Source organism: Zunongwangia sp., assembly GCF_048269745.1.
Taxonomy (GTDB): domain Bacteria; phylum Bacteroidota; class Bacteroidia; order Flavobacteriales; family Flavobacteriaceae; genus Zunongwangia.
On the sequence record NZ_JBLXIB010000014.1, the window covers coordinates 1 to 57,671 of the forward strand.

The 57,671-nt window shown below is 36.1% G+C and carries 35 protein-coding genes and 1 pseudogene (1 of these 36 running past the window's edge); 30 read left to right on the forward strand and 6 right to left on the reverse strand.

The window, feature by feature from the left end; translation table 11 throughout:
- Nucleotides 1-368 precede the first annotated feature (368 nt).
- A complete protein-coding gene (locus ACN0WI_RS14195; RefSeq protein ID WP_417887697.1) occupies nucleotides 369-2,498 on the forward strand; it encodes an McrB family protein in 2,130 nt (709 codons plus the stop codon).
- Nucleotides 2,499-3,911, forward strand: a complete 1,413-nt coding sequence (locus ACN0WI_RS14200) for an McrC family protein (protein ID WP_417887699.1) — start codon at nucleotides 2,499-2,501, stop codon at nucleotides 3,909-3,911.
- Here the strand turns inward: ACN0WI_RS14200 and ACN0WI_RS14205 are convergent.
- Nucleotides 3,908-4,075: pseudogene (locus ACN0WI_RS14205) on the reverse strand (IS110 family transposase); the annotation flags it as partial. The gene ACN0WI_RS14200 and the pseudogene ACN0WI_RS14205 sit on opposite strands and share 4 nt — an antisense overlap.
- Before the next feature lie 697 nt (nucleotides 4,076-4,772).
- The gene (locus tag ACN0WI_RS14210; protein ID WP_417887701.1) at nucleotides 4,773-5,381 is read right to left on the reverse strand and encodes an RNA polymerase sigma factor; all 609 of its coding nucleotides are present in this window, start codon (nucleotides 5,379-5,381) and stop codon (nucleotides 4,773-4,775) included.
- 109 nt (nucleotides 5,382-5,490) lie between these two features.
- Here ACN0WI_RS14210 and ACN0WI_RS14215 point away from each other — a divergent pair, with 109 nt between their 5' ends.
- The 10 genes from ACN0WI_RS14215 (at nucleotide 5,491) to ACN0WI_RS14260 (ending at nucleotide 19,366) form a co-directional block, all read left to right on the forward strand.
- A complete protein-coding gene (locus ACN0WI_RS14215) occupies nucleotides 5,491-6,648 on the forward strand; it encodes a FecR family protein (RefSeq protein WP_417887703.1) in 1,158 nt (385 codons plus the stop codon).
- Nucleotides 6,649-6,856: 208 nt separating this feature from the next.
- Nucleotides 6,857-10,423: a SusC/RagA family TonB-linked outer membrane protein gene (locus ACN0WI_RS14220; RefSeq protein ID WP_417887705.1), complete on the forward strand. Its 3,567-nt coding sequence runs from the start codon at nucleotides 6,857-6,859 to the stop codon at nucleotides 10,421-10,423.
- 20 nt (nucleotides 10,424-10,443) lie between these two features.
- Complete coding sequence (locus tag ACN0WI_RS14225; RefSeq protein ID WP_417887707.1) at nucleotides 10,444-11,895, forward strand: RagB/SusD family nutrient uptake outer membrane protein; 1,452 nt, start codon at nucleotides 10,444-10,446, stop codon at nucleotides 11,893-11,895.
- Between the two features lie 17 nt (nucleotides 11,896-11,912).
- Complete coding sequence (locus ACN0WI_RS14230) at nucleotides 11,913-12,998, forward strand: redoxin domain-containing protein (protein ID WP_417887708.1); 1,086 nt, start codon at nucleotides 11,913-11,915, stop codon at nucleotides 12,996-12,998.
- Between the two features lie 100 nt (nucleotides 12,999-13,098).
- A complete protein-coding gene (locus ACN0WI_RS14235) occupies nucleotides 13,099-14,292 on the forward strand; it encodes a peroxiredoxin family protein (RefSeq protein ID WP_417887709.1) in 1,194 nt (397 codons plus the stop codon).
- A gap of 91 nt (nucleotides 14,293-14,383) precedes the next feature.
- Complete coding sequence (locus ACN0WI_RS14240; protein ID WP_417887710.1) at nucleotides 14,384-15,805, forward strand: TlpA family protein disulfide reductase; 1,422 nt, start codon at nucleotides 14,384-14,386, stop codon at nucleotides 15,803-15,805.
- Between the two features lie 117 nt (nucleotides 15,806-15,922).
- Nucleotides 15,923-16,345, forward strand: a complete 423-nt coding sequence (locus tag ACN0WI_RS14245; protein ID WP_417887711.1) for a protein-disulfide reductase DsbD domain-containing protein — start codon at nucleotides 15,923-15,925, stop codon at nucleotides 16,343-16,345.
- 60 nt (nucleotides 16,346-16,405) lie between these two features.
- Nucleotides 16,406-16,690: a hypothetical protein gene (locus tag ACN0WI_RS14250; RefSeq protein ID WP_417887712.1), complete on the forward strand. Its 285-nt coding sequence runs from the start codon at nucleotides 16,406-16,408 to the stop codon at nucleotides 16,688-16,690.
- A 256-nt stretch (nucleotides 16,691-16,946) separates the two neighbouring features.
- Nucleotides 16,947-17,393 (forward strand): protein-disulfide reductase DsbD domain-containing protein, encoded by a 447-nt coding sequence (locus tag ACN0WI_RS14255; RefSeq protein WP_417887713.1) that lies wholly within the window; start codon nucleotides 16,947-16,949, stop codon nucleotides 17,391-17,393.
- A gap of 5 nt (nucleotides 17,394-17,398) precedes the next feature.
- A complete protein-coding gene (locus ACN0WI_RS14260; protein WP_417887714.1) occupies nucleotides 17,399-19,366 on the forward strand; it encodes a protein-disulfide reductase DsbD family protein in 1,968 nt (655 codons plus the stop codon).
- Nucleotides 19,367-19,633: 267 nt separating this feature from the next.
- On the opposite strand, the gene ACN0WI_RS14265 is transcribed toward ACN0WI_RS14260, so the two are convergent.
- Both ACN0WI_RS14265 and ACN0WI_RS14270 read right to left on the reverse strand, forming a co-directional pair.
- On the reverse strand, nucleotides 19,634-20,329 hold the full coding sequence (locus ACN0WI_RS14265; protein ID WP_417887762.1) for an IS3 family transposase: 696 nt from the start codon (nucleotides 20,327-20,329) through the stop codon (nucleotides 19,634-19,636).
- Nucleotides 20,330-20,392: 63 nt separating this feature from the next.
- Nucleotides 20,393-20,566: a hypothetical protein gene (locus ACN0WI_RS14270; RefSeq protein WP_417887715.1), complete on the reverse strand. Its 174-nt coding sequence runs from the start codon at nucleotides 20,564-20,566 to the stop codon at nucleotides 20,393-20,395.
- A gap of 480 nt (nucleotides 20,567-21,046) precedes the next feature.
- Here ACN0WI_RS14270 and ACN0WI_RS14275 point away from each other — a divergent pair, with 480 nt between their 5' ends.
- Complete coding sequence (locus tag ACN0WI_RS14275) at nucleotides 21,047-21,778, forward strand: hypothetical protein (RefSeq protein ID WP_417887716.1); 732 nt, start codon at nucleotides 21,047-21,049, stop codon at nucleotides 21,776-21,778.
- A 4-nt stretch (nucleotides 21,779-21,782) separates the two neighbouring features.
- Here ACN0WI_RS14275 and ACN0WI_RS14280 read toward each other — a convergent pair whose 3' ends face one another.
- The gene (locus ACN0WI_RS14280) at nucleotides 21,783-23,132 is read right to left on the reverse strand and encodes a sensor histidine kinase (RefSeq protein WP_417887717.1); all 1,350 of its coding nucleotides are present in this window, start codon (nucleotides 23,130-23,132) and stop codon (nucleotides 21,783-21,785) included.
- Nucleotides 23,122-24,468: a sigma-54-dependent transcriptional regulator gene (locus ACN0WI_RS14285; protein ID WP_417887718.1), complete on the reverse strand. Its 1,347-nt coding sequence runs from the start codon at nucleotides 24,466-24,468 to the stop codon at nucleotides 23,122-23,124. Before ACN0WI_RS14285 ends, ACN0WI_RS14280 begins: the two co-directional genes overlap by 11 nt.
- Before the next feature lie 247 nt (nucleotides 24,469-24,715).
- Here ACN0WI_RS14285 and ACN0WI_RS14290 point away from each other — a divergent pair, with 247 nt between their 5' ends.
- From ACN0WI_RS14290 to ACN0WI_RS14370, 17 genes are all read left to right on the forward strand, one after another.
- The gene (locus tag ACN0WI_RS14290) at nucleotides 24,716-25,969 is read left to right on the forward strand and encodes an efflux RND transporter periplasmic adaptor subunit (RefSeq protein WP_417887719.1); all 1,254 of its coding nucleotides are present in this window, start codon (nucleotides 24,716-24,718) and stop codon (nucleotides 25,967-25,969) included.
- Nucleotides 25,970-26,012: 43 nt separating this feature from the next.
- Nucleotides 26,013-26,702 (forward strand): ABC transporter ATP-binding protein, encoded by a 690-nt coding sequence (locus tag ACN0WI_RS14295; RefSeq protein ID WP_417887720.1) that lies wholly within the window; start codon nucleotides 26,013-26,015, stop codon nucleotides 26,700-26,702.
- A gap of 39 nt (nucleotides 26,703-26,741) precedes the next feature.
- Entirely contained in the window at nucleotides 26,742-29,132 is a 2,391-nt protein-coding gene (locus ACN0WI_RS14300; protein WP_417887721.1) for an ABC transporter permease, read from the forward strand.
- Between the two features lie 28 nt (nucleotides 29,133-29,160).
- Entirely contained in the window at nucleotides 29,161-31,533 is a 2,373-nt protein-coding gene (locus ACN0WI_RS14305) for an ABC transporter permease (protein ID WP_417887722.1), read from the forward strand.
- A gap of 4 nt (nucleotides 31,534-31,537) precedes the next feature.
- A complete protein-coding gene (locus ACN0WI_RS14310) occupies nucleotides 31,538-33,910 on the forward strand; it encodes an ABC transporter permease (RefSeq protein WP_417887723.1) in 2,373 nt (790 codons plus the stop codon).
- 11 nt (nucleotides 33,911-33,921) lie between these two features.
- A complete protein-coding gene (locus tag ACN0WI_RS14315) occupies nucleotides 33,922-36,267 on the forward strand; it encodes an ABC transporter permease (RefSeq protein WP_417887724.1) in 2,346 nt (781 codons plus the stop codon).
- A 32-nt stretch (nucleotides 36,268-36,299) separates the two neighbouring features.
- The gene (locus ACN0WI_RS14320) at nucleotides 36,300-38,714 is read left to right on the forward strand and encodes an ABC transporter permease (protein ID WP_417887725.1); all 2,415 of its coding nucleotides are present in this window, start codon (nucleotides 36,300-36,302) and stop codon (nucleotides 38,712-38,714) included.
- 13 nt (nucleotides 38,715-38,727) lie between these two features.
- Entirely contained in the window at nucleotides 38,728-41,100 is a 2,373-nt protein-coding gene (locus ACN0WI_RS14325) for an ABC transporter permease (protein WP_417887726.1), read from the forward strand.
- Between the two features lie 13 nt (nucleotides 41,101-41,113).
- Nucleotides 41,114-43,510 (forward strand): ABC transporter permease, encoded by a 2,397-nt coding sequence (locus ACN0WI_RS14330; RefSeq protein WP_417887727.1) that lies wholly within the window; start codon nucleotides 41,114-41,116, stop codon nucleotides 43,508-43,510.
- Between the two features lie 23 nt (nucleotides 43,511-43,533).
- Nucleotides 43,534-45,927, forward strand: coding sequence for an ABC transporter permease (locus ACN0WI_RS14335; protein ID WP_417887728.1), 2,394 nt, complete (start codon nucleotides 43,534-43,536; stop codon nucleotides 45,925-45,927).
- 11 nt (nucleotides 45,928-45,938) lie between these two features.
- Nucleotides 45,939-48,353, forward strand: a complete 2,415-nt coding sequence (locus ACN0WI_RS14340) for an ABC transporter permease (RefSeq protein ID WP_417887729.1) — start codon at nucleotides 45,939-45,941, stop codon at nucleotides 48,351-48,353.
- 79 nt (nucleotides 48,354-48,432) lie between these two features.
- Nucleotides 48,433-50,823, forward strand: a complete 2,391-nt coding sequence (locus ACN0WI_RS14345) for an FtsX-like permease family protein (protein WP_417887730.1) — start codon at nucleotides 48,433-48,435, stop codon at nucleotides 50,821-50,823.
- 47 nt (nucleotides 50,824-50,870) lie between these two features.
- Nucleotides 50,871-53,252 carry an ABC transporter permease gene (locus ACN0WI_RS14350; RefSeq protein ID WP_417887731.1) on the forward strand — a complete coding sequence of 794 codons (2,382 nt, stop codon included), beginning with the start codon at nucleotides 50,871-50,873 and terminating at the stop codon, nucleotides 53,250-53,252.
- A 76-nt stretch (nucleotides 53,253-53,328) separates the two neighbouring features.
- The gene (locus ACN0WI_RS14355; RefSeq protein WP_417887732.1) at nucleotides 53,329-54,000 is read left to right on the forward strand and encodes an ABC transporter ATP-binding protein; all 672 of its coding nucleotides are present in this window, start codon (nucleotides 53,329-53,331) and stop codon (nucleotides 53,998-54,000) included.
- 3 nt (nucleotides 54,001-54,003) lie between these two features.
- The gene (locus ACN0WI_RS14360) at nucleotides 54,004-55,425 is read left to right on the forward strand and encodes a TolC family protein (RefSeq protein ID WP_417887733.1); all 1,422 of its coding nucleotides are present in this window, start codon (nucleotides 54,004-54,006) and stop codon (nucleotides 55,423-55,425) included.
- A 253-nt stretch (nucleotides 55,426-55,678) separates the two neighbouring features.
- Nucleotides 55,679-57,286: a D-xylose transporter XylE gene (xylE, locus tag ACN0WI_RS14365; RefSeq protein WP_417887734.1), complete on the forward strand. Its 1,608-nt coding sequence runs from the start codon at nucleotides 55,679-55,681 to the stop codon at nucleotides 57,284-57,286.
- A 9-nt stretch (nucleotides 57,287-57,295) separates the two neighbouring features.
- On the forward strand, nucleotides 57,296-57,671 hold the 5' portion of the coding sequence (locus ACN0WI_RS14370) for a xylulokinase (protein WP_417887735.1). The gene runs 1,115 nt beyond the window's last position; the window shows 376 of its 1,491 coding nt (coding positions 1-376); its start codon is at nucleotides 57,296-57,298; its stop codon lies off the right edge, out of view.

Below are 57,671 nucleotides of genomic sequence, written 5' to 3' on the forward strand. Positions count from 1 at the left end.
GAAAATGTTCCCCCGTGGAGTTGACCACATCAAATACTCCTTTACTGATGTCTACTCCATAAATTTGATTATTTTTATTCATAAGAAAGTGATTAAGAAAGGACACCTACTTTGGTTTTCATCGACTTAAAAACGAGATCCACGTCTCATAGAACTAAACGAAATTAAAGTAGAAAAGAGAGGGGATTATCAATGTTGACGGAATCTTAAGTCCCTACGGTTCATATAACCTTACTCCTCTCTTTTGTTCTTTCTGGTTAACTATCAAAATTTAGAGAATTTAAACTTAAGACGATTAATCGCAACCATTGTATGTTATTAGAAAAAAGAGCATATGAGTATAGAAACCTTACAACCTAAATATTAACATGAACTACTGGCACATACAATTGCACCCAAGTGATAGTTCTACTGTAGATAGAAAAAGGGCTTTAGATATTATTCAAAATCATCAAATAATTGGCATGGGTGATTCTTGGAATAATGATAGAGGTCAGCCTGAAAAATTTAAAAACGAAGTGGCTATAGGTGATGTAGTACTGGTAAGAAGTGAAGGGTCGCCCTTGGCTTTGGTGTCTATTGCAGAAGAGTGCTTACCAAATAATGAAGAGTCTGTTTGGTTTCACATCAGCAGAAAAGTAAACATTATTGCGATAGACGAGAAAGGGCATATAAAAAAAGAGTATAAAAACATAACCAATAAAAACTGGACAGAAGGCATTTATGCACCAACCACTTTTGAGTCTGCCAATAACTGGTTATTCCTAAAATACTGGTATGGTAAAGTAACAAGAGAGAAACTTATGGAAAACATCAAACTTTCAGATAAAAGAAAAGAAGAAATCAAATCTTTGTGGAAACAATTTAAAGAGGAATACACAGAGGCAGATCGTAATGATATTCAGAAAGCAATTGATGAATTACAAACGCAGTGGGCTACCTACCATGGAAAAATAATGGATGGCAGTTTAAGCATTGATGATTACACGAACAGAAAGTACAGTAGTGATGCTACCATGCCTGGTGGTTATTTGTGCAACTTTTTAGAAAGGACTACAAGAGTAATTTATGGTTCTTCTAAACCTGGGAATGCCAATAACTTTATGGTAAAACTCAATGAAGATGGCACCACATATACCATAAAGAAAGAATTAGCTAGAAGCGAAAAACAAACGACTCATAGCAAAGACCAAGCTACCGAAATCTTTAATGAAAATATCAAGCCCTTATTACACGCCATAGTGAGTAGCTTTGATGCTGAAAAAATTATTCAAGCTATTGAAAATAGTGATTACCACGCCAAGCAAGTATTAAGAAAAATAGCAGTATTGAATAATCACAACATGTTTTTATCCATGTATTCTGATGAGGCCATTAACAACCTGCATAACGAATTTGTGTTTAGTGATGAAGCTACCAATATTGGCAAAGGTCATGAGGTTAGAGTGATTGCAAACAATTTGCTTGATATAGATACTGAGAGTCAAGTTGAAGGTGTTTTGCTTTCTAGGTTCTTGTGGAAATATGCTACTATATCGGGAATAGCAGACCAAGATTCACCCAATGTGATACTCTACGGACCTCCCGGCACAGGAAAAACTTACGCAGTACGAAACAGTTTAAAATACCTCTGCCAAGGAGATAAATCGAGATACGAGATTGCACAGTTCCACCCTTCCTTTACTTATGAAGATTTTATAGAAGGAATTAAACCAAAAGGCGTTACTAAAGACGGAAACATCAAATTTGAATTGGTAGATGGCGTGTTTAAGAAGTTCTGCAAAAGAGCTAAAAAAGAATGCGAGAAAGCTAAAGCTGAAAAAAGAGAACCCAACGCCTATTATTTTATCGTAGATGAAATTAACAGAGCCAACCTCTCATCTGTTTTTGGAGAAACCTTATCTCTTCTGGAAAAAGAATACAGACACAACGTTGTGGATGGAAGCAACTTAATGAAGACACAGTATTCAGGACTTATTGAGGATCTCATTAAAAATGATCCAGAAAGTAAATCTTTGGCCTATCATTTCGAAGACAACCAAGTGTATTTTGGAGTGCCTGAAAATGTCTATTTTATAGGAATGATGAATGATGTTGATAAAAGCATTGACACCTTTGATTTGGCACTTAGAAGAAGATTCAAATGGATTAGAAAAGACTGTGATTATGATATCATTGAGAATGATGTAAAATTCAGAAACGGGGACGATTTCAATAATCTAGAGGAATATAGAAAGTGTTGTGAGAAGCTAAATACCTTTATCAGCCAAGAATTAGGATTAGGTAAATCTTATGAGTTTGGCCATTCATTCTTTATGAAAATAACATCTATAGCCAATTCAAAAAATATAACTGCAAAAAACCTAGAAACGCTATTCAAATTGCATTTGCAACCAACGTTCAAAGAGTATCTACGTGCTATGTACCCAGAAAGTGAGTTGGATAAAAAAATAGCTGAAGCGCTACAAAAATTCACTTCTAAAATTCAAGCTAAATAAATGAAGTTTACGTCACCAAATAATCATAATTTTTATGAAGAGTCGCCTCTAACAGAGGGTGACTTGAAAAGTGCATTTGGTGCTAGAAAAACATTGGTTCAAAAAGAGCTATTCTCTTCGGTTTTTGAACTCACTACAAAGTCGGGCTCATTGGAGCAAATAAAGTTATTCAGGTTCAAGCCAGAAAGAAACAAGCTGGATGATGAAGAGCGATTGATTCTTAAGCTATTTGCAAAAGAAGACCGAGATAGCAGTAAAAAATTCATTGTACAAACAGGGCTTTTTGCAGGAGTTGTTTATCATAACAGCTGTCAGTTCAATATCACTACACGATACGGGAAACATTTTTTAAATCGTATGCTCAACTACGTCAACGATATATATGTTGACAATCAAAACACATTGGCTGAACAATTGGATGACACCAATGAATTTCAAAACATAATTGCGTATCTGTTTATTCAATCATTAGAAAGAGCATCCGTTTTAGGATTACCAAAAACGTATCAAACATTATCGCAACATGGACATAAAGTTCGAGGTAAAATTGATGTTAACGCCCATTTAAAAAACAACATTCCCTTTACTGGAAAAATTACGACTTCCTATCGTGAACAAATTTATGTTCAAGAAATCATTGATGTGCTATATGCATGTTGCCTCCAGTTAGAATCTAATTACGGAAACGCCATCAAGAGAAAATTGCTTGGTGTAGATCAACTATTAAAACAGCATTATTCTGGACGGTATCCTCAAAACTCAACTATAAAAAAAGCAAAAACCCATAGTGTGTTAAGTAATCCCATGTTTGATGGATACAAGAAAGTCCTAGGCTATGCTGAAATTATATTAAAAGAAAAAAGCTTGCAACTGGCTTCTGACTCCAATCTTTCAACCAAGGGGTATCTATTTGATATTGCCCAACTCTTTGAAGTTTATTTAGAAAAGTTACTAGACAGACATTTTGAGGATTGGTACATCACAGGACAAGAAGAGATTAATACATACGAACCAATGTTTTATGGTCGGAAAATGTTTCCAGACATCGTAATGAGACATAAGTACAGTAAAGACGTAATTGTGTTGGATGCAAAATTCAAAAGTATGCTCTTACGCAAACAAGATATAGATAGAATTGACTTTTATCAAATTCACTCCTACATACAATATTATCAACCTCATGTTTTGTTTGGTGGGCTAATATATCCTCTAGGTAAAAACATAAATACTACAAAAGCTCATTCCAACAATTTATTTGGACAAAGTCAACATAACAATGGATTTGTAGTTGATGGCATTTCAGTAGACTCAAGCATGTCAATGCACGAAATAATGGAGAGTGAAAATGCTTTTTTAGATAGAGTTGATAATCTTATTAGTAAAAAAAAGAAAACGGCATACAAAAAGAACTAAGCTAACTTCCAAGCATTTTTTCCTAATTTTGACGTATAATTTTCATGGTATTGTAAACCTGATGTAGTTACTGCAAAAGCTTACTTTAGTAGTTTATTACAGACTGCAATAAACGCAAGCTTTTTACTTTTACCTTTAGCTATTATTCGTTCATAGATATCCCTTGTAAGCTTCCCTTAAAATCAAACTGTTTGTAAATATGCAGGGCGCTTAATGTAAATAAAGAATTTTTTTTACGAATCTCAGCTTTATTATTATCATAACGTAGTAAATTATTATATTTGAACTAAATAGATGCATAAGATTTGTCGCTATTTAGGCTCTTTTGATTTTTATGAATGATTCGGTGAATGCTTGCTAAAATTTGACGATAAAGTGGCGTAAATCCTACCAAAATTTTTGGTTTAGATTTCCTGCCACCCCGACCAAGACCATAGTAAAATAGTATAAAAAACCTTGTTAATATATTGATTTTCAAGGTTTTTCTGTTTTTAGATGGTTTTTCATATCATTTGCAATCATTAAAAAATGAGTCCGATTCGGCGACCTTTTTTTTAGTTATCTTGTTGTTCATATTGATTTGACTTTCGTTTTCACGCCTTTTGTCTAATTTGAAAACGAAACACTATGAAAAATGCCGTAAGCTTTGGAATTCTTTTTATTCCTAAATCATGGAAAGCCAAAAATTGTACTCCTCCCCTTTATGCACGAATTACCGTCAATGGAGAACGTATTGAACTCAGCCTTAAACGTAGAATTATGTTTTTTCTATTATCTATTCTTTGACCTGTTAATTTTTTAACTTTTTATATCCTTACTGCCTGATTTATACCTAATAATTTACAGATATTAAATTTTTTGTTATGTCGGCTGTTTTAGTTTTTTTGGTATTTCAAACAACAAAAAGAGAATACTTTGCATTTTTTCACCTATTTTATCTCGCAGTTGAGCATAAGCTCGAGTCATTTGGTTTTCAACGGTTTTAATAGAAAGATTAAGATGCTCTGCTATTTCCAGATTAGTTAGTCCCTCATATTTGCTTAATAAAAATATCTCCTTACATCTGGGATGTAGATTATCGATTTCTTTCCTTACTTGCTGAATCAATCTGTCTAGGTTGGATTCTTCTTCTAACAGTGTGTTTACAGCCGTCATATATTCTTTTTCCAGATTTAGAATAAATTTTCGGTGTTTGTATTGATCTAAAAATTCATTGTAAACAGAACGGTATAGAAAACTACGAAGGCTTAAATCGGTTTTAAGTGAAGTTCTTTTTTTCCATAAACGGAGCATTACGTTTTGAACCATGTCCGCAGCTAAACTGCGATCTTTACAAAAACTATTGGCATAAAGACAAAGTTTATGATGATAGCAATCCATTAGGAATGCGTAAGCTGCTTCTTCACCTCGTCGTAACCCTTCTATTAATTTAGCGTCATTTGTGTAAATTATTTTAGCTTTTCTTTTCATTGCATTGAGGATATTTTGTTAATTATGATAAAATTATGAAAAAATTATTAATTCGTTAGGGGTGTTTCATTTGGCAATCTTAATATAGGTATAACATAATAGAGTTTTAATGAAGTCCAAAGCAAGATATCTTATTGTAAAGTATTTAAACCAGACGGCCTCAGAGCAAGAATTGGATGAGTTGTCTCAGTGGCTTAAAACTCCTGTTAACGCAAAAGAGTTTAAATCTCTTGTGCATATTGATTACGCTATAGATCATATTATGGAAGATTTTAATACACAAAATGAAAAGAGAGAGCTTCTTTTTAAAATCCGTAAAATGGAACAGAAAAAAAGGGTTCGAAAGTTATGGACTCGTATTTCTGGGCTAGCAGCATCTGTTTTGATAATTATATCCCTTTCTATCTTATTGAAGAAAGGGCAGGATTCAGATACTGTTCCAGTAGTTATTAATAATGAAATTAAACCAGTAAGAAATAATGCTATTTTACTTCTGGAAACTGGTAAGGAAGTAGCTCTGGAAGAAGGCAGTGCGTTACATACTCAAAATGCAGTACGTAGTAGTGAAGGGCTTGAGTATGTTCAAAGTTCTGCAAAAGAGGATACTGAAATTGCTTATAATTATTTAACGGTACCCCGCGGTGGTCAGTTCTTTGTTAAGCTAGCTGATGAGACCAAAGTGTGGTTAAACTCTGAGTCTAAGCTTAAATATCCAGTTCATTTTCCTAAGTCTCAAAGTCGTGTTGTTGAATTACTTTATGGAGAAGCCTTTTTTGAAGTTTCTCCCAGTGAGAGTCATCAGGGAGCAGATTTTAGGGTTATTCATAATGAACAGGAAATACAAGTTTTGGGTACAGAGTTTAACATTAAAGCTTATTCTAATGAAGATAAAATCTTTACGACTTTGGTGGAAGGGAAGGTTCAGCTTAATACACCACGCGGAAAGCATATTCTTCAACCCCAGCAACAAGCAATTCTAAATGACAATACCTATGCGTTATCAATTCATACGGTGAATTTGAAGGAGGAGATAGGTTGGTTAACAGGTGAATTTATTTTTAGACAAAAAAATCTTAAACAAATTATGCAGGTCCTTAGCCGCTGGTACGATATGGATGTGATTTTTGAGAATGCGGAATTAGAGGATGTGAAATTTGTAGGTAGAATTCAGAAGGATCAGGAGATAACTGAGATACTTGATAGGATTAAAAATTTTGGGATTATAGAAAACTATGAAATTAATGAAAAGCTAGTACGATTAAGGTAGCAAATTCACTTTTTACTAAAACACACAATTTATAAATAAAAAAGGGAGCGAAGTTCAAATTTTCGCAGGTTCAAACTTCGTCCCTTATAATTTGATCAGTTAAAGCAATTACTAACCAATACATTCCAAATTTATGAAAATTAAATTGTTTAATGTCTGTAGCCCTAAATTAGTTTTTAGGGTAAGGAAGCAATTCTTATTGATAATAATGAGGACATTTTTACTTTTATTTTTTACCACGGCTTTAGGCTTTAATGCAGAGACGAGTTATTCGCAGGCCCAAGTAAGCATTGAATCGTCCAGTGAAATTACAGTAGACGAGGTCTTTCAGTTAATTACAGACCAGACCAAGTATAATTTCCTGTATCCGGCAGGATTATTTGCAGATTTGCCTAAAGTAAAACTGCTTAAAGGTTTAATCAAAGTAGATAAACTTATCGAACAAAGTATTCCTGAATCTCAATTCGATGTGGTGTTATCAGAGGGAAATACGATAATTATCGAAAAAAGCAAATTGGGCGATCAAATTAGTGTGTCAGGAACTGTTACTGATGCCAGTGGAACCCCTATTCCTTATGTGTACATACACATAAAGGGAACAACTGAAGGGGTAACGACTGATTTTGATGGGTACTATAAAATTTCAGTTAAATCTGTTAATAATGTATTGGTATTTACCTCTTTGGGTTTTAAAGACAAGGAGGTCCTAGTGGGTGATAGACTGGTTGTTAATGTTGTCCTTGAACCTGATGTAACAGAGCTTAATGCAGTAGAATTAGTATCTACAGGGTATCAAAAAATTGCGAAGGAACGCAGCGCGGGTTCTTTTTCCAAGCCAGAAATGAGCATTGCCAAAGACCGCGCCTACTCCATGAATATCCTTCAACGGATAGATGGCTTAGTGGCCGGTTTAACCATAAACAACTCCCCTGGAGCAGCCTCAAACCCTTATCTCATAAGAGGTTTAACGAGTATTGGGACATTTGGGGCAAATAACGTTTCTGCATCAGATTATGACGGGGATACCAACATTAACCCTGGCACAAACCGAAGCCCATTATTTGTGGTAGACGGTATCCCAACGAACAATATTTCATTTATAAACCCTCAGGATGTAGAAGATATCACCGTTTTAAAAGACGCGACCGCGGCTTCCATTTGGGGAGCGAGGGCCGCTAATGGCGTTATTGTTGTAACGACTAAAAAGGCAAAGAATAACAGTAAGTTGACCATTAGTTATGATGCGTTTACCAATATTCAGGGCCGCCCGGAATTGGGTTACCAACCTTATATGAACAGCGCAGCATTTATTAAAGCGGCGCTAGAGGTTTTTGATCCGGAATCTTATCCCTTTGAACAATTGAATGCCTATACCTATGGAGCTTCAGGTATCCCTCCACACTTGCGAACACTATACGCAGAATACAGAGGCGAAATATCAAGTGATGTTGCTAATGCGCGCTTAGATAGTTTAAGCAATTTAAGTAACAGGGGTCAAATACGGGATCTGTGGTATAGGCAGGCCATGCAGTCAAACCATACCTTAACCCTTTCTGCAGGAGGTGTTAAGCATTCTATCTATTCTTCAGTGGCTTATACCGATACTAAAAATAACAGACCGGGAGATTCAGATAAGCAGTTTAAATTGAACATTAGACAGGATTACAGGTTCAATGACCGGATTAGTGCATTTTTGATTACAGACTTCACTAAATCAAAAGCTTTAACCAAGAACAATATGGATATCGATTATGGGTTCTTTCCCTATCAATTGTTTCAAAATGAAAATGGGGGGAATATCTCAATACCCTATATGGGCTCGCTTACAGAAGATGTGAGGGCCGAGTTTGAAGCGAGGTCCAGGGTTAACTTAAATTATAACCCACTGGATGAACGCAACTATGCTGATCTTAAATCTGACGTTTTTAACGGCCGGTTTATCGGCGGAGTTGATGTAGGGATTTTTGAAAATTTAAACTTTTTAGGAACTTATAGCTATATTCAGGGAGCACGAAAAAGCACCAATTACATAAATCCTGAAAGTTATATCGTACGAAGTGAATTAGCGCAGTTCACAGTGGCAGATACTCCAGACGATGATCCGGTTTATTATTTACCAGAAACGGGAGGGCGGTATACCGAAGGACATACCACCAATAAGAACTTTACCATACGCAACCAGATATCGTATGATAACAGTTGGGATGAAGGTAAACATCAGCTTAGTGTGCTATTGGGGCAAGAAGCTCAGGAACAGTTGACCGAGTCTACAAGCACTACGGTTAGAGGGTATAATCCCTTATTACTAACATCTGTACCAGTAGATTATGCTTTTCTGGAGAAGGAAGGTTTAGAGAATCCTGTGATGCCTAATTCCGGAACTCTAAGTATTTTATCAGATGATTATTTTACCCAATCTGAAATATTGACCCGTTTTACCTCTTACTACGCCAATGTAGGATATACCTTTAATAGAAAATATACTTTTAACGGTAGTTGGAGACGGGATCAGAGCAATTTGTTTGGCTTAGATAAGTCTGCCCAAAATAAACCCAGCTGGAGTCTTGGTGCCAAATGGGCCCTAGGAAGGGAAAGCTTTTTATCTGGTGTGACAAACCTCAATTTTCTGGACCTGAGAGCTACCTATGGTATTACCGGAAACGCGCCAACTCCCGGAGTTTCATCAACTTATGATGTTCTAAGGCCACAGACTGAATATACGGTATTAAGCAATCGCATTCCTTTGACAATTAGGACACCCGGTAATCCCAAATTAACATGGGAGAGGACTAACAGTTTAAACTTGGGAATTGATTTTGGTATTTTAGATCGCATCAATGCTTCTGTCGATGTCTATAGAAAGATGACAGAAGACCTTTTAGGTCAGTTGCCACTCAATATTTTTTCAGGTTTTTCTTCGGCCATTGGAAATTTTGGTTCCTTAGAAAATAAAGGGATTGAGCTTACTCTGAACACCAAGAATATACAGACCCAAAACTTCAGTTGGACTACGCTGCTCACGATGGCATATAACAAGAATAAAATTACTGAGCTTGAATTGCCGGGAGAAGTAACCACAGGTGGTCAAAAAGTAGACTTGGCTTATTTAAAGGGTTTCCCGGCCTTTGCGGTTTTTGCCTATGACTATAAGGGCCTTGATGCTGAAGGTGACCCGTTGGTACAACTGCAGGATGGTACAATTACCAAAGAACCAAACGTTACCGCTGCAGATGATATTTTATTTATGGGCACTGCACAACCTGTGTGGAGCGGAGGCTTATCAAATACATTCAGCTATAAAGGCTTTAACCTTAGTATCAATGCAATCTACAACCTCGGGCATGTGATGCGTAGGGATATTACGACCAATTTCTCAGGCTTGCTGGAAAACGTTCCATTTACAGATTTTGCTAACAGGTGGAAAGAACCTGGTGATGAGCTTGTGACCAATATCCCATACTTTGACCCTACCGGAACACTTTCTGGAGATACCAGAGATATTGATTACTACATAAAAGGGAGTCAAAATGTATTAGACGCTTCATATGTAAAAATTAGGGACATAACTTTATCTTATGGGCTTCCTAAGGAGTTTCTTCAAAAGATTAATGTCAAAGACCTGACTTTAAGGTTTTCGATTTCAAACCTATTGTTATGGACCGCAAACAAATACGACATTGATCCGGAATTTCAGTTTAGCTCCTTAAGCCGTGGAGTAAGGGCTATAAAAACCAATCAAGGGAGCATTGCTCTCGGTCTTCACCTTTCACTTTAATCGTTTTTAATAAGATACTCATGAATTTTAAAACTATTCATTCAGGAATAATAGCTTGTATACTAATTGGATCTTTGACAGTTTCTTGTGATGATGATTTTCTCGAAGTCACCCCTAAAGGAAGCTTAATTGCAGAATCTGTATATGATTATGATTTATTACTTGACGACCCTTTATTAAGGGAAGCTTCAAATGTATCGGTGCCAATGGGAGATGAAGTTGCGGCCGTAGATCCTTTTTTTTCAACTATAGAGCTACGCGAACGCAGATTCTTCAAATGGGAGGCAGACATATATAATTCGGATCAAAAACCGCAGGAATTGCAAACCTCAATGACCTCATTATATTCTTATAATAAAATTATTAATGAAGTAGGCGCTACCGTTGACGGTACCGATGAGCTAAGAGAACAACTTGAAGCAGAAGCGCGCGTAGGCCGGGCATTGAGTTATTTTATTCTCATCAATTATTATGGAAAGCCTTATGATGCAGCAACTGCTTCTTCAGATTTAGGGTTTCCTATTATTGAATATTCAGACATCAGTTCTACCGACTTTTCTCGAAATACGGTGCAGGAAGTCTATGATTTTATCATCGATGATATTGAACAGGCACTTCCTTTTCTTCCCAGAACTGTAAAAGATAGAAATAGGATATCTGCCGCTGCTGCCGAAGCTTTATATGGCAAAGTACTGATGTCTCAGCAAAAATTTGACAAGGCTTTGGTGCATTTGGATTTAGCATCAGACTATTCTAAGAATGCACAGGTTGAGTTGGGGATTTATGATTATAACGAAGAGTTTCTTGACGGAGGGGTATTCACACCTGCCAGTCCATTTTTTGGTCCGGCTACGATCAATAGAAACTTAAATAAGGAAGTGCTCTATGATAAAGGTTTTGTAAATGCGTGGTCTTACGTTCAGAATGAGTTTGTGATCAATCCAGAAACAGCAAGCCTTTTCAACTCTTCAGATTTAAGGTTGAATTTTTACTCAGATGCAGAATTCTTTGGTTTTGAACCCTTTTATCCTAAAGGTATGTTGCGAAAGATGGGGCCGCTCTTCCAGCAATTTGGGATTTACCTTCCAGACATCTATTTGTTGAATATTGAGGCAAACGCGCGATTAGGGTTTTTAGAAGATGCGGTTTCCAAATTAGAAACTTTTAGAGCAAAAAGGATGCCCGTTGAAGATGCTGAGGTTCCTTCAGTAATCGCCACAGATAAGGATAAGCTCATAGCATTCATTTTTGAAGAACGCTTGCGGGAACTCGCACTAACGGGATACAGATGGTTTGATATGAGACGCTTATCAGTAGATCCCGATTATAGTGATTTAGTGGGCTATAGCCACAACCTTTATAACGAGGAAGGGGAAGTGCTGGAAACCTATGAGTTGACTCCTGACCGCTTCGTACTGCGATTTGGGGATCAGGTTTTATCGCAAAACCCAAATCTAATTGAAAATCCTTAATTACCTATTCAATGACTATGAAAAGCTATTTTGCACTATTCCTGACCTTAAGTACTTTAGTGAGTTGTAAGGAAAAGAATATTAACAAATGGGATTATTCCATATCAGGACAAGTTCCTGCAGCTAAAAATTTTGAAATGGCCATAATGTCTTATCCCTCTGATGAAAAGGGAGGGCCTTATGAGGCAGATACCACAGTGATAGTGGATGGAAAGTTCAGTTTTGAAGGAAACATGGATCGACCCCAGCTTGCAGAACTCAATCTGATTGAAAAAGAAGAACAAGAACAAAGTGATGCTACCGGTATGGCCAACGTGGCTTTGTTTTATCTGGATGGTGCCCTAAACATCACGTTTAATGAAAAAGGTATCGCCTCCTATGAAGGAGGGAAAGAAGAACAGCAAGCCTGGATTCAGTGGGAGAAGATGAGTAAATCACTGGCAGAATCTAAGGATGGAGCCGTAAGTATGGAAGATTTTCAAAATCTGGTTGGAGAATTTGTAGACCGGTATCCAGACCGTTATGTAAGCATTGACTTGATGGATATAGTTACCCAAGGTCCTATTCAATACGATCTGGTTGCTCCTATGTACGATGCTTTAAGTGAGCGGATGAAAAATTCTGCAAAGGTTTTGACTTGGAAGCCTGCTTTGGACGAAGCCAAAACCTATCTAACAGGAGAACTGAAAGCACCCGTTTTTACAATGAATGATCCTGAGAGCAACCCCATTGCTCTTGAGTCCTATAGGGGTAAATACGTGCTTTTAGATTTTTGGGCGAGTTGGTGCGCTCCATGCAGGGCAGAAAATCCTAATCTTTTAGTTGCTTATCAAAAGTATAAGGATAGCAATTTTGATATTCTCGCGGTCTCAATAGATACCGATAAGGAGGCCTGGCTTAAAGCCGTGCAGGAAGACCAGCTACCCTGGAAGCATGTAAGCGATTTAAAAGGAGGCGATAATGAGGCAGCTAAAGCTTACGGGGTGGAAGCAATCCCCGATAACTTCCTTATAAATCCCGATGGATATATCGTGGGAAGGGGCCTAAAGGGTAAGGCGCTGCACGATAAACTGAATAATTTAATATCAAAAAAAACTAAATAAGCACACGATGAAAAATTTAATAATAGGTCTTTTCATATCCGGTAGCGTACTGGCGCAGAACCGGACGACCCCAGAATATTCATATGCTGAATTTAATGCATTGGAAAATGTTAAAGATCAGGAAGCGTATTATGAAGAAATGCGTAAGGCAAATCCAGATGCTGACTACGACACGTATCTTACTGCTTTAGCCATAGCAAATCTAGATCATGGCAATACCGATAAGTATAAATTTTACACCCGTTCAAATCCTGAATTTTCTGCAATTGCTTTGATAAACTTGGTTTATGCCTTAGAGCATTTGGAAGTTGAAAATGAAAATATGCCGGTTATTGCTGAAGTGTCTCAAGAAGTTATTGATAAGATTGAGAGTCGAGATGAAATAGACGTGATTGCAAATGGAAGATTACAGGTGCTTCTGGAACTTAACGCAATGGCCAATGCTAAACTGGGTAATGTTGCACTGGCCAAGAAAAATTTGGAAAAGTCCTCAGAAATCGTTTCTGAGTTTAGGGATTCTAAATATTTTAAGGATTCAAAAGCAAGCTATTACGATCGCTGTGCACTAGTACTCGCTGCAGCCGGGGAAACTCAAAGAGCGATGGATACGTTGGTCAAGGCTGTAAGAACTGGAGAATCAAAACCGAAGCTTAGGGAGACTTTTGCACAGGTCTATAAAGAATTAAAAGGTACCGATGCCGGATGTGAAGACTTGATAAAAGAGCTTAGGGAAGAGGCCTATCAACACTATTATGATAAGATTAAAAAAACCTACCTCACAGATGTCGAAATTCCGTACGAGGGCAAAGTAGATGCGCCTAATGGTTCTGGTGAAAAATTAACAATCTTTTCTGCTGATAAGAATATTTATGATATTTCATTACCCGATCTAAACGGGAATAAGGTGAATCTGGCAGATCATAAAGGCGAAATCCTGTTGATTGATTTCTGGACGACTATGTGTACGCCTTGTGTAGCTTGCTTTGCTGCATTTGAAAATGTTGTGGAAGATTATAAAGATGAACCTTTTCAACTTTACATCATCAATCTTTTTGAATTCCAGGAAGATGTGAAAAGTTTTGTAAAGAAAAAAGGAATTGATCTGGACGTTCTTCATGATGAAGAAAACCTAGCCTATAATGTAGTTGCAACTCCCACTAAAATTGTATTTGATCCACAGGGTACTATTCGCTTTTATAATATAGCCTATGCAGGCTCTACCGATGGAGAATATTATAAAGTAAAAGCCATGATCGAAATCATCAAGGAACACGCTCCTTCCCTAAAAAAATAACACCACTGTTCACATCATCCTTTAGTCCAAATAGCTATTATGAGCAATCGGAAAAGGCTCCTGTGAACTTTTATAAAACGCAATTATATAGATGTTACAACTAAAAAGAATAGTGTTTTTCGTTTTAATCAGCATGAATGCCTGTGCATTTGCACAGGATGTTGATGATCAGGAATCGGTTCTTTCGGTCTTAAAGAAGCAGACAAATGCAGAAAAACGCGCGGAAAAGATCAAAAGCATCCGAGAAAATGGTACGGCAATCGAATTGTTTGAACTGATTCAGTTTTATGGAACTGATGATGAAAAAAGTGAGAAAATCATCAAACTGTTAAATAAGAAGTATCCGGAATCGCAGCAAGCACGTTTTGCACGAGTGATGTCTTTCCGGAATCTCGAAAGTGCGCAGGAAGTCGAGGAGCATTTTTTTAAAATACAGCAGGAATATCCCGATGCAAACCTGGATTTTGAAAAAAACCTGGTCGCGATGAGCTTTGCCGAAGTCCCTGATGCTGAAAAAATGATGAGTTATATCAATACCATTGAAGACCCCGTATATAGGGTAGGTGCATTGCTTTCTAGTCTGGAATTGTTCATTCCAATAGATCAAGAACAAGCATTAAAACTAGCAACACAAAATCTGGATCAGGCTAAAAAGCTTAAGGGCCAGATGAAGAAGAATAACCTGTCTGAAGCTATTTATAACGAGTACCTAAAGATGTATGGCAAATTGCTTTTTAAATCTGGGTATGATGAAAAGTCGTTTAAATACATTCAGGAGGCTTATGAAAATCTGGAAGATACCAGTGAGAACCGTGAAGTCGTTGAAATTTATGCGTATCTGTCTGCGAGTTTAAAAGGGAATTATGAGAAAAGCCTTCCTGTACTGGCTGGAATGATTGAAGCAGGTAAGAATGAGAAAATGTATCTGGATCAGGTGAGATTGGGATATGCAAAGTTATATCCTGATAAGGATGTTGAAGCATATATAGATTCCCTATACCAAAAGTTTATCGAGAAGATCAAATCTAATGTAGCAGCGTTTAGCGTCAATAAACCGGCACCGGACTTTTCGGTAATCGATGTTAACGGTAAAAAAGTGACTCTTGAAGATTTTAAAGGTAAGACGATAGTTCTTGATTTTTGGGCAACCTGGTGCGGCCCCTGTGTGGCTTCGTTCCCTGCAATGCAGTTAGCCGCTGACCGTTATGTCAATAATCCGGAAGTAGAATTCCTGTTTATCGATACCTGGGAGAATGTTAAAGATCCTTTGTCCCATTCTAAAAAATTTTTGGATAAACGAGGCTATGATTTTGATTTGTATATAGATGCCATAAATCCTGAAACCCAATTACCCCCGGCGGTAACAGCATTTGAGGTAACCGGGATTCCTGCAAAATTTGTCATTGACCCTGAAGGAATAATACGTTTTCAGTTGGAAGGTTTTGAAGGCGATATGGAGGCCGCAGCAGAAGAACTTGCGCAAATGATTGAAATAGCCCGAAAAGGCTTTTAACCCTAATAGCAACCAGTTATTAACACGGTTTTTTTTGTATAGCCGGTAAGGGACAAAGAAAAAACTTTTAAAACAGCATATATGAAACGGATTATTTTTTTATTCCTACTTAACCTTTTGGCCTTAAACGGCTTTTCTCAGGCTAAGTACCCCGTCAAGTGGGAAGTAAGCACTAAGCGTATTGATGAGTTAACCTATAAAGTTCAATTTACCGCTGCTATTGATGCAACCTATCACATTTATTCTCAAAAAGGAGCCACCGGGGGTATGGGGATGCCCACAACATTAACTTTTGAAGAAAACCCAAATCTGGAGTTAATAGGAGCCATAGCGGAGAAAGGTGAAGAACAACAGGGAGATAAGCCCCTTCCTTACTATTCCAAGGGGGTGACTTTTACCCAGGTTGTAAAATTAAAGGCAGATAACGAGGCGCACTTAAATGCCAGGCTCAGGTTTATGGCATGTACAAACCAAATGTGCTTGCTTCCCGCAACTAAAAAATTTACGGTTAATCTCAATAATAAAAGCACACCTCAATAACAAGGCTTTCTGGGAAGCTCAATCCCAGATGAAATGCGCACACAATCAAAGCGAACAACTATGAAAATCAAAATGGCACGTAGTCTTTTTTATTGCTTACTGCTTAGTCTGGCGGTTTATGCTCAAGACTCAGATTATGCTCCACTCGCTCGCGATACCACCCTTGTAAAAGGCGTCTTGCCAGTGGGCATGACTTATTACACAAAAAGCACCGATGGGGTCAAAGATGCCGGCAGTTATTACCTCATTCAAAATAGGGGGCAAAGAATCCAAGAAAAGGGGCAGTCTTTTCAAGTGGTCATAACGCCTGAACTGCAAGGGGGAGCTATTTTAAAACAATATTGAGACCTGTGTTAACGTCTCTAAAGGAGCCAAAACATTTTCCAGACATATTTAAAGCTATTGCATATCACTTATGATAACGGTTAACGGGTCATACTACTAATTTTTGTGTTGCAATAGCACTCAACATTCTGGCAAATCTAAAAGTCAGATGTAGTATCTTTTTTTATTTGAATTAGCCATTTAGTAAGGAAGGAACTAATCAGGGCTGCTCTAGGGAAGCCCTGATATTTAATACTAATTATAAATTCATAATACGATGAAAACTAAAATCTTCTTGTTGCTGTTTGTTATAACCGGTTACGTACACGCACAAATTTTTGAACCGGTTACCTGGGAAACTTCGGTTAAAAAAGTATCAGATTCAGAATACGACTTGATCGCCACCGCCAAAATTGAAAAAGGCTGGCACCTGTATTCCCAGTCTGTACCCGAAGGAGGTCCTGTGGCAACCAGCTTTTTGTTTGAAGGAAACCCCAATTACCTCAAAAAAGGAAATACAACCGAAGAAAAAGGCCATACGGTTAACGATCCTATTTTTGAAATGAAGATCACCTATTTCGCAGATAGGGCAGTATTTACGCAACGCATCAAGCTGCGCAATACACAAGCTTTTGAGATAAAAGGCAGCGTGACCTTTATGGTATGTGACGACAGCCGCTGTTTACCTCCCACCAGAGAAGATTTAACGTTCAACATAAACTAAAACCCATGTACAGTACACTAAGGTTTATTTGTTCTTTTCTATTAATTATTCTTTCTTTTTCGTCTGAAATTGAAGCACAGGTTGTAGATCCCATTAAATGGACTACCGAAACTGAAAAGATTTCAGATACCGAATATTTACTCATAGCTACAGCAAGCCTTGATGCAGGCTGGCACTTATATTCGCAACAAGTTCCAGATGGGGGTCCCGTACCTACGAGTTTTATGTATGATGACAGTAGCGGTGACTTTAGGATTGTAGGTAATACGCAAGAGGGGGAAGGAAAGGATATACAAGATCCTATTTTTGAAATGGAAATCAAATATTTTGAAAACAGCGCGGTCTTTAAACAGAAGATTGAAGTTACAGAAGAAGTAGGGCGCATTCTGGCGTTTGTAGAATATATGGTTTGTGACGATACCCGCTGTTTACCTCCTGATGAAGAAGAATTAACCTTCAATCTTACTGAAGAGACTACGGCAGAAACTGCTACAGGTTCAATTACAGGGGGTATGGTTTCAACATTACCTGAAGCCGAAGATTCAGCTTCAGAATCCCGTGGGTTACTCAATATTTTCTTTTTAAGTTTCTTAGGTGGTTTTGCGGCTTTGCTCACGCCTTGCGTGTTCCCAATGATACCGATGACCGTGAGCTTTTTTACAAAACAGAGTAAAACCCGTGCTAGCGGAATTAAAAATGCGTTGCTCTACGGGCTTTTTATCATCGTGATTTATGTGGTACTGGGTTCTGTGGTGACTGCGATCTTTGGTGCCGATTCGCTCAATGCGCTCTCTACTAATGTGGTCTTTAATTTGGTCTTTTTTGCGCTGTTAGTCTTTTTTGCGTGCTCTTTTCTGGGAGCTTTTGAATTGGTTCTTCCCAGTTCGTGGGCTACCAAGATCGATTCGCAAGCAGACCGTGAGGGCATTATCGGCATCTTTTTTATGGCGCTTGCCCTGGCTATTGTTTCGTTTTCGTGCACAGGGCCCATTGTGGGCACTCTGCTGGTAGAATCGGCATCAAAGGGCGGTCTCGCTCCCATTATTGGGATGCTGGGCTTTTCGCTGGCAATAGCCTTGCCGTTTGCTTTGTTTGCTGCTTTCCCCGGCTGGCTAAACTCGTTGCCCAAATCAGGGGGCTGGCTCAATACAGTGAAGGTAGTACTGGGCTTTCTGGAGCTTGCCTTTGCCTTTAAATTCCTGAGTAATGCAGATTTGGTCCTTCAATTGCATTTATTAGAACGTGAAACATTCTTAGCGATCTGGATTGCGGTTTTTGGAGCTTTGGCTTTGTATTTGTTAGGGAAAATCACCTTGCCACACGACAGTACCTTACAGCATATTTCGGTAGGAAGATTGAGTCTGGGGCTTTTTGTTTTAGCCTTTGTGGTGTATATGATCCCTGGTCTTTGGGGTGCTCCCCTACAATGGATAAGTGGTTTCCCTCCACCTACGCAGTATAGCGAGTCTCCTTATGGGGTAGGGAATACTCAAGGGGTGACAGGAACTTCTGTAGAACTTCCTGATCATGCAGAATTAGGACCTTTAGATCTTATTACCTTTAAAGATTATGAAGCCGGAATGGCCTATGCCAGGAAGGTAAACAAGCCGGTAATGCTCGATTTTACAGGCTATGCCTGTGTTAACTGCCGCAAGATGGAAGAACGGGTATGGCCAGAACCTCAGGTCCAGCAGATACTCCGGGATGAGCTGGTGCTGATATCACTTTACGTTGACGATAAAAAAGAGCTTCCTGAAGTGGATCAATATGTTTCAGAAACCACCGGCAAGAAGATTAAGACCATAGGAAACAAATGGAGTGATTTTCAAATTAAACACTATAAAGCAAATGCCCAGCCATATTACGTACTTGTGGACTCAGAAGGAAATAAACTCAATGAACCCACTGCATACAATCCGGATATGGAATCGTATCTAGCCTGGTTGCAGGAAGGAATTGAAAACTATAATTGAGTAGGGCGCTGCATTTAATAAATAGAGAATTGATTTAATGGGGGTTGAATTGAGAACTTAAATAGTTGGTGTCTTGGTTCTTCTATTTTATAGAAAACTGACTTAAAAAAATAGGAGTATTAGCAATGGATTTGCAACAAAAGGTTGAACAAATTTTTTAAGACCTATCTACATTTTTAATTGATAAAATTCTTTTTCTATTTCATAAGGAGTTTTATATTCCAAAAGGAGTGTAAGTGTTTTCTGTTGTACCCTATTTCGATGTACTCAAAGATGGCAGTTTTTAGCATGCTCTATAGTTTTAAAATCATCATCATAAATAAGTGCTACTTTTAAGGTTTTAAAGAAAGACTCAGCTACGGAATTATCCCAACAATTGCTTTTCCTGCTCATGGATTGGGTTACCAGAGGGTTAGATTTAATAAATGTCCTAAATGCTTTTGAGGCATATTGCATCCCTCTATCTGAGTGAAATAGTAAATCCCTGTTTACCTTCCGCTTACTAGTAGCCATTTTCCATGCCGGTATAATGGTTTGATTGGTATGCAGGCTTGTACTTAATGACCAACCTATTACCTGCCTGTCAAATAAATCAATAATAGTGGTTAAGTACAGCCAAGCTTGATTGGTCTGGATATAAGTAATGTCACTGACCCAAGTTTCATTTAACCTATAGGGATTAAAGTTTCTATTGAGTAAATTTCTGCAAACCGGATATTTGCGATTGGAATCTGTAGTCGCTTTAAACTTCCTTTTGTGTTTGCTCACCCAATTGTTCGCTCTCATAATTTTAGCCACTCTGCGTCTAGACACAAGGTATCCTTTACATTTTAGCTGTTCTGCAATTCTTGTGGAGCCATAACGCTGTTTGCTCAAGTCAAATTCCTTTTTTATCAAATCTGTAAATAAACTATGTTCCAATGTCCGTTTGGATGGACCGCTTGTGTACCATCTATAAAAAATAGCTCCTACTTACTTTAAAAATTCTATACATCTTCTCGATAGGGTACAAATGCTTATAGCTGGTTATAAATCCATAGACTTCCCATCGCTCTTGGAGAAGATCTGCACGGCTTTTTTTAATATTTGCAGTTCAAATTCCTTTTTTTTAAGAGCTTTGCGCAGTCTTTTAAGCGCTAAAGTATCATCAGGTATTGGTTGTTCAACCTTAGGCAAGGTAGCTGTTTTGCCTTTCGCCATTTGTAGATCCGTTGCACTTCTATGCCTAGTTCGTCCGCTAAATCTTTATGTTCTCTCGCTAGCAGCTTAACCGAACTGCCTGCTCCTTTAACTCTGGACTGTAATAGCGTTTTTTCATGGTTCTAAGATATTTGTTTGGTAACAAACGGTCTTAAATTTTATGTCCCAGTAAAGATAGCTACTCCACCTTAAGAGTGTATAACGGTTGATTTATTTTTCATCTTATAGTCATTCTTGTTGCATTAGTAAATTAGCACATGCCATATTCTATAATTATTCGTAACTAGATAGTGAAGCTGAAAAAGTGTGTCAGCAATTATTAATATTAAATCTCGAAATTTGAAATTTAAAGGAACTATGAGCTCAGATTTAAAATTGCTAGTAACAATTGAAATGGAATAATAAGTAGATATAAAATAAATATATAGCCTAGAACGTTATTTTTATAATTAAAACAAAATCAGTTATATATTCTTTTGAATGAAATATTTTTTGTGGATTCTATTATTAATTTCTTTTGAAGGGTTTTCTCAAAATGTTCGTGGATATTTATACAATAGCAAAGCCGTGATTCCCAATTTTCCGATTTTAAACACAAGAACGGATACTTATTTTGAAACCGCGAAAACCGGTTATTTTGAAGTAGAGGCACAAGTAGGCGATACACTTCAATTTAAATCTATGGCTTATAAATCCTATATGATGATTGTAAAACCAAAGGATTTTAATCAGGAAATTGTAGTTGAATTACAGATTAATGAATTAGATGAGGTCGCGCTCAAACTTTACAAAAAACAGGAGCTAAATGTAGAAGAATTAGATACTAAACTTTCTTATAGTATTCAAAAAGATATAGAAAATTATCCGTTTTACTATAAGCCTTCTGGTGGAAATATTCTTGCAGTGATCGATTTAGTAGTGGGAATTTTTAAGAAAAAACATAAGACTCCTAAACAGGAAAAAGTTTCCCAATTAGTAACCTATAACGATTTTAAAGAATTTTTTGAGACCGATTCTTTTTTTAATGAAGCTTATTTAGAAGACAATTTAAAGATTCCGAAAAAATACCATCAATTGTTTTTTAATTATTTATCTACTAAATACATTACTTCCGATTTGTTAAACGATAAAAAGCAATTAGAATTTATCGAAAAACTGATTAGTGCTAAAAATGAGTTTCTTCAAAATTTAGATGAATTTTCTGCAGAATAATAGTTTAATTAGGAAAAAGTAAATTAATAGTTGTGCCTTGTTCTTTTGTACTTTTTAATTGAATTTTCCCTTTATGCAACATCATTATTTGCTTGGCTAAACTCAAACCAATACCGCTACCATTCTTTTTGGTAGTAAAAAACGGTACAAATATAGTTTCCTGAATTTCCTGTGGAATCCCTTTTCCATTATCTACCACTTGTAGTGATATAAAATTATCGGTTATTGATTTTGCACTTATTATAATTTTCGCATTTTCAATATATTGTAAAGCATCTCTAGCATTTACAATTAAATTAATAAGCACTTGTTCAATAAGATAACTATCAATTAGAATTTGCAATTTCGGATTCGAAAGCTCAAAGTATAAATTGATATTTTGCGATTGTAACGATGGTCTCATTAATCGCTCTATCGAAGTAAATAAATCGTTAATATAAATATTTTCGCGATTAATATGAGTCACTTTATTCAGGCTTCGGTAGGTTTTAGCAAACTTCATTAAACCTTCGCTTCGTTTTTTTATACTACCAATAGCTTCTTCTAAATCAGCAATATCTAATAGATTTTCATCAGGATTTTTACGATTTTCAGCAATTTGATATTCCAAGGTATCGGCTAAAGAAGAAATGGGCGCAATAGAATTCATAATTTCATGCGTCATAACGCTTAGTAATTTTTTCCAAGCTTCCGATTCATTTTGATTTAATGTTTCGTCAATATTTTGAAGTAAAATAATTTTAAAAGAATGCTCATTTTCACTAAAAACGGTTTCCGAAACTAACACTTTCAATGTATCACCATCTACCGTAATGCTTACCGAATTTCCGGTAAGATGATTCATTTCAAAAATAGTTTCAAATAATTCTGGTTTTCGCTTTTTTAAGAATTTGATGTTTTTAAATGAAGGAATGCTAAGCGTTTTTTTAATCGCATCGTTTGCCCAAAGTACATCCCCAGTTTTTTGGTTGTAAGAAATAATCCCAACATCCACAATTTCTAATATCTTCTGAAGATACAGATATTGCATTTCCTTATTCGAGTTAATCTCCCGAATTTTATCGTTTACCAGATTAAAACCCTCATTTAATTTTTTTAAATCTTGTGGCGCACCTTTACTAACAAATCGTCTTGAAAAGTCGTTGTATTTGACCGATTCAAAAAAATCGTCCATTGCAATAAATCGGCGTGTAATAAATTTATAGATATTGAAAAAAATACTAATTGCAAGAATTCCTCCAATTACAACTAACAGCAATTCTCTTAAACTAATCCCAAAAGCTACTGCGGTTAAGGCAATACTTAAAAGAATGAGTCTTATAAAAAGCGCAAAACTATATTTTTTATAAGTCATATTTATGGAGTCTGCGGTACAAAGCGGCTCTGGTAATTCCTAACTCTTTAGCTGATTTTGAAATATTTCCTTTGTTTTTTTCTATCACTTTCAAAATCGTTTGTTTTTCTACAGTTTCAAGGTTTGTTTCCTGAATTCTGCTAGTTGTTTCTGTCGATTTTTCTAATCCTGAGAACACTAAATCTTCTGCTGTAAGTATATCACCATCAGCCATAATTATTGCACGCTCTAGCACATACTGAAGTTCACGGACATTACCCGGAAATGTATGCGATTTTAATTTACTGAAAAACGAAGGATCAAATGTAAAAGGTCCTTTAAAATACTTTTCGGCATACATATCAGTAAAATAACGGCTAAGTAGTGTAATATCGGTACCACGTTCCCGAAGTGGTGGCACGGTTAAATCGACTGTATTAATACGATAAATTAAATCTTTTCGGAAGGTATTCTCATCGGCTAAATCACTTAATTCTAAATTTGTAGCGCAAATTAATCGAATATCGATTGGGATACTTTCGTTAGATCCTAGCGGACTGATGGTTCGGTTTTGTAAAACGGTGAGTAATCGTGCTTGCTGGCGCAAACTGATGTTCCCAATTTCATCTAAAAAAAGTGTACCCCCGTTAGCTGCTTCAAAACGTCCTTTACGATCTTCCCGCGCATCGGTAAAAGCTCCTTTTTTATATCCAAACAATTCGCTTTCAAATAAACTATCAGTTAATGCTCCTACATCAACTTTTACAAACGGCTTATTTTTCCGAAGCGATTGTTCATGAATTGCTTGAGCTACTAAATCTTTACCGGTTCCGTTTTCGCCTAATATCAAAACATTGGCATCAGTTGGTGCTATTTTTTTTAGTTTATCAAAAATCAGCTGCATTTCTTCGCTATCACCAATAATCTTATTTCCGCCAGCTGTAGGTCTTGATAGTTGCGGTTTTACCGATTTTTTTTCTACTACCGATTTTAAGGATTCAATCATTTTTTGGTTCTTCCAAGGTTTTACTATAAAATCGGAGGCGCCTTGTTTTAAGGATCGGATTGCTAAATCGATATCAGCATAAGCAGTAATTAGAATTACATCGACTTTACTATCTAATTGCTTAATTTTATTCAGCCAAAAAATTCCCTCGTTACCAGTATTTACCACACCATTAAAATTCATATCCAAAACCACCACGTCGAACTTTTGCTTTTCGAAAATCGAAATAATATTATTCGGATTTTTTTCGGTAACTACAGTACCAGCCAAAGATTTAAGCATTATCCGTAGTGCGGTTAACACATCAGGATCATCATCTATAACCAGTATGTTTGCATTCTTAAGTTGCATATTTACAATATTACAACTTTCTGTTTCCTATAAATAAAAATGACTTCGGAAATTTAAAGTTTTACGATTTTGTTTTGTTTTCGAACACATAGTGTATTAAAACCGAACACTTTTTAGTAAAAGAAAATATTTAAAATTCTGATTATTAGCTATTTATTTTTTTGGCATCATTATGACATGTTTTTTATAGGAATACGAAAGGTATTCAAAAAAAGAATTAAAATTTATTGGAGATAGTACTAATATTATGGATATACCAATACAAAAAAAACGTTTTACACCTCAAAAAATAGCGATGTTTATTGGCGGAGTACTTTTAGTAGGGCTTATTGTTTTCGTGTTGCTTTCTTCTAGTGGGAGCTCTAAATTAAATGTTGAGAAAGAACGAATTAGTATCAACACCGTAAAACAAGATATTTTTCAGGAAAATATTCCTGTTAACGGTGTAGTCATGCCTATTACAACAATTTATTTAGATGCTTTAGAAGGTGGACGTGTCGAAGAAAAATTTGTAGAAGATGGTGCTATGATGAAAAAAGATGATCCTATTCTTCGATTATCGAATACCGATTTAGAATTAAGCTTGGTGAATCAGGAAACTCAGGTGTATAATTTGTTAACTCAAATGCAGCGAACACAAAATGCCTCTCGGGAGAATACAATTAACAAGCTCAATCAACTTACTGAAGTTAAAAGCAGTTTAAGGGAAGCTGAGCGAAAATTTAAACTAAATAAAAAGCTTTTTGATAAAGGAGCAGTAGCCGAACAGGAATTTTTAGAATCTCAGAATAATTATAACTATCAAAAAGATCGTTTAGCTCTAACCGAAAGAGTATTGCAACAAGATTCTATTTCTTCTAAACAGGAAAATGTACAAGCCAGAGAATCGTATGAGAAAACAAGAAAAGCATTAGAATTAATGCGCAAAAAAGTAGAAGACCTTATTGTAAGAGCTCCGGTTGATGGTCAGTTAACATCTTTAGATGCTGAAATAGGACAATCGAAATCAAAAGGTGAACGTTTAGGCCAAATTGATGTGATTAGCGGTTATAAAGTGCGAGTAGATGTAGATGAACATTATATTTCCAGAATTTATGCCGGTCAACAAGGAAGTTTTAATTTTGATGGTAAATCCTATACTCTTGAAATTAAAAAGGTATATACACAGGTTGCTAATGGACGATTTCAGGTAGATATGACCTTTTTAGAAGAAGCACCAGAGAAAATTAGAAGAGGGCAAACACTGCAAATTCGAGTAGCTTTAAGTCAGGAAAAAGAAGCAATATTAATTCCGAAAGGTGGATTTTTTCAGGAAACCGGTGGGAATTGGATTTTTAAAGTCAGTGAAGATGGTAGTACCGCATATAAAACTGATATTCAATTAGGAAGTCAAAATACAGAATATTACGAAGTGCTTTCAGGTTTAGAACCTGGAGATAAGGTAATCACTTCAAGCTATAGCAATTATAACGATATTCAGGAATTGGTTTTAAAGGAGTAAATTGAAGAGTTTTAAATTAGATTTTAGATAAAAAATATTCATCATGATAAAAATTACAGATCTCGAAAAATTTTATCGTACCGATGAGGTACAGACCGTGGCCATTAATAAGCTTTCTTTTGAAATTAAAGAAGGAGAATTTGTCTCGGTTATGGGACCGTCGGGTTGCGGAAAATCAACATTACTTAATATTCTAGGGCTTTTAGACGACCCTGATGGGGGCAGCTATATTTTTAATGGAATCGAGGTTGCCGGATTTAATGAACGCAAGAGAGCAAATCTTAGAAAACACAATATTGGTTTTGTATTCCAGAGCTTTAATCTGATCGATGAGCTTAGTGTTTTCGAAAACGTAGAGCTGCCATTAATTTATACTGGGGTAAAGCCAGCAGAGCGTAAAGAACGCGTACACGAAGTTTTAGAGAAAATGCAAATTATGCATCGTCGTAAACATTTTCCGCAACAACTATCAGGTGGGCAACAACAGCGTGTTGCAGTTGCCCGTGCCGTAGTAAATAACCCTAAGCTAATTCTTGCCGATGAGCCTACCGGAAATCTGGATAGCAGTAACGGTAACGAGGTTATGGATTTACTTACCGAGCTTAATGCTGCAGGAACCACCATCATCATGGTAACACACAGCGAACACGATGCAAAATACAGTCATCGAATCATCAGAATGTTAGACGGCCAAAAAGTAACTGAGAACATCTTGGCTGAATATCAAAATTAGACGTTTTACGGGGTCATTCATCAATCAAAAATCTAAACTATGTTTAAACTTTATCTCAAATCGGCTTTCAGAAATCTATGGAACAGAAAATTTTATAGTTTTCTAAATATGTTCGGCCTGGCAGTTGGATTGGCGACCAGCGTCATGCTGCTTATGTGGGTGCAGAATGAGTGGAGTTATGACCAATTTCATGATAAATCTGAAAAAATTTATCGCATAAACTCCCGTTTCAAAACCGAAGCTGAAGATAATGTCTGGTCGACGGCTCCTGGCCCGGTAAAAGTTTACGCTCAGGATATTCCAGAAATTGAAGAACTTGTGCGCATCAATTTAACTGATGGTATTACCATTAGTGACAAGGATAGCAAAAAAAAGTTTTACAAAAATACGGTTGCGATGGCCGATGAAAATTTATTTGAGGTTTTCAGCTTCCCATTTTTATATGGCTCAAAAGAAGATGCCATGGCAGATCCTTATTCGGTTATTCTGACCAAAGAAACTGCTGAAAAGATTTTCAACAATGATATAGAAAACGTGGTTGGAAAGCAGCTTATTTCTAATGGCGAAACATTCAATATTAAAGGAATTCTGAAGGAAATCCCTAAAAATTCCAGCATACAATTTGATGCGGTTATCCCTATGTCTTATTACGCAACCATGTTTAAAGCAAGTGGAGGAAATGGAAGATGGAAAACTATTGATACCGATGTGGGAAATTATACTTTCTCTTCCTTCGCGCAACTTTCAGCGAATGCTTCTCCACAAACGGCCGCTTCCAAAATGTCTGCCTCCCTAGCCAATGTTATTGGAGATGAAGGCGATTTCAATATCTCCTTTCAGTTTCAACCTCTGGAAAAAATCCACCTCATCAGTGCAGATGGTAATGAAAGTTCGGCAATCCAAGTAAACATTATTATGCTGGTTGTGATTATGCTACTCGCCATAGCAAGCATCAATTACATCAATATTTCAACCTCGCAGGCTATAAAAAGAGCGAAAGAAGTAAGCGTTAGAAAGATCATTGGTGCGAATAAGAAACAATTGTTCTTTCAATTCATACTAGAAACCAGTCTGTTATTCGTGTTTTCGATTATACTGGCAATTGGCTTGATTTATTTACTAATGCCGGTTTATAATTTCATTGCTGGGAATCAGCTCGTTTTCTCGATAGCCGATGGCGGTATCTGGAAAGTGATTGGGATTAGCTTTTTTGCAACGCTTATCGCCTCTAGTATTTACCCAGCTATTTTGCTTTCTTCCTTTAAACCAATTGAAAGTCTACGAGGTCGTGCGAAATCAAGATTAAAAACCGGAACGCTTAGGAAAGGCCTAGTAGTTTTTCAGTTTTCAATGGCTATCATTTTGCTGATTGCTACGCTTTTTATATCGCACCAGATGGATTACATGAAAAATCATGATCTGGGATATTCTAAGGAAAATGTTATAATGGCTACACTGAATTCGGACGCTAGAAATCATCTAGACGCTATCCAAAATAACTTAAAAAATAACGAAGCAATTGAAAATGTTGCCGTAACCAGTTTTTCTGATTTTAGTAATATACAAGGATCTACAGGTGATTTGGATTGGGAAGGAAAACCTCAAAACAGTTCTTTGATCATCACTCAAGTTTATGTAGAAAAAGAATTTATTCCTACGATGAAGATAGAATTGTTGGAAGGTCATAATTTTCGTGGTACTCCGGCTGATACTTCTTCTTTTATTCTGAATGAGACTGCGGTAGAACAGATGGGGCTTCAGAAACCATATCTGGGAAAAGAAATTACTTTTCATTCTAAAAAAGGAAAAATTATCGGGATCGCAAAAGACTTCAATTTTAAACATCTGAAGGAAAAAGTTTCACCGCTCATTATGTTTTCCTTCTGGAATATCAAAAATCAACTAGTTGTTCGAACCAAAGCAGGAGAAGAAAAAAAGGCGATCGCTGCCTTGGCTTCGGTTTTTGAAGAATATCCGGGAGAAGAACCTTTTAATTATTCATTTATTGATGAGCAGTTCGATGCCAGGTATAAAGCCGATGAGCAGTCAGAAACATTATTCAAAGCTTTTGCCGGAATTGCCATTTTCATTTCCTGTCTTGGTCTATTTGGACTCTCCACCTATACAGCTCAGACAAGAAAAAAAGAAATTGGTATACGAAAGGTACTGGGAGCAAATATGATTACCATCGTTTCGCTTTTATCAAAAGACTTCTTAAAACTCGTTTTTATAGCCATCCTCATCGCTTCCCCAGTGGCATGGTGGCTTATGCAAAAATGGCTGGATGGCTTTGCCTACCGTATCAATTTAGAATGGACCTTCTTCATAATTGCTGGATTACTGGCTATTGGAATCGCTTTGTTTACCGTTAGTTTCCAGGCGATTAAAGCTGCTATAGCTAATCCTATACAATCATTAAGAAGCGAGTAATTTTATCATCAATAGAAAAACTAAAAAAATGTTCAAAATTCATCTAAAATCGGCTTGGAGAAACCTTTGGAAATCGAAATTCTATAATGGGATAAGTTTATTAGGTATGTCATTAGGGCTTTGTGTCGCAATTTTTATAGGGGTATGGATTAATACTGAATTAAGTTATAATGAGATTGGCAATGCTCAGGATATTTATCGGGTTTCTAGTATTTTAAGTAGTGGTGAAAATTCACAAACTTGGGGAAGCTCAGTTGGTCCGGTAGCCTATTATGCTAAAGCCGAAATTCCAGAAGTAAATAATGCAGTAAGAATTAGAGATTTTTATGGGTATCGTATTTTTAGTAGTGCATCTAATAAGTTTGAAGCAAAAGGGGGAGCTCTTGTAGATCCTGAATTCTTTTCTTTTTTTGATTTGAAATTTATTAAAGGGAATTCAAAAGTTCCATTTTCAGGAAATAATTCTGTTATAATTACTAAGAAAGCTGCCAAAAAGTATTTTGGAACTACAGAAGCTATAGGCAAAACAATCTCTGCCGATTATGAAGAACATTTTACTGTAACTGGGATAATTGAAGATATTCCTAAAAATTCGAGTTTAGATTATGAACTATTTTTTCCTATGTCGATCTTTTCTGAACAATACGATGGCAATAGATATTGGAAATCTATGAATAGCGATTGGGGTAATTTCAATTTCCTTACGTTTATTAAACTTAAAAAAAATGTTTCAGCTGAAACCATAGTTCAGAAATTAAACAAAATTAGGAAAGCAAAAGATAGAAATGCAATTCAGTCGGAAACCAGAGATGCATACTATTTACAACCTATTCAGCAAATGAATTTGTATAGTTATGGCGGAGAACCAACACAGATTAAAACGGTTCGAATTTTTGGAATTGTTTTAATTCTTATTCTTTGTATAGCTTGTATTAATTACGTAAATCTTAATACCGCAAGATCGATACAAAGAGCCAAAGAAGTAAGCCTTCGAAAACTAATTGGAGCCAACAGGAAGCAACTTTTTATACAATTTATTATTGAGTCGTGTATTTTCTTTTTATTGGCAATTGTCTTAGCAATGGGATTACTCCATTTATTAGCGCCTTCTTTTAACTCAATTGCAGGAAAAGATATCGATTTTAATTTTTTAGATTTCCAATTATGGGGAATGATTGTGGTGGTTTTTATTTCAACTTTAGTTGCATCTTCAATTTATCCGGCAATTTTATTGTCTTCATTTAAGCCATTAGAAGCTATTAAAGGAAATATAATTACCGGCGTAGGCGTAGGTACTTTTAGAAAAGTACTGGTTTGTGTTCAGTTTTCATTTTCAGTAATTTTAATTATTAGTACCATTATTGTTGGTAAGCAATTGGATTTTATTACCAGTAAAAGTCCTGGTTATGATCGTTCACAAGTTTTTCATTTTACAATGCCTAAGGAAATGCGTACGCATAAAAAGGCAATAGTAAATCAGATTCAAAATTTACCGAATATCGCTTCTATTTCTTTTAGTAACAGCAATATTGTAAATAATGGAATGACTACCGGAGATACAAACTGGGAAGGTAAAGACCCACAAAGTGATTTTATCGTAAGTCCTATTGGAATTGATGATGGTTTTATCCCAATGATGAAAATGCAGCTTTTAGCCGGTGAAAATTTTAAAGGTCATGCCGAAGACTCCTTGCATTTCATTCTAAATGAAACCGCTGTTAAACAAGCAGGAATTGAAGATCCTATTGGTAAAAGTTTTACACTCTGGGAAACTAAAGGTATCATTTCGGCTGTAGTAAAAGATTTTAATTTTAGTTCGATGAAAAATGAAATTAAACCAACTGTAATATATTACGATCCTGATCCTTACCGCATGTATATCAAAACTACCGATGGTGATATTTTGGCAAGTATGGCGACTATCGAAAAAATCTGGAATACTTATAATCCTGGCTTTCCTTTTAATTATTCGTTTTTAGATAAGCAATACGAAAACATGTATCGTAATGATATTAGAACTGGAAAAATGTTTAAAATATTTTCAATTTTAGCAATTTTCGTTTCCTGTTTAGGGCTTTTTGGGTTAAGTACGTACACCGCACAACTTAAAAAACGTGAAATCGGGATTCGTAAAGTTTTAGGAGCTTCGGTAGTACAAATTACATCTTTACTCTCTAAAGACTTTTTAAAATTGATTACCATTTCATGCATTATCGCCATTCCTGTTGGCTGGTATTTCATGCAATCTTGGCTTCAAAATTTTGCCTATAAAACAAATCTCGATTGGTGGATTTTTGCTAGTGCTGGAATGTTAACGTTACTCATAGCAATGTTAACCGTAAGTTCTCAGGCTATAAAAACAGCACTTTCAAACCCGGTAAAGAACATTAAAACTGAATAAGGCCATGTTTAAAAACTACATCAAAATCGCCTGGCGGAACCTTAGGAAGAACAAAATGACTACTACCTTAAGTCTTTTCGGCTTAATACTGGGGGTTACCTGTTTTATGCTTTTAGGGACGTATATCCTTAACGAATTCCGTTACGATCGTTTTAACGAGAAGGCAGACCGTATTGTTTTTGTAAACTATAGTTATAAATCCCCATCTGATGTAGAGGCGACCCATACACGTAATACGCCTACAGCGGTTGCTCCCGTTGCCAAGCGTGAGTTTTATGAGGTAGAAGATGCTGTGCGTATTTACAGGTATGACCGTCGAGAGGTTGAAGTGGGCAACAGCCATTTTACCGAAGCTAACATGCTACTTGCCGACCCTGCTATCTTCACTATTTTCAGTTTTGATTTTATAAATGGTAATCCGGTTACAGCACTAGATAAGCCCAATACCATTGTTATCACGCAACATACAGCAAAGAAATATTTTAAAGATCAGCCGGCACTGGGGAAATCTATTGTGATTGATGATAAGGTTTGGGAAGTTACAGGAGTTGTTAAAGACAATCCCCCATATTCATCCCTTCAATTTGATTTGGCAGGCTCCTATCTGTCCAGTAAGCGCTCAGAGCGGGAAATTTGGAATTCAGCCAACGATCACTCCTACTTACTCTTGAAATCCCCTGATCAACGCGCCCAAGCCGAGCAAAAATTTAATGCCTATGTGCAAAATCAGTTTCAGGACGATTTTAAAGGAGGCTATACCATGCACTTTGATTTTGTGCCGCTCACCGAAGATCATCTTTCTAGCGCGGCTTCTGGAAACCTAAAGACTTATTTATTCATACTTGGGGCAATTGCGGTATTGTTATTGACGATAGCCGCCATAAACTTTACCAACTTGATGACGGCAAAATCTGTTGAACGACTTCAGGAAATAGGGGTTCGTAAAGTTATGGGCGCTTCGCGTAAAAGCTTAATCATTCAATTTTTAACAGAGGCAGCTATAATCACACTACTGGCTGTTTGTACCGGAACGCTCATCGCAATCGGATTAATGCCCGCATTTAACAAGCTTACTAATTTAAATATAAGCCTTACGAGTTGGAACGGGACCTATTTTGCACTAAGCCTTGTCTTGTTGTTCGTTACCACAGCGCTTTTGGCCGGGGGGTGGCCCGCACTTGTGTTGTCCCGGTTTAAACCGGTAAATGCCTTAAAGAATAAGGCCACATCACTAACGAATACCACCGGTTTACGAAAATTCCTGGTTGTTTTTCAGTTTACGGTTTCCATCATCTTCATCATAGGCACTTTAGTAGCTAAAAAGCAATTGAATTTTATCAGTAATGCCGATACCGGGCTTAACCGGTCTAATGTTGTTGTGGTTGATGCCAGTTCCATGGGTCAGAATACCGTAGAATCCTTTAAAAAGAAATTGTTGGCTTCTCAATACATTAGTTCGGTAACCGCTTCTTCAGATACCCCGGTCGATATTAAAGGAGGATATAGCATAAAGGTTAACGGGCAGGAAAGCGGGATGTCAATTACCGCGGCACCGGTAGACAAAGATTACATCACTACCCTGGGTATGCGCTTGATCGCGGGAACCAATTTTAATGAAAGCGATAAACTGCAGGTTCAACAGCCCGATGATGCACGTGTGTATGCGTTTATGCTGAATAAAACAGCAGTAGATCAATTGGGCTTTACCCCTGAAGAAGCAGTGGGGAAAAGCGTGAATCTCAACGGTAGAAAAGGCTTTACCAAAGGCGTATTGCAAGATTTTAACTTTGCTTCCCTGCATCAGAATATTGCTCCTGTGGTACTCTTTGCAGAGTATGACTGGACTGCAAAAATCTTAGCTAAAATTCAGGGCAATACAAGCCAGGGATTAGCGGCAGTTCAACAAGTTTGGAACGAATTCAATCCAGATAGTGCCTTATTGTATTCGTTCTTGGACAATGACTATCAAAATCTGTATAAAAGCGAACAGCGCACGGCAGAGATACTCAATATTTTTTCAGCGATAACCATCCTTGTTTCCTGTTTAGGGCTTTTTGGCCTTTCGGTGTTTATGGCTGCACAGCGTAAAAAGGAAATAGGTATACGTAAAGTGCTTGGTGCTTCCGTTGCTCAAATCACCTACCTACTGTCGGTTAATTTTTTAAAGCTAATAGGTATTGCGCTTTGTATTGCGTTGCCTTTAGCCTGGTACTTTACCACGAATTGGTTACAGGGTTTTGCTTATAAAATTGCCGAACCTTATGGGCTTTATATTCTTTCTGGTTGCATAACGATTGGTATTGCGATGCTTACCCTTAGCATACAGGCGATCAAAGCTGCAATTCAAAACCCTGTTAAATCCTTAAGAACCGAATAAATTCATCAATCATGATTAAAAATTATATCAAAATTGCTTGGCGAAATCTTTGGAAGAATAAAGTGTTTTCAGCTATAAATTTTTTGGGACTCGCTATTGGTATGACGGCAGTCATTCTTATTGGTATCTGGGTTGAAAACGAATTAAGTTTTGATCGTTTTCATACTAATTTAGACTCACTATATAAAGTATACAATCGCAGCGCAGGAGCTGGAGAGATTAGTGTTTGGGATGTAACATCTGGGCCTTTGGGTAAAGCTTTAGAAGAAAAATTTCCTGAGGTAGCCAATACAGCAAGAATTTACTGGAGCAGCGAACGCTTATTCAGTTTTAATGACATATCGATTAAAGCTACTGGAAACGAAGTAGATGATTCTTTTTTAAGTATGTTTAGTTTCCCTCTTCTGCAAGGGAATGCCGAGAATGCTTTGGATGGTGCAAATAATATTGTCATTACCAAAACAATGGCACAAAAGCTCTTTGGAAAGGAAAATCCTATAAACAAAGTGATAAAAATCGATAATGAAAATAATTATAAAGTTACTGGTGTATTAAAAGACCTACCGGCAAATACCGAATTTGATTTCGATTACTTGATCCCACTTAAGTTAAGTCCAACTGTGATGAATAATTGGGGTATAAACACCTATTATACTTATGTTCAATTAAAGCCTAATACTGAAATAAACGATGTTAATAATAAAATTAAAAATCTAGTACCCGATAATTCAGAAAAATATAATTGGGAGATTTTTCTTCATCCTGTTAGCAAACTGCATTTATACTCGCAGTTTGAAAATGGAAAAGTGGCAGGAGGCCGTATTGATACAGTAAGACTTATGATTATTATAGGTATTCTAATTCTAGGAATAGCCTGCATTAATTTTATAAATTTAAGTACTGCTCAAAGCAGTAGTCGCGCTAGGGAAGTAGGCGTTCGTAAGATTATTGGAGCAGGAAAATATCGACTAGTTAGTCAGTTTTTGTGCGAATCTCTAATTCTTACAACGATAGGTGGTATGGCTGCTTTAGCTGTAGCCATGATAAGTCTTCCGTTTTTTAATAGAATTATCGATAGCTCTCTAACTATCCAGTACTCTAATCCGTTACTTTGGTTAGGATTATTAGGTACTGTTTTGATTACTGGATTACTTGCAGGCCTTTATCCTGCGTTTTTTCTATCTTCCTTTCCTCCAATCAAAAATTTAAAAGGATCATTAAGTGGATCCAAAAAATCCTTTTCTGCAAGAAAAGTGCTAGTAATACTTCAATTCTCTATAGGTATTATCCTAGTAATTGCTACCAGTATTATTTATCGTCAAATTAACTTCACACAGCACAGGAACACTGGATATAATATTGATAATTTGATCCAAGTGGACATAGAAGGTGATATCGAAAAAAATTACGATTTAATTAAAAATGATTTGCTTAGGCAAAATGCAGTCACCTCAATTAGCAAAACAGGTTGGGACGTAACTCTTAATGGCAGTAATGGTTCCGGCTTTAAATGGGAAGGTATGGAACAGGAAAGTATAAACTTCACTTTATATCGTACTGGTGGTAATTTTGCAAAGACCATGGGGCTAAAAATTAAAGAAGGACGTGACATCGATCTTAATGAATTTCCCGCAGATAGCTCATCTGTAATGATAAACACCACTGCAGCAGAAAAAATTGGGTTTGAAGACCCTATTGGACAGTTGATACGTGATAACGACAAAACTTTGAAAATTGTAGGGGTTTTTGAAGACTTTATTATAGGATCCCCTTATAGCGAGGCGAAGCCTATGCTTATATTCGGTAACCAAGAGCATAACTATAATATGGTTATAAGGTTAAACCCACAGAATAGTACCCTGGAAAACTTAAAAGTTTTAGAGCAGGTTTTCAATAATTATAATCCTGCATATCCTTTTGTATACCACTTTGTAGACCAAGATTATGCTCAAAAATTTAAAGATGAGCAGCAAATAGCTACACTGTCTTCACTCTTTGCAGGTCTTAGCATATTTATATCCTGTTTGGGTCTTTTTGGACTAGCCACCTATATGACTAAAAATCGTGCTAAAGAAATTAGTATTCGTAAAGTACTTGGCGCAAACTCTATAATTATTGTCCAACTACTTTCTAAAGAATTTATTACCCTAGTAGTTATTGCTATATTCATAGCTATACCTATAAGTTGGTATACTATGGATCAATGGCTTATGGATTTCTCATATCGTATTAATATTGAATGGGAAAATTTTATAGGTGCCAGTTTATTAGTGATTCTAATCGCACTTATAACCGTAAGCTTTCAGGCTATTAAAGCAGCTATTACTAACCCAGTAAAATCTTTAAGGAGCGAATAAATAGACAATCATCAATCAAATTAGAAGACATCATGTTTAAAAACTATATCAAAATTGCTTGGAGGAATCTTCTTAAGAATAAGTCCTCATTTTTTCTGAATTGCGGTGGTCTTGCTATCGGGATGGCCAGTTGTATTTTAATCGCGATCTATGTTTGGGATGAGCTGAGTTATGATCGATTTTATGACAATGCCGATGATATCGCCAGAGTGATGCTTCGTGGCAATGTAAATAGTGAAGAACTGAAGGAAGCTGTAGTTGCTGCTCCCGTAGCCAAAACCTTTAAAAAAGATTTTCCGCAGGTAAAAAATGCAACGCGTCTTAGTAAAATTTATAATCCTGAAATTAGATATAATAATACCACTTTTGAAAACATAAAAGCCGCTTATGTTGATCCTAATTTCTTTGATATTTTTAATCTGCGCTTTATAAAAGGAAATGCTAATACCCCGCTTATAAAGCCAAATAGTGTAGTGCTTACCTCTTCAGAAGCTAAGAAATATTTTGGTAATGAAGATCCTATAGGAAAAAAAATCAACCTTAAAGAAGTTGAAGGGGATTTAGAAGTTACTGCCATACTTGAAAATATCCCTCATAACACCCATCTGCAAATGGATGTCTTTATTCCTATGCATCACAATCCTCGTCATACTTCTAATTCATGGGTGACTTCCGGTTTTGCTACCTATGTATTACTCGAGCCAAACACCCAGCTTAGTAGCATCGAAACACAAATTCCGGGACTCTTAAAAAAATATATGGGTGATCAGGTTCAAAAAGCAATTGGTATTTCTTACGAAGAGTTTCAGAAGAACAACAATATTGGTTTGTTTTTACAACCATTAAAGGACATCCATTTATATTCAGATTTTGCACCAAATACTGAGCTTTCTCCTTCTGGAGATATAAAATATGTGTACATTTTTAGCGCCATCGCCATTTTCATGCTGCTTATTGCCTGTATCAATTTTATGAATCTGGCAACCGCAACCGCTACGAAACGTAGTCGTGAAGTTGGGATTCGAAAAGTTTTAGGTTCTGCCAAGAAGCAATTAATCACTCAATTTTTGGTCGAATCATTCATCACAACACTTTTTGCCATCTTACTGGCCATAGGTTTAATCGCCTTGTCTTTACCCCTCTTCAATACGATGGCAGGAAAAGAACTGAAATTACTCAACTTCTTCAACTTAGAAAGTATTTTACTATTGCTAAGCTTCGTTATTTTAGTGAGTCTTTTTTCTGGCAGTTATCCAGCATTTATTCTTTCCTCATTTAAACCACTAATGGCCATTAAAAATAAGCTTTCGGCTTCAGGAAAACGAAATCATTTAAGAAGCGCAATGGTCGTTTTTCAATTTGTGATTTCAGCTGCACTTATACTTGCAACTATTGTGGTCTATAATCAGATGCAATTTATTCAGCATAAAAAATTAGGTTATCAAAAAGAGCAGGTAATCATCTTGCGTGACGCTTATAAAATGGGAAGCACTAAAGTAAAATCTTATAAAAAAGAACTACTAAAGAACCCCAAAATCACCAGCGTTAGCCAATCGGCGTTTGTTCCGGCAGGAGAAACCGATAATCACATGCGCGGTATTTTTAAAAATGATGAATATCTACGGAAGTTTTTCTTTTACGATGTAGACGAAGATTATATTCCCACGCTGGGACTTGAACTTTTGAAAGGGAGGAATTTTTCTACGGAATTAAAAAATGAATCTAATAAAGCCATAATCAATGAAGAAGCCGCTAAAATTTTAAATCTGGGAGAAAATCCGATCGGAAAAACCTTTAAAAGAGCTGCAGACCCAGAAAACGAAGAATTTACAGTGATTGGTGTAATTAAAAACTTCCATTTTAAATCCTTACATCATCAAATAGACCCTTTGGTATTAGCCTATAATCCTTATGGAGGGCTAATAATGAAAACTACCACTGCAAACATCGCAAATATCCTAGATTTTGCAGAAAAAAAATGGTCTGATTTTAACCTAGATGAACCGTTTTCATACACATTTCTAGACGACTCTTTTTCTCAAACCTATAGCAAAGAACAACAAATGGGTGCAATTCTTAGCATTTTCACCTTGCTAACCATTTTTGTCGCCTGTCTTGGTTTATTCGGCCTAATCACCTTTGCGACAGAACAACGTTTTAAAGAAATAGGCATTCGTAAAGTTTTAGGAGCTAATGTCACTGAAATAGTAGGGATGCTCGCTAAAGATTTTGTCAAATTGATTTTCGTCGCATTTATAATTGCTTTTCCGTTAGGATATTATTTTATGCAAAAATGGTTGCAGGATTTTGCATATAGAATCGATTTAAATCTGTGGCAGTTTATATTGGCTGCTATCATAACATTAGCTATTGCTTTAATCACCATCAGTTTTAAAAGTATAAAAGCCGCATTACAAAACCCGGTAAAATCTTTGAGAACAGAATAAAATTTCATCAATCATGCTTAAAAATTATATCAAGATCGCTTGGCGGAATATCTGGAAGAATAAACTAATAGCCGGTATTAATATTATGGGACTGGCAACTGGAATAGCTTCTGTACTGCTAATTGCTTTGTATATTACCAATGAGTTAAGTTACGATAATTTTTATGCTAACAAAGATCTGCTTTATCGCGTTGGTTTTCAATTTAAAGAAACGACTAAAGAAGGAAGCTATTTGGAAGATAATCCATATTTTGTTCCTTCTTTCGCTCCTGATGTTTCAAAGACATTTCCTGAAATCGAATCGTTTTGTAGATTTTCTCCTAATCATGAAGCCTTTCTCATTCATAACAATACCCATATAAAATCGACAAATCTGGCTTTTGCCGATTCTTCATTTTTTGAATTATTCTCATCTAAATTCCTTAGAGGAAATCCTAAAACTGCTTTAAAAGCACCATACAGTATGGTGCTTACCCAACCTTTAGCCCGGAAAATTTTTAATACTACAGATGTTCTAGGTAAAATGATACAATTAAATGGAGAAAAAGAGTATACAATTACCGGTGTGGTTGCAGAGACACCTGCAAATTCTGATATTCAATTTCAAGCTCTTTTATCTTTTTCAACTCTCTATAAAGAACCCGATAGGTATTCTATGGGATGGAATGGAGGCAATAATTACATTTCGTATGTTAAGCTTCAAAAAAATGCAAAAGCGAAAGTTTTACAACAAAAATTACCCGATTTTTTATGGGAAAAAATTAATAAAGACTGGGAAACATTAGGAGCTAAAGTAACTGCTAAATTACAACCTATTAATAAAGTACATCTTTATTACACCGCTAATTCTAAAAATACACGGACCAACATTTATGTTTTTAGTATTGTAGCTTTATTAATACTCCTTATTTCTTCAGTTAACTTTATTAACCTTATTACTGCACAAGCTGTTTCCCGTTTAAAGGAAATTGGGGTAAGAAAAGTGATTGGAGCTTCACGTAAACAACTTGTTTTTCAGTTTTTAAGCGAGTCCTTTTTAATAGCTCTATTTGCATTTAGTTTCGGAGTTTGTCTTTTTTATTTGTTTATACCGCTTTACTCTAGTGTTTTGGGTGAAAATTTAACTTTTACACATGATACCTTTTTTTACATTTCACTTCTTAGTCTATTTCTTATTATTATAATAGGTTTAGGAGCTGGAAGTTACATTGCGTTTTATCTTTCTTCGTTAAATGCTGCTAAGGCTTTTAAAACAACTCATATTAAACATTCTAAGGGGTATAAAAAGAATTTGCTTATAATACAATTCACTATTACAGCCATTCTTATTACTTGTACCATAGTTGTTAATTTACAACTTCAGTATGCTAAAAATAAATCCTTAGGTTTTGATAAAGATCATATTATTATCTTACCACTTACTGGAGACAAGGCACAGCAAGCAGCCTCTCTCTTAAAAAACGAAATTGTTCAGTTTACTGGAGTGAGTTCTGTAACTGCGCTATCTCAAGTACCGCATGATGGGATTACTGAAAATGGTTTTATTCCTGAAAATAGTGAAACATCAATTATGATTCATCAGTTAGATGCTGATGTTGATTTGCTATCTACTTTTCATTTCAAATTAAAAAAAGGAGAATATTACTCTTCCGATAAGCCCAGCCTTTCCCGCGGATATATTATAAACGAAACTCTAGCTAAACAATTGGGCTGGAAAGAGCCTATTGGAAAAACTATTTCTAGAGATGGCAATCACAAGATTATTGGAGTGGTAAATGATTTTATATTTTCTTCTTTACACGATAAGGTTGAACCTCTTATAATTACAAGCCATCCGTGGAGAAATCAGTTTAATTATCTAGCAATTCGTTATACTACTAATAATCCTTCGGTATTATTGAGAAGCATTCAAGAGAAATGGAAAAATATGGGAATTGAAACTCCTTTTGAATACTCATTTTTAGATGATGCTTATAATCATCTTTACAAAAATGAGAAACGGTTTCAAACATTGTTTTTTTGTTTTTCATTACTTTCTATTGTGCTTTCGATTTCAGGAATATTCGCTTTGGTTACTTTAACTTTAAATCAAAATATAAAGGAAATAGGTGTTAGAAAAGTTTTAGGGGCCAGAATTGTTGATATTATAAATCTCACCGGAAAAAGATATTTGGTGTTAGTGGTTATTGCTTCATTAATAGCAATACCGATAAGCTGGTATTATGCCCAATATTGGTTAAATAATTTTGCTTACCAAATACAGTTAAAATGGTGGATGTTTATAATATCCGGTAGTGTTATCTTTTTAGTTGTTTTTGTTATTACTGCACTACAAACCATAAGATTTGCTATTGTAAACCCGGTAAAATCTTTGAGAACAGAATAAAATTTCATCAATCATGCTTAAAAACTATATCAAGATCGCTTGGCGGAATATCTTAAAACACAAAGGCTATTCAGCAATAAACATCTTTGGGCTGGCGCTGGGTATGGCGGTAACGCTTATGATTGGGCTTTGGGTGGCAGACGAGCTCAATTACAACGAGCATTATAAAAACAAGAATCAAATTGCGCAGGTTTATCAAAACATAAATTATAACGGGGAAATAGATACCGATAATGCAATTCCGCGTCCGCTTGAATTTGCTTTACGCGAAGAATTTAAAGACAAGTTCAAGAATATAAGCATGGCTTCCTGGGAAGGGGAGCGGTTTATGAAAGTAGATGCTAATCCCCTGTTGATGCACGGGTATTCGGTACAACCAGAATTTGGGAATATCATTGATTTACAATTTATAAGTGGGCAATCTGAAGCATTGAATGATAGCAATTCTGTATTGCTTTCCCAAACCGCAGCAACCACCTTATTTGGTGATGAAGATCCAACAGGTAAAACGCTTACCGTTGACAATGAATATAAAATGATGGTTGCCGGTATTTTTAAAGACATCCCTACGGGAAATGATTTTGCAGGTTTAGATTATTTAATGCCTTGGTCCCTGTACGCAAACCGAAGCTGGATCAAGAATGCCGCAGATCAATGGGGAAACGATTCTTTTCAGCTGTTTGTAGAAGTCGCCGATGGGGTTAAGCTTAGCGAAGTTTCAAAATTAATCGCGCCCTTAAAGAAGAATAGAGACCCTGAACAGGTAAAATACAATCCGGAGTTTTTCTTATGGCCTATGAACCGCTGGCATTTGTATACGCATTTTGAAAATGGGCAACAAAGCGGAGGGCCTATAGAAAATGTGTGGCTCTTCAGCAGTATTGGTCTTGTGGTTTTGGTACTGGCGTGTATTAATTTTATGAACCTCAGTACAGCGCGTTCTGAAAAGCGGGCGATGGAAGTAGGTATTCGTAAAGCTATAGGCTCCACAAAAAATCAACTCGTCAAGCAATTTTTAACCGAATCGTTTCTGATCGTGATCCTGGCTTTTATACTAGCTGTGGGGCTGGTGCTACTCTTTTTAAATGCCTTTAATACGCTATCCCACAAAAGCATTGTTTTCACTTGGGATAGCATGGTTTTTTGGGCGTCAATACTCGTGTTTATAAGTGTTACAGCGCTGATTGCAGGCAGCTATCCCACCCTGTATTTGTCTTCGTTTAAACCTGTAAAAGTTATAAAAGGAAGCTTTAAAGCGGGGAAAATGGCTGCGCTACCTCGAAAAATTCTGGTAATCACACAGTTTAGTGTTTCTATAGCCTTGATCATTGGCACTTTGATTGTGATGTCACAGATTGAATTCAGCAAAAACAGGCCTATAGGTTATGATACCAGCGGGCTGATACAGATACCGTTGCGGGGGGCTGAATTTTGGGGCAAAAGCGATATGATGCGCAATGCTTTTATAGCCTCTGGGGCAGTAACCGAAATGGCTTCTTCAAGCAGTCCTTCTACAGATGTATGGTCTACACGGTCTGGCATTAGCTGGGTGGGTAAACCTCAAGATTTTCAAGCAGATTTTAGCTACTCGATGGTTTCGTACGAGTATGCAGAAACCTTAGGCCTTGAGGTGATTGCAGGAAGGGGATTCTCCAGGGACTTTCCCTCAGACTCAAGTGCCGTACTCATTAACGAGTCTGCCGCCCGATATATGAATATGCAAAATCCTGTAGGTAAAATTTTAGCAACAGGTGAAAAGGGGGTTGACTATACCGAATATAAAATAATAGGGGTTGTAAAGGATGTAATTGCACAGTCGCCGTATAATTTGGTAAAGCAGGCTGTCTATGCCTTTGATAAGTATCAAAGTGCGAGTTACTGGAGTTTAAGACTCAATCAAAACCAAAGTATGAGTAAAAACCTGGCTACCGTAGAAGCGGTTTACAAAAATTATTTTCCCGATGCTCCATTTTCCTATGATTTTGTAGATAAAGAGTATGCTAAAAAGTTTGCCACGGAAGAACGTATTGCAAGCCTGGCCAAAGTGTTTACGCTTCTTGCTATGCTTATTAGCTGCTTAGGCTTGTTTGGGTTAGCCTCTTTTGTGGCCGAACAGCGCACCAAAGAAATAGGAGTGCGAAAAGTGCTTGGTGCATCAGTGCCTAATCTATGGCTCTTACTGTCTAAAGATTTTGTGGTGCTGGTAATTATCGCATTGCTCATCGCATCACCTATTGCTTTTTACCTGATGCAACAGTGGATTCAAAAATTTGCGTATAGAACCGATATTTCAATATGGGTTTTTGTAGCTGCAGGTGCAGGAGCCTTAGTGGTTACCCTATGTACGGTGAGCTTTCAGGCCATCAAAGCTGCAATTGCTAATCCTGTAAAATCCCTAAGAACAGAATAATTCATCAATCAAAATCAATCAGCATGATTAAAAATTATATAAAAATTGCCTGGAGAAATTTAAAGAGTAATAAAATCTACTCATTCATCAATATTGCAGGTTTGACAATTGGTTTATTATCGTGTTTGCTGGTAGCAACTGTAGTTGTAAATGAGTTAAGCTATGACAAGCAGTGGGATAAATCAGAACAGATTTACAGGATTCTATCTCAAAATAATGGAGACATTACTATAAACTCACCACTTCCTATAGGTCCGGAAGCCAAAAATGACCTTCCAGAGACGGAAGCCTACTGCCGGCTCACAACCGTTAAAGCTGATTTTAAAATAGACAACACACAAGGATTTAATATTGAATTTTTAAGGACAGAAGAGACTATTTGGGATTTACTAGATTTAAAAATTCTAAATGGTACTCCCCAAAATAGAACAGAAGGTTACCCTAATCTGGTTATTACCAAAAAAATAAAGGATGAGTATTTCCCCACGATTAACCCAGTAGGTAAAATCATCAAGCAAGTTTCAAACTATTCTCAAGCACAAGATGTAATAATCACGGGGATCATAGAGGAAATTCCACAGAATTCAATCTTTAGGTCTGAGGGACTATTGATTAGTCCATCTAGAAAAACTGATAATATTTTAAATGCGGAAGGTGCCAGTACCTGGGGGCAACAATTTCTACTGCTATCACCAGGAACTTCTCTCGCTGCATTTAGCGAAAAGTTCAATACCTGGTTCGACGAAAGAATGAAAAACACAGGCTGGAATCTTGATTTTAAACTTCAACCCTTAGAGGATACTTATTTAAATTCTAATGGATTAACCAGACAAAGAATTCGTGGAAGTAAGATAAACGTCATCATCCTTAGTGCAGTTGCAATCCTTCTGCTCTTCATAGGCTGTACCAATTTTATCAATCTCACTACGGCAAGAATTTCAAAAAGAATAAAAGAAACCACAGTGAGAAAGATTTTGGGAGCGAGCAAAAAAGCGCTTTTTACACAATACCTCATTGATTCGTTACTGTATTTTACACTTAGCTTTTTCCTAGCAATCTTTTTTTATCAGATCCTCTTCTCTTCTCTTGATTCTTTCGTAGAAACACCATTAATCATAAGCCTTTGGAAAAGCAGCGAATTTTTAATTGGGATTCTAACGGTCTTGCTCTGCGTGGGAATTTTAACTGCACTCTACCCAGCAATTTTAATGATAAAGCCAAGGCCCAACGCCATTTTGAGCAAGGCCTTTACCAGTAAAAAGAAAGCAGATTTTTATAGAAAAGCTCTTGTAATTACACAGTTTACAATTACCGTTGGCGTCCTGGTCTCGGCCGTGGCAGTCAATAAGCAGCTGACCTTTTTAAGCACTAAAAATCTGGGATACAATGAAGAAAACCTGTTACAACTGGGCTTTACCTATTGGGGAGAAAATGGTGAAGCTTTTAAGCAAGCGCTAAAAGATATTCCAGGGGTGGAGAATGCCAGTATTTCTGGTTGGCAGCCTGCAGTATATGGGGGAAGTGGATCAATGACTGTCGAGGACCCGTTGAATGAAGGCCAGAAAATGAAGATTTGGCTTATCGATGGAGATAAAGATCTAGGGAAAACATTAGAACTAAAATTAAAAAAAGGTAAATGGCTTGATGATCCTTCCGTTTTGGCTGCAGCCAAAAAAGAAAAAGACACCTCTAAAGAAGGAAACGTACAACAACGACTGCTTATCACAGAATACACTGCAAAAAGACTGGGCGTAGATGAGCTAAACAGACCTATGAAAGGAATTACGGGTATACCTGTGGGGATCGTTGAGAATTTTAACAACGAATCGCTAAGAAACCCTATAACCCCAACGATTATTAATGGTGATAAATCTCCTAATAGTGGTTCAATTCTTCTTCGCGTGGCAGATGCACTGCCTAGTGATATTTTAAAGAGAATACACGATAAATACAAGGAGTTCTTCCCCAATGCCATCTTTGAACATCTCTGGATCAAAGAAACACTTGCCAAAGAATTTAAAGCTGAGCAAAAATTGAAAGATATGCTTTTTCTTTTCAGCATTCTTACAGTGGTGCTTTCGTGTCTCGGGCTTTTTGGACTGATCACCTTCATGGCCGAAAATAGGATTAAAGAAATAAGCATTCGCAAGGTTTTGGGAGCTTCGGTTTTGCAGATTACGACACTGCTTTCTAAAGGTTCGCTGCTGCTTGTGTTTACCTCCATTTTAATAGCGGTTCCTATCACCTGGTATGCGATTGATAAATGGCTGATGGATTTTCCGTATCGCATTTCAATTGATGGATGGCTCTTTGTCAAGTGCGGTGCTATTGCTTTGGCTATAGCCTTAATAACATTATGCATCAGGACGGTAAAAGCCTCAATGCAGAACCCCGCGGATAACTTAAGGAACGAATAAATTCATCAATCATGTTTAAAAACTATATCAAGATCGCCTGGCGAAATCTCATCAAAGACAAAACCTTTACAGGACTTAATATTCTTGGTTTATCCATTGCCTTTGCTGCTGCTATATTGCTCAGTATAGCTTCAGTTTACGAACTTTCTTTTGATAATTTTCATGAAAATAAAGATCGTTTATTCATATCCTATTTTGTTTCGCAAAAACCAAACGGCGCAAAAGCAACAATCACTCAGCCGCTAGCTATGGCGCCTACGCTAAAAGAAGAAGTTCCTGGGGTTAAATATACTAGCCGATACCGTGAAGCTTATAATCTGGTAAAAAAGGGTGAGAAAGAATTGCTGTTAGATGTGGCGTTTTTGGACAACGATTATTTTAAGATGTTTTCTTTTCCCATTCGCTACGGAACAAAAAATAATCCGTTGGAACATCAAAACTCGGTGGTAGTCACTGCTGAAAGTGCTAAGAAAATCTTTGGAGAAATAAATGTTGTCGGCAAGGCAATAGATATTCAAATGGGCGGTCAATTAAAACCATTTGTAGTTAGTGCTGTGCTAAAAAATCTGCCTGAAAACACTAATGATAAGTTTAATATTGCTGTTTCTATCGAAAACATGCGGGATTATCAGGAAAATTTAAGCGAATGGGGAAATAGAAATCATCATGTATACGTACAACTAGAAAATGGTGTTGCCGTAACCGATTTTGAAAAAAATGCTCAAGAATTCACTAATCTTCATTTTAAAGGAGATATCGAAGATGCCGAGCGTGATGGCGCACAACCAAATGCCGAGGGAAACTTTAAAAAGCTAAAGCTAATGCCGATTACCGATTGGCATTTTGTAAAAGTGAAAAACCATCTTTTTGAAGTTTCCAAAAGTTACCCTTACCTGATTTTTGGGATAGGAATGCTTATCATCCTAATTGCCAGCGTAAATTTTATTAATATGAGCATTGCCCGAAGCACAAAGCGACTAAAAGAAATTGGAATGCGCAAAACGCTGGGTGCTGCAAAAAGTCAGCTTTTTATTCAATTTTGGGCAGAAAGCGTGTTTATTTTTCTTACTTCAGCAATTATTGGTTTACTGATAAGTCTTTTGATTGCCGATCCTTTTCAGTCGCTATTCAGAATTCCGGCTGAATTCAGCACTATCGTAAATCCGTCGATGATCCTTGGATTTTTACTCATCTTGGCGATAATCACCTTAATCGCCGGTGGGTATCCTGCATTATTACTTTCAAAATTAAAAACCATTCAGTCGCTAAAAGGGAAACTGGATATGAGTGGTAAAAACAGGCTACGAAATGTACTCATGGTTTTTCAGTTTAGTATTGCCATTCTTTTGGTTACGGGAACTTTGGTGTTGTGGCAGCAATTACATTATATGCAGAATAAAAATTTAGGTTTCAATAAAGAGCAAGTGATCGCATTTCCGCTTAACGGTAAAAAATCGGCTCGTGAATCTTTAAAATTACTGCGGAATGAACTTCAGGACAATCCTAATATCGTAAACATTAGTGGTGCCGATAATATTTTGGGAATCGATGCTACGGGTTCCCGTTTTGAAAGTCAGATGGGATTTGAATATCAGGGTAGAAATATTAATACTAATGTACTAGCTGTAGATTATGATTATATAAAAACATTAGACCTGAAACTGAAAGAAGGACGTGATTTTAACCGAAATTTTGCCACAGATAGTCTTAGCCTGATTATTAACGAATCAATGGCAAAATTGCTTCAGGAAGAAGAGCCATTAAATAAAATGATCCCTATTGGAGGCAACCGAAATTATAAGATTATCGGGGTGCTTAAAGATTATAACTTTCAGGATTTAAATAGAGAAATTGCGCCACTTACCATTTCTGTAGATCCAAACTGGGATCTTTATTATGCTTATCTAAAAGTTGCTCCAAATACGGCTTCACAAAGTTATGATGCGATAGAGAAAGCCTGGGCGAACATCGAACCTAATGCCGAATTTGCCGCGTCTTTTCTTGATGAAAATATAGATCGCACCTTTAGAATTGAAAAGCGCCTAACCAGCATGATCACCAGCGGATCGATTATCGCCATCGTTTTAAGTTGTATTGGGCTTTTCGCGATGTCGATATTAGTAGTAACCCAACGAACCAAAGAAATTGGCGTACGGAAAATTGTTGGTGCGGGAGTCACCAATATCACCTTGCTGTTAACCAAAGATTTTTTAATTCTGGTAGGAATCGCTTTTGTGATCGCAACACCTATTGCCTGGTATTTCACCAATGAATGGTTACAGAATTATGTATTCAGAATTGAATTAAGCATCTGGTTTTTTATTGCCGCAGGCGTTTTATCACTTTTAATTGCTGTTGCCACCATAAGTTTTAGAACGGTAAAAGCCGCATTGCAAAATCCGGTAAAATCATTACGAACAGAATAGAAAATGAATAAATCAATATCTGATTTTTGAACTGTATGCTTTGAAAAGTTTATAGGTTTTACACCAAAAAAATGTAAGTATGATTAAGAGTTATTTTAAAATAGCATTTAGAAATATAAAGAGTAGTAAAGTATATTCAGGGATTAATATTATTGGCCTTAGTATTGGGCTTGCTGCTTTTCTGCTTATTGCTACGGTAGTAATTAATGAGCTTAGTTATGATAAGGATTGGAGTAAAGGGGATCGTATTTATAGGCTTATCGAAGAAAATACAGCTTTGGATAAAAAAAACGCTTCGATCGCTGCTCCTTTAGGGCCTCAATTAGCTGCAAACTTTGATCAGGTAGAGACTTATGCACGAATAGAAAATAGAGTTTCCAATTTTAAGTTACAGCAAGATCCTGTTCAATTACAAACGCTGGAAACAAATCCTTCCATTTTGGAAATATTAGATTTTAAAGTACTTCAAGGCACACCGAGCCAGTTTGTAGAAGGTTATCCCAATCTTATAATTTCTAAGAAAATTAAAGATCAGTATTTTCCAAATTCAAATCCAGTAGGGAAAATTATTGAAAATGTTTCCAATTTTGGTAGTAATACGGAATATTATATTTCTGGAGTTATCAAAGATTTGCCGGTAAACACACATCTTCGTGCCGATGTGATGGTAATTGAGAAACCTAAATTTACTGAATTCTCTTCCAATAAATTTACCCCTAATTTTAATCAATATCTATTATTAAAACCAGGTGTTTCTGAAGCTGATTTTATTCGAACAGCTAATAATTGGTATAGTGATTTACCTACAACTCAAAAAAATCTAAGATTTTCATTACAGCCAATAGAAGATATTTATCTAAACTCTAATAATTATTTTCAAACCATAAAAGGAAATAAAAATACGATAACCATTCTGTCTTGCGTAGCGGTTTTATTACTAGTTATCGCCTGCATTAATTTTATAAACCTTAGTACCGCAAGAACCATCAAAAAAAATAAAGATACCATATTACGAAAAGTACTTGGGGCAAGCCGTAGCAGTCTTATTGCGCAGTTTCTAGCAGAATCTTTTCTATTCTTCGGGATAAGTTATGTCTTAGGTCTTTCTCTGTATTATTTGTTTTTACCAAGTTTAGAAAGCTTTTTAGACCAAACGTTTTCCTTAACTATTATTGGTAATATCCAATTATTAACGATTAGCTTTTTAGCAGTAGGAAGTGTTAGTTTGTTAACAGGAATTTATCCGGCTTTGATTATTTCTCAGCCCAATTCAGAAAAAGGAATAAGTAATACTTTTAAGGCTAACCAAAATTCAGAAATATTTAGAAAGGGATTAGTTACCCTGCAATTTGTTATCACTATAGGGGTTATCGTTGGAACTTTAGTTGTGAATAATCAGTTAGCATTTTTAAATACTAAGGATCTTGGTTTTAATAAAGAAAACTTATTTAGAATAAATTTTACGAATTGGGGAGATAAAGGAGAGGCTTTCGAAAAGGAAATTAAAAAAATTGCAGGTGTTAAAAATGCCAGTATTGGGCAGTGGATTCCCTCTAGTGTTGGCGGGACCTTTCATCGAGAAATAGAAGATCCGCAATCTCCAGAAAATAAAATTGATACCTGGTATATCGATGCCGATAAAAACTTCTTTTCAACTTTAGAGCTTCAATTAATAGAAGGAAGAGGATTCCAAAATGAATTTTCTGCTGAAAAAAGCCTTGCAGAAGACCTTTCCGAAGAAAAGAATGGATTATCAGATGCGAAACCTATTTTAATTACTGCATATACTGCCAAAAGGCTGAATATTACAACTCTTAATAAGCCTTATAAACAGCTAAAAGGAATTCCTATTGGCATTGTAAAAAATTTTCATAATCAATCACTCAGAAATCCTTTAGCGCCAACCATTATTCGGTCTATTCAAAATCCGAAATATGGGAATATGCTTATAAAAATTGAGACTGAAAACCCAAATGAAGTTGCTACTCAAATTCGTAAAAAATACAATGAATTTTTTCCTGAAAACTTATTTAGCTCTTCCTGGATTGCTGAAGATGTAGCTCATGAATTTAAAGCTGAAAATAAATTGCGGTCGGTTTTAGTGATTTTTAGTGTATTAATCGTTTTTCTTTCCTGCCTTGGTTTATTAGGTTTAATCACTTTTATGGTTCAAAGTAGAACAAAAGAAATAAGTGTTAGGAAAGTTTTAGGTGCCTCTGTACTACAAATTGTAAGTGTTTTTTCGAAAAGTTCTTTAAAACTGATTGTTCTTTCGGCTGTTATTGCGGTCCCAATTTCGTGGTATGTTTTAGATCGGTGGTTGGGCGATTTTGCCTATAAAATTAATATTGGTCCACTGATTTTTATAAAAAGTATAATGGCAGTTTTAGCTATTGCATTATTAACAATTGGACTTCGAATTGTAGGTGCAGCTCTTAAAAATCCTGTAGATAATTTAAGAGCAGAATAGTGCTTTAGAATTTGTAAGATTATAAAAGTTCATCAAAAACATCAATCATGCTCAAAAATTACATAAAATTAGCTTGGAGAAAAATTAAAGCCGATAGGCTCTTCTCTACGCTTAATATTCTAGGCCTTTCTATAGGATTGGGGATAACGCTCTTGCTTTTCCTTTTTGTGATACACGAAAAAAGTTTTGATACGATGTATCCAAAAAGAGATCGTATTGCCCACGTTTTGCTTCATACTACAGATCAGCAAATTTCTGAAACCTGGTGTGCGAGTCCGCCTGCCGTTGGGCCGGCATTTCAAAATGAAATACCTGAAATCGAAAAAACCGTTCGTTTTTATCATTATGCATTTGGCCAGCCTGCTTCAATTTCTGTTAATGATAAAGAACTAATTGAACCGCGATTTTTTTATGCCGATGAAGCGATAATTGATGTTTTTGATCTGGAATTTGTACATGGAAATCCTAATACGGCTTTAGCTCGACCAAATACGATTATTATTTCTGAAAGTAGTGCAAAACGTTATTTTGGAAATTTAAATCCTATAGGAAAGCAATTGAAGCTTGAAAATTACAAGGATTTTGAAATTACCGGTGTATATAAAGACTTTTCAAGTAATAGCAGCCTAGATTGCAATGTGGTCGCTTCATTTCATTCTACTAATTTTGCAAAAAATCCAAGCTGGGGAAATGCGAGCTTTGAAACATATGCATTACTTTCTAAAAATGCTGATCTAACTTCGGTAGAAAAGAAGATCGCAGCGCTAATTAAAAAGGAAGTTAGAGACCCTTGGTATACATTTTCTTTACAGCCATTCACTAAAGTCCATTTGTATTCGGCAAATTATTATGATTCGTATAATGCCCGAATTGGGAATATCGAAGAGGTGCGAAATCTTAGTTTCCTTGCTATTCTTATTTTAATTATCGCCTGCATTAATTATATGAATTTGATTACTGCCAGATCGCAGAAAAGACATAAGGATATTGGGATCAATAAAACACTTGGTGCCTCTACAAAATCAATCATTTTACGTTTTTATGCTGAAACGGGTTTAATAACACTTATCTCTATATCTTTTAGTCTCATTTTGGCCATTATTACAGTGCCTTTATTTAACCAGATCGCAGGTATAGAACTGGATTATAGAAATTTATTTACGCCTCAATTTATTAGTAGTCTTTTTATAATTTGGGCAGTGACCAGCCTTATTGCAGGTTCGTATCCTGCACTCCATTTATCCCGACTTGCACCACAATTAGTTGTAAAATCTGGATTTAAAAAGAAGACTTCAGGTATTTTGATTAGAAAAGGCCTAGTCGTATTTCAGTTTACGGCTTCTGTTATTCTAATCATTGGGGTAATGGTTGTTTATCAGCAAATAAACTTCATAAAAAATCGGGATCTAGGTTTTAGTCCAGATAAAATAATTGTCGTATCGATTGGGGCTGCAGAAAATAAAACCAGTATTAGCAGCTTAAAAAATAAACTTCTTAATTCTTCGAATATCATAGCAGTAAGTAGTGCCCAGGGATTCCCAGGTGTAGAGGTAAGTGTTAGAGATATTATTAACCCGATTACGAAAAAAGGGCATAATATCCAAACCAATAATACCGATGCAGAAATAGTAAAAGTCCTTAATCTAAAACTATTGGCGGGAGCAACATTGCCTAAAAATAAAGCTCAAGATGACAGTATTGTAGATGTAATTTTGAATAAAAAAGCGGTAGATTTTTTAGGAATATCGCCTGAAGAGGCTATTGGTAAAAAGGTGCAATTACAGTTGGGTGGTAATGCCTATATACGAGGGGTTGTAGATAACTTTAATTTCTCTTCTTTAAAGGAACCCATTGGTGCTTATGCATTTCATGATTCCCGATCGGAAGAAGCACATTCCTACTTGCTTATAAAATTTAGTGGCAATAATATTACTGCTGTACTTGACGAGATAAAAACTAATTTTCAAGATTTTATTCCAAATTCGGCTTTTCAATATAGTTTTTTAGATAAAAACCTGGAACGATTATATACTGCTGAAAAAAGAACAGCTAGCATTATACTCACATTCTCAATACTTGCAGTATTTATAGCCTGCCTAGGATTATTTGGGCTTGCTGCTTTTACTGCAGAGCAGCGTTCTAAAGAAATTGGAATCCGAAAAGTTGTTGGTGCCAGTGTATTTAAAATCACCAAACTCTTATCCTTAGAATTTTTACTATTGGTATGCATCTCGTTAGTATTAGCATTCCCATTAGCTGCATGGCTTGTGAATTCATGGCTACAAAATTTTGCGTACCGAATAGATCTTAATTGGGTTGTATTCATAATTGCAGCCACAATCGCTATTTTTATAGCTATGGCAACCATTAGTTTTCATGCGATAAAAGCAGCCTTAGCGAATCCCATAAAATCTTTAAAAACAGAATAGATAAATTCAAACCTTACAGGTTGGTTTCAAAAAGCTGTAAGATTTGAAAATAATAATTTTTCAAATAAATAAAACCATGTTATTAGAACTAAACCACATTTACAAATGGGTAACCACCGGTGGAAGAAGAACATTTCTGCTAAACGATTTAAGCCTTAAAGTTGAAGAAGGCGAATTTATCTCTATCATGGGACCTTCAGGTTCCGGGAAGTCTACTTTGCTAAATGTTATTGGCATGTTAGATGGCTTTCAGGAAGGGGAATATAAATTTCTGGACGAAACTATTCATAATATGAAAGAAAAGCATCGTTCAAAATTATACAAAGAGTATATCGGTTTTGTATTTCAGCAATACCACCTTATCGACGAGCTTACCGTTTATGAAAATATCGAAACGCCACTTTTATATAAAAGTATAAAATCATCAGAGCGTAAAGCGTTAGTTGGCGATATGCTGGATCGCTTTAATATTGTAGGAAAAAAAGACCTTTTCCCAAATCAGCTTAGCGGTGGGCAACAACAATTAGTAGGAATTGCGAGAGCACTAATTTCTAAACCCAAATTAATCCTTGCCGATGAGCCTACCGGAAATCTAAACTCTAAGCAAAGCGACGAAATTATGCAGCTTTTTAAACAATTAAACGAAGAAGATGGGGTAACCATTATCCAGGCTACACACTCTGAAAGTAACGCAGCTTATGCCTCTAAAATCATCAATCTTCTAGACGGTAGCATCAAAAAATCTTAAAACATGAATTTAAAATCATCAATCCTAATACTCATCATTCTTTGCCCGGTTTTATGTCGATCGCAACAAGATTCGATCGTACTAAATTTGGAGCAATGTATCACTTTAGCCTTAAAAAATAATCCTGATCTAAAATCACGAAAATTAAATTCAGAATCGGCCACTGTGAATTTTAAGCAAAGTCGAAATGAATTGTTGCCCAGTTTAGACGGAAGTATTTCTGGCGGAATTACTAATGGGCGAAGTATCGACCCCTATTCTAACGATGTGATTGAACAACAGCTGAATTATTCTAATGCCGGGCTAAATCTTAGCGCAATTGTCTTTGACGGATTTAGACTCCTAAACCAAATGAAAAGGGATAAGTTGAATATCAAAGCTGCTGAAGCTGAAGTACAGGAAGCACGGCAAAATCTTATTTTAGATGTAACCATGGCTTATCTGGGCATTTTAAATGCAGAAGATTTATTGGAACTTTCAAAAATCAGGCGTTTAAATACCCAAAGACAGCTGGATAGATTACAGAAATTGGATGAAGAAGGAAATGCAAATCCGGCAGAATTCAACAATATAAAAGGTCAATATTCGGCTGACGAAAACAGCGTTATCGATGCTGAAAACAATCTGAAACAATCGGTTTCTCAGCTAGCGCTTTTACTAAATATTGATTATAAAGTTTTTCCTGAAACCTACCATTCTCTTGAAGTTTATGAAAAATACAATTTAAGTGCTGCCCATGTTTTTAAAGAAGCAGTAGAAAACCTGGCAACTTTTAAAGCTCGTGAATTTCGAATTAAAGCTACTGAAAAACAGGTGAAAATTGCACGGTCTAATTATTATCCACAAATTGGTTTGTTTGCACAATTAAATACCAATTATTCTAGTACGGCTAGTAAATTTACCGAAACCGGAAGCCAAATTGTGGAAACCGGAAATTATATTCAGTACAATGGTCAATCGTTACCGGTACTAGCAAGCCAGATTCAATATGCAGCGGCCGATATTTCATTTTTAGATCAGTTTTCCAATAATCTGAATTCAGGTGTAGGCGTTTCTGTTAGTATTCCTATTTTTAATGGATTTCGGGCAAAAAACAACGTGAAACTACAAAAAATCAATCTTGAGCAATCTAAAATTGATTTAGAAAGTACCAAAAATCAGTTTTGCCAACGAATCATTCAGGTTCACGCAGATATGGAAACAGCTTACCAGCAATGGCAAAATTTAGAAGAACAAGTAAATGCCTATCAGGAAAGTTTCAGGATCAATGAGATTAGATATAACGCCGGCGCATCTACCATCGTAGATTATATTGTTAGTAAAAACAGTTTAGACCAATCCAGAATTAATCTGGCTAACGCGAAATATCAATATTTGTTACGAGTAAAAGTGATGGAATATTATCGTGGAAATTTAAAATTTTAGAAGCCTTATGATAGATTTGTATCTCTATTTTTTGAATAAAAAATGCAAAATAAATAAATGATTTTTTTAAAATAAATTCAAAATATTCGAAAAATATAATTTTATTTAAAAAATACCGAAAACCTTATTTGTTATGATATTGAAAATCGAATATAGTATGTATTTTTATATTCAAAATATTTAGCATTTATTTTTGATAATACCTAAAAAAAAGTTAAACTTGTAGTCTATAAAACTATTAGATATTGTTTTTATGACTATAAATAAATCAAAGCAAAGTTCTCTCGTACTGCTTACTACTTTGGTAGCAAGTTTAGGAGGCCTGCTTTTTGGATACGATACAGCTGTGATATCTGGCGCTGTAGGTGCAATTGACGAATTTTTTCTCAATCCATTAGACGAAGCCGCAACTTTAGCTACCTCAACTATTATTGAGTTTAAAGCTATAATATCGATTACCGCTTTAGGAGTGGCCATTTTGTTTAGTTATTTCATTTTTAAATTTTTTAAGAAATCGTTAGCGGCGATTATTGTTATTGCATTATTTGCTATTTGTATACCCTTATATAATATTTATTTTCTTGATCTGCCCAATGTTCTTACAGAAAACCTAAGAAATTCAATTCTAGGTTTTATGACGAGTAGTGCACTTGTAGGTTGTATTATTGGTGCTTCAATGGGAGATGTTATTGCTAATAGCTTAGGAAGAAGAAATGGCTTAATTATAGCTGCCATTTTATTTCTTATTTCAGCCATTGGCTCTGGGTATCCAGAAATAATGAACTTTTATGGAGTAGAAATGTTATCTTCTTTTATTATTTATAGAATAATAGGAGGTGTAGGAGTAGGTTTGGCAAGTATGTTAGCTCCACTTTATATTGCTGAAATGGCCCCAGCGAATATACGAGGTAAAATGGTTTCATGTAATCAATTTGCTATTGTAACCGGTATGCTGATTGTATATTTTGTAAATTATTTTATAGTTCAAGGTCAAGAACCTACTTGGATAAAAGTAACTGGTTGGAGATATATGTTTTTATCTGAAGTTATTCCAGCTTCTTTATTTTTTGTATTACTTCTATTTGTACCTAAAACACCACGATTCTTGGTTATGGTGGGGCATGAAAATAAAGCTAAGGGAATTCTTGAAAAAATGAATCTTAAATCTGATTCTAGTGAGGTTTTAGAAAGTATAAAGCGTTCTTTTAAAGTTAAAAAAGCTCCTTGGCTTACTTACGGTTGGCTAATTATAATTGTAGGATTATTGCTTTCTGTTTTTCAACAATTTGTAGGGATAAATGTAGTTTTATACTACGCTCCAGAAATATTTAAAGGGATGGGAGCTGAAGCGAATGCCTCTATGATGCAAACTATAATTGTAGGTGCCATTAATATGATTTTTACCATAATAGCTATTCTTACCGTGGATAATTATGGAAGAAAAAAACTGCTATTAATAGGTAGTGCAATGATGGGATTTAGTATGATAGGTTTAGGTTTCTCATTGTATTTACAAGCTGCTGGAATTATAAGCTTATTATTAATGCTTGTTTACATTGCTGCATTTGCAGTTTCTTGGGGACCTGTAACTTGGGTTTTGTTGTCGGAGATTTTTCCAAATGCTATTAAAGGAGTTATGGCAGTGGCAATAGCTATGCAATGGTTAGCAAACTTATTGGTGTCTTGGACGTTTCCAGTAATGAATAAAAATAGTTTTTTGATAGAACAATTTAACCACGGATTTGCTTATTGGATCTACGGAATTATGGCTGTACTATCTGGTATTTTTGTTTGGCGTTTTGTGCCTGAAACAAAAGGACGTTCGCTAGAAGATATGGAGCAAATTTGGTTAAAAAAATAAAACGTTACTATGTATTTTTTAGGAGTAGATTTAGGAAGTTCATCTATAAAATTAGCAGTTTTCGATGCTGAACAAGAAAAAAGTTTAGCAGCGGTCAGTGAACCTAAAACTGAAATGGCAATGAATGCGCCAGAACAAGGTTGGGCCGAACAAGACCCTAATCAATGGTGGGCAAACTTTAAAACAGCTTTGCAACGCTTGCAAACAGAATATAATATTGATTTACAAAAAATAGCCGGAGTAGGAGTTGCTTACCAAATGCATGGTTTAGTATTAACCGATGAAGCTCTAAACCCAATTCGTCCTGCTATTATTTGGTGTGATAGCCGTGCAGCTGAAATTGGTGATAAAGCTTTTGAGGAAATTGGAGCTGAAAAATGCCATG

What these genes read in the sequence shown, in the direction of transcription:
- ACN0WI_RS14195 (WP_417887697.1), top strand. Translation starts at nt 369, where the DNA reads ATGAACTACTGGCACATACAATTGCACCCAAGTGATAGTTCTACTGTA.
- ACN0WI_RS14200 (WP_417887699.1), top strand. Translation starts at nt 2,499, where the DNA reads ATGAAGTTTACGTCACCAAATAATCATAATTTTTATGAAGAGTCGCCT.
- ACN0WI_RS14210 (WP_417887701.1), bottom strand. Translation starts at nt 5,381, where the DNA reads ATGAAAAGAAAAGCTAAAATAATTTACACAAATGACGCTAAATTAATA.
- ACN0WI_RS14215 (WP_417887703.1), top strand. Translation starts at nt 5,491, where the DNA reads ATGAAGTCCAAAGCAAGATATCTTATTGTAAAGTATTTAAACCAGACG.
- ACN0WI_RS14220 (WP_417887705.1), top strand. Translation starts at nt 6,857, where the DNA reads ATGAGGACATTTTTACTTTTATTTTTTACCACGGCTTTAGGCTTTAAT.
- ACN0WI_RS14225 (WP_417887707.1), top strand. Translation starts at nt 10,444, where the DNA reads ATGAATTTTAAAACTATTCATTCAGGAATAATAGCTTGTATACTAATT.
- ACN0WI_RS14230 (WP_417887708.1), top strand. Translation starts at nt 11,913, where the DNA reads ATGAAAAGCTATTTTGCACTATTCCTGACCTTAAGTACTTTAGTGAGT.
- ACN0WI_RS14240 (WP_417887710.1), top strand. Translation starts at nt 14,384, where the DNA reads ATGTTACAACTAAAAAGAATAGTGTTTTTCGTTTTAATCAGCATGAAT.
- ACN0WI_RS14250 (WP_417887712.1), top strand. Translation starts at nt 16,406, where the DNA reads ATGAAAATCAAAATGGCACGTAGTCTTTTTTATTGCTTACTGCTTAGT.
- ACN0WI_RS14255 (WP_417887713.1), top strand. Translation starts at nt 16,947, where the DNA reads ATGAAAACTAAAATCTTCTTGTTGCTGTTTGTTATAACCGGTTACGTA.
- ACN0WI_RS14260 (WP_417887714.1), top strand. Translation starts at nt 17,399, where the DNA reads ATGTACAGTACACTAAGGTTTATTTGTTCTTTTCTATTAATTATTCTT.
- ACN0WI_RS14270 (WP_417887715.1), bottom strand. Translation starts at nt 20,566, where the DNA reads ATGGCGAAAGGCAAAACAGCTACCTTGCCTAAGGTTGAACAACCAATA.
- ACN0WI_RS14275 (WP_417887716.1), top strand. Translation starts at nt 21,047, where the DNA reads ATGAAATATTTTTTGTGGATTCTATTATTAATTTCTTTTGAAGGGTTT.
- ACN0WI_RS14280 (WP_417887717.1), bottom strand. Translation starts at nt 23,132, where the DNA reads ATGACTTATAAAAAATATAGTTTTGCGCTTTTTATAAGACTCATTCTT.
- ACN0WI_RS14285 (WP_417887718.1), bottom strand. Translation starts at nt 24,468, where the DNA reads ATGCAACTTAAGAATGCAAACATACTGGTTATAGATGATGATCCTGAT.
- ACN0WI_RS14290 (WP_417887719.1), top strand. Translation starts at nt 24,716, where the DNA reads ATGGATATACCAATACAAAAAAAACGTTTTACACCTCAAAAAATAGCG.
- ACN0WI_RS14295 (WP_417887720.1), top strand. Translation starts at nt 26,013, where the DNA reads ATGATAAAAATTACAGATCTCGAAAAATTTTATCGTACCGATGAGGTA.
- ACN0WI_RS14300 (WP_417887721.1), top strand. Translation starts at nt 26,742, where the DNA reads ATGTTTAAACTTTATCTCAAATCGGCTTTCAGAAATCTATGGAACAGA.
- ACN0WI_RS14305 (WP_417887722.1), top strand. Translation starts at nt 29,161, where the DNA reads ATGTTCAAAATTCATCTAAAATCGGCTTGGAGAAACCTTTGGAAATCG.
- ACN0WI_RS14310 (WP_417887723.1), top strand. Translation starts at nt 31,538, where the DNA reads ATGTTTAAAAACTACATCAAAATCGCCTGGCGGAACCTTAGGAAGAAC.
- ACN0WI_RS14315 (WP_417887724.1), top strand. Translation starts at nt 33,922, where the DNA reads ATGATTAAAAATTATATCAAAATTGCTTGGCGAAATCTTTGGAAGAAT.
- ACN0WI_RS14320 (WP_417887725.1), top strand. Translation starts at nt 36,300, where the DNA reads ATGTTTAAAAACTATATCAAAATTGCTTGGAGGAATCTTCTTAAGAAT.
- ACN0WI_RS14325 (WP_417887726.1), top strand. Translation starts at nt 38,728, where the DNA reads ATGCTTAAAAATTATATCAAGATCGCTTGGCGGAATATCTGGAAGAAT.
- ACN0WI_RS14330 (WP_417887727.1), top strand. Translation starts at nt 41,114, where the DNA reads ATGCTTAAAAACTATATCAAGATCGCTTGGCGGAATATCTTAAAACAC.
- ACN0WI_RS14335 (WP_417887728.1), top strand. Translation starts at nt 43,534, where the DNA reads ATGATTAAAAATTATATAAAAATTGCCTGGAGAAATTTAAAGAGTAAT.
- ACN0WI_RS14340 (WP_417887729.1), top strand. Translation starts at nt 45,939, where the DNA reads ATGTTTAAAAACTATATCAAGATCGCCTGGCGAAATCTCATCAAAGAC.
- ACN0WI_RS14345 (WP_417887730.1), top strand. Translation starts at nt 48,433, where the DNA reads ATGATTAAGAGTTATTTTAAAATAGCATTTAGAAATATAAAGAGTAGT.
- ACN0WI_RS14350 (WP_417887731.1), top strand. Translation starts at nt 50,871, where the DNA reads ATGCTCAAAAATTACATAAAATTAGCTTGGAGAAAAATTAAAGCCGAT.
- ACN0WI_RS14355 (WP_417887732.1), top strand. Translation starts at nt 53,329, where the DNA reads ATGTTATTAGAACTAAACCACATTTACAAATGGGTAACCACCGGTGGA.
- ACN0WI_RS14360 (WP_417887733.1), top strand. Translation starts at nt 54,004, where the DNA reads ATGAATTTAAAATCATCAATCCTAATACTCATCATTCTTTGCCCGGTT.
- xylE (WP_417887734.1), top strand. Translation starts at nt 55,679, where the DNA reads ATGACTATAAATAAATCAAAGCAAAGTTCTCTCGTACTGCTTACTACT.